Origin of the sequence: Amycolatopsis sp. CA-128772 (assembly GCF_002904295.1) — a bacterium.
GTDB lineage: Bacteria > Actinomycetota > Actinomycetes > Mycobacteriales > Pseudonocardiaceae > Amycolatopsis.
This window is the reverse complement of record NZ_PPHG01000026.1, coordinates 57,672-115,342: the sequence shown is the minus strand read 5'-3', so window position 1 is coordinate 115,342 and position 57,671 is coordinate 57,672. Positions and strand designations below refer to the sequence as shown.

The 57,671-nt window shown below is 75.7% G+C and carries 7 protein-coding genes and 1 pseudogene (2 of these 8 cut by a window edge); 3 read left to right on the top strand and 5 right to left on the bottom strand.

Going from position 1 to position 57,671, the window contains the following annotated elements:
• The 5 genes and pseudogenes from C2L59_RS11820 to C2L59_RS47935 form a co-directional block, all read right to left on the bottom strand.
• Nucleotides 1-542, bottom strand: partial view of a DUF305 domain-containing protein gene (locus C2L59_RS11820; RefSeq protein WP_103349568.1) — the 5' portion only. It extends 46 nt beyond the left edge of the window; the window shows 542 of its 588 coding nt (coding positions 1-542); the start codon lies at nucleotides 540-542; its stop codon lies beyond the left edge, outside the window.
• Nucleotides 521-6,637 (bottom strand): annotated as a pseudogene (locus C2L59_RS11815) (SDR family NAD(P)-dependent oxidoreductase); the annotation flags it as partial. The gene C2L59_RS11820 and the pseudogene C2L59_RS11815, both read right to left, overlap by 22 nt.
• 15 nt (nucleotides 6,638-6,652) lie before the next feature.
• Entirely contained in the window at nucleotides 6,653-26,203 is a 19,551-nt protein-coding gene (locus tag C2L59_RS47945; protein ID WP_199199027.1) for a type I polyketide synthase, read from the bottom strand.
• A gap of 210 nt (nucleotides 26,204-26,413) precedes the next feature.
• Nucleotides 26,414-46,360 (bottom strand): type I polyketide synthase, encoded by a 19,947-nt coding sequence (locus tag C2L59_RS47940; RefSeq protein WP_199199026.1) that lies wholly within the window; start codon nucleotides 46,358-46,360, stop codon nucleotides 26,414-26,416.
• Entirely contained in the window at nucleotides 46,357-54,957 is an 8,601-nt protein-coding gene (locus C2L59_RS47935) for a type I polyketide synthase (protein WP_199199025.1), read from the bottom strand. Before C2L59_RS47935 ends, C2L59_RS47940 begins: the two co-directional genes overlap by 4 nt.
• 207 nt (nucleotides 54,958-55,164) lie before the next feature.
• On the opposite strand from C2L59_RS47935, the gene C2L59_RS11705 reads away from it, so the two are divergent.
• The 3 genes in view from C2L59_RS11705 to C2L59_RS11695 are tightly spaced (each overlapping or abutting the next) and all read left to right on the top strand, a layout consistent with a single transcriptional unit that may run on beyond the window.
• Entirely contained in the window at nucleotides 55,165-56,568 is a 1,404-nt protein-coding gene (locus tag C2L59_RS11705; RefSeq protein WP_103349566.1) for a glycosyltransferase, read from the top strand.
• Entirely contained in the window at nucleotides 56,565-57,536 is a 972-nt protein-coding gene (locus C2L59_RS11700; RefSeq protein WP_103349565.1) for an ATP-binding cassette domain-containing protein, read from the top strand. The genes C2L59_RS11705 and C2L59_RS11700 overlap by 4 nt, the downstream gene beginning before the upstream one ends.
• A protein-coding gene (locus C2L59_RS11695; RefSeq protein WP_103349564.1) for an ABC transporter permease crosses the window boundary here: on the top strand, nucleotides 57,526-57,671 show its beginning. It continues 622 nt past the right edge of the window; only the first 146 of its 768 coding nucleotides appear in the window; it begins with the start codon at nucleotides 57,526-57,528; its stop codon lies beyond the right edge, outside the window. Before C2L59_RS11700 ends, C2L59_RS11695 begins: the two co-directional genes overlap by 11 nt.

Genomic DNA, 57,671 nt, shown 5'->3' with positions numbered 1-57,671 from the left:
GCCGCCAAGCTCACGGTCTGCGGCTCCGTGCCGGACGACTTCTCGCCGAGCGCCAGCCGTCCGGTCTGCTCCAGGTGATCGCGCAGGCACTTCTTGAAGTAGCTGTCGAACTCCGCGTCGCGCAAAGCCCCGGCGTGCGTCATCTGGGCCGGGGAAACCATTCCCGGCATCTCCATCCCCTGGTGCGGGTTTTCCGCCGGCAGGCCGGCTTGGTCGTGCAGCCGCCGCAGATCCGACAGCTGCGCTTTCGTCGCGGCGCCGGCCTGTGCACCGAGCTCGCGGACGGCCGCGGATCCGGTCCGGCTGCCGACGAGGTCGAGCAGGGGAACGAGCTGCTCGTCCATGGCGGTGGTGATCTCGATCCACGCGCGATCCGTGGCGGTGAACGATGACGCCGCATCGGAAGTGGCGGGAGGGCTGTCGGACCCGGTGACGCAGCCGCCCAAGCACAGCACGCCCACGATGCCCAACCCGGCAAAGAGGCGCATGCACTGATTACAGGCCATGCCCGCGGGCGAAGTCAACCGGCCGCGGGCAGCCACGCCTGGACCGCCGCCACCGCGTCCGCGATGTGCTCCTCCACGATCGTGAAGTGGTTGCCCGGCACGTCGATCACCCGGTCCGCGTGGGGCCACGCCGAGCGCCAGTCCACCGCTTCCTGGGCCGCCACGATCGGCTCCGATGCCCGGACCAGCAGCGTCGGGCACGGCAGGGGGCCCAGTTCCCAGCCCTCCATCAGGTCGAAGCACCAGGCCATCGCCGACAGCCCCGCGCTCGTCACCTCCGTGTACTGCTGGTTGCGCTTGTACAGCCCCTGCATCAGCCCCCCGCCGGCACTCGCGACGAACTCGCTGTCCACCGCGTACGGGTCCAGCAGCGCGACACCGGCCGGGGGCGTGCCGCGGCGGCACAGCTCGGTCGCGATCGCGTGCACCAGCAGGCCGCCGGTGGACACGCCGAGCACGACCGCCGGTTCGCCGCCGGTGTACGCCGAGATCGCGTCGGCCTCCGCCGCGACCAGCGCCTGCCGGTCGGCCGGGAGCGCTTCGCCGTCGGTGAAGCCCGGGATCGGGACGGCCGAGACGTCGTGGCGGCCGCGGCAGGACGCCGCGAACAGCGAGTACTGCTGCACCCCCGCCATCGCCACCAGCGCCGGCACGCAGATCAGGTGCGGGCCGGGCGGCGCGTCCGGGGCGCGGCGGGCCAGCCGCAGCGGGCGGATGGGGCGGGTCGGCTCGCCGGAGGTGCGGAACTTCGGGCGCAGCGTCGCCGCCGCGCGCAGGAACGCGATCGCGTCCGCCTGCTGCCCGGCCTTGAGCGCCTCGGTGAACAGGCCCGCGATCGTCTCCGGGGCCTGCACCGAGACCGTCGTGGCGACTTCGCCGGACGCCGGTTCGGTGTCCAGCTCCCCCGCCAGGTGCGCGGCCAGCTCCTGCGGCGTCGGGTGGTCGAACACCACGCCGACCTGCAGGATCAGGCCGGTGGCCGCCTGCAGGCGGTTGCGCAGGTCCATCGCGGTCAGCGAGTCGAAGCCCAGCTCCGGGAAGCTGCCGTCCACCGGGACCGCGGCCGCGCCCGGGTGCCCGAGCACCGCGGCGGCCAGGCCGCGGACCAGGTCCCGCACCGCGGCCGGGCGGTCGCCGGCGGGCAGCTGCGCGTACGTCCGGGCGAACGAGCCCGTGTCCTGCTCCGCCGTGGCCGCCGAGCGGCGGGACGGCGGCGGCAGCAGCGCGTGCATCATCCGCGGCACCTCACCGGCCGCGCGCAGCGCGGCCAGGTCGAGGCGGATCGCGGCGAGCACCGGCTCCGGCCGCGCGAGGGCGGCGTCGAACAGGGCCACGCCCTGCTCGGGCGGCAGCGCCAGCGCTCCCCCGCGCTCCTGGCGGCGGCGGTTCGTCTCGTCGAGCCGGGCCGCCATCACGCTGCGGTCGCCGGCCCAGGTCCCCCACGCGATCGACGTCGCCGGCAGGCCGAGGGCCCGGCGGTGGCGGGCGAGGGCGTCGAGGAAGGCGTTCGCGGCCGCGTAGTTGCCCTGGCCCGCGTTGCCCGCCAGCCCGGCGAACGACGAGAACAGCACGAACGCGGTCAGCTCGCGGTCGCGGGTCAGCTCGTGCAGGTGCCAGGCGGCGTCGAGCTTCGGGGCGAACACCGTGTCGAGCTTCTTCGGCGTCAGAGAACCGATGACCCCGTCTTCCAGCGCACCCGCGGTGTGCACCACGGCCCGCACCGACGGTTCCGACGCGAGCAGCCGGGCCAGGGCGTCCCGATCGGACACGTCGCAGGCGCGGATGTCCACTGTGGCGTCCAGTTCGGCGGCGAACTCCGCCGCGCCCGGGGCGTCCGGGCCGCTGCGGCTGACCAGCAGGAGCTCGCGGACGCCGTGCTCGGTGACCAGGTGCCGGGCGACGGCCCGGGCCAGTGCGCCGGTCCCGCCCGTGACGAGCACCTTGCCCGCCGCCGTCCAGTCCACTGTGGAGTCTCCGCCGCGGGCGCGGGTCAGCCGGCCGACGTGCGGGACGCCGTCGCGCAGCACCACCTGGGGCTCGCCCGAGGCGAGGAGGCCGGGCAGCAGCGGCAGCAGGTCGCGGATCGACCGGTCGCCGTCGCGTTCGAGGTCGGCCAGCACGATCCGCCCGGGGTTCTCCGTCTGCGCCGAGCGCAGCAGGCCCCACGCGGTCGCGCCGGCGAGGGCGTCTTCGGTGGCACCGCGGGTGACGAACACCAGCCGGGTGGTGCGCAGCCGGTCCTCGCCGAGGAAGGCCTGGACCTCGTCCAGCACCCACTTCGCCAGGTCGCGGGCGGCCGCCCGGTCGTTCTCCGGCCGCACCGGCACCAGCGGCATCAGGATCACCCGGGGCGCGAACAGGCCGTCGTCGAGGGCCCGGGACAGCGCGCCGATCCCGAGGAACGTCTCGACCGCGCGGCCGAGCGTGTAGACCGCGCCGGTCAGGCCGAATTCGTCGGCCCCGGCGACGACCCACGTGCCGTCGGCGAGCCGGCCGGGCTCCGGGGCCGGCACCGGCTGCCACTCCCAGCGGAACAGGCTGTCGCCGTACGCCGGGGCGGTCTCGATGGCGCCGGCCGCGCGCAGCAGCAGCGACCCGACCGAGACGATCGGCGTGCCGGTGGTGTCGGCGAGGTCGACGCGGACGCGGTCGGTGCCCGCCGGGCTGATCCGCACCCGGGCCTTCGACGCGCCGACCGCGTACAGCTCGACGTCGGTCCACGAGAACGGCAGCCGGCTGCGGGCCCCGCCGGTGAACGACGCCGCGTGCAGGGCGGCGTCGAGCAGCGCGGGGTGCAGGGCGCACGCGGCCGCTTCGGGGCGGTCGGCCGCCGGCAGCGCGACTTCGGCGTAGACCTCTTCGCCGTGCCGCCAGGCCTTCTCGAGCCCGCGGAAGAGCGGGCCGTAGCCGAAGCCGTTCCCGGCGGCCGTCTCGTAGAACCCGGTCAGGTCGATCGGTTCGGCACCGGCCGGGGGCCACTCGGCGGGGAACTCCCCGGCTTCCGGCACGTCGCCGGCCCGCAGGACACCGGTGGCGTGGCAGGTCCACGGCTCGTCGCCGGCGTCGGGCCGGGCGTAGACCGACAGCGTGCGGCGGCCGGCCGGGGTCAGCGGGCCGAGCACGACCTGCGTCCGCACGGCGTGGGCGGGCGGGACGACCAGCGGCACGGCCAGGGTCAGCTCCTCGACGACCGGGCAGCCGGCCTCGTCACCGGCGCGGACGGCCAGCTCGAGGAACGCGGTGCCGGGCAGCAGGACCGCACCGCCGAAGGTGTGCTCGGCCAGCCACGGGTGCGTCGGCACCGACAGCCGCGAGGTGAACAGGAAGCCTCCGGTGTCCGGCAACGCCGTCACGGCGCCGAGCAGCGGGTGGCCGGCGGCAGCCAGCCCGAGCGCGGTGATGTCGCCGGTCGCCTGCAGGGTGCCACGCGGCCAGAAGTCCGTGCGCTGGAACGGGTACGTCGGCAGCGGGACGCGGGCGCCGTCGGGCAGCTGCCAGTCGACGTCGGTGCCGCGGGCGAAGGCGGCGCCGAGGGCGGCCAGGAACCGGTCCGGGCCGCCGTGGCCGAGCACCAGGGTCGCCGACGCCGTCGCGCCGGTGCCGGACTCCTCCAGCAGGGCCTGCAGGCCGAGGCTGAGCACCGGCTGCGGGCTGATTTCGACGAAGTGCCGGGCACCGCGGTCGAGCGCGGCGCGGACCCCGGCGTCGAACCGCACGGTGCGTTCCAGGTTGCGGTACCAGTACTCGCCGTCCATCTCGGGTCCGTCGAGCCAGCGCCGGTCGGCGGTGGAGAAGAACGGGATCGCCGACTCGCCGGGGTGCAGTTCGCCGAGGACGTCGAGGAGCTCGTCGTGCAGCACGCGCACCTGGGGGCTGTGCGCGGCGAAGTCGACGCCCTCGACGCGCCAGCGCATGAGCCCGGCCGCCGACAGGCGCTTTTCCAGCGCGGTCAACGCGTCCGGCTCGCCGGCGACGGTGACCGTGCGCGGGCCGTTGACCGCGGCGATCGACAGCGTGCCCGCGAAGTCGCCGAGCAGCTCGCCGACTTCGGCTTCGGACGCCATCACCGAAAGCAGGCCGCCGTGCCCGGCCAGCCGGTCGCCGATCAGGCGGCTGCGCAGGGTCACGATCCGCGCGGCCTCGGGCAGCGAAAGCACGCCGGCGAAGCAGGCGGCGGCGATCTCGCCCTGCGAGTGCCCGAGCACCGCGGCGGGCCGGACGCCGTAGGAGCGCCAGAGGTGCGCGAGCGACACCATGACCGAGAACAGCACCGGCTGCACGACGTCGACGCGGTCGACCGGGGGTGCCCCCTCGACACCGGTCAGGACGTCCAGCAGCGACCAGCCGACGTACGGCTCCAGGGCTTCGGCGCACTCTTCGATCCGCGCGCGGAAGACCGGCTGGGTGTCCAGCAGGGCCATCGCCATCTCGGGCCACTGGGAACCCTGGCCGGGGAACACGAACACCGGGCCGGGCGCGGACGTCACCGTGCCGGTGGCCACGGCCGGCGCCGGGACGCCGGCCGCGAGCGCGGACAGGCCCTCGCGCAGGGTGGCGTGGCCGGTCCCGGCCACGACGGCGCGGTGGTCGAAGCGGCTGCGGGCCAGCAGCGTGCGGGCGATCCCGGACAGCGGCTGGGTGGGGTGCTCGTCGACGTGGGCCAGCAGCCGGGCGGCCTGTGCGGCGAGCGCTTCCGGCGACTTCGCCGACAGCACCCACGGCACGGCGGCCGGTTCCGCAGCCGCCTCGGCCGGCTCGGCGGGCGGCGCCTGTTCGAGGACGACGTGCGCGTTGGTGCCGCTGACGCCGAACGACGACACGGCGGCCCGGCGCGGCGCCCCGGTCCGCGGCCAGGGCCGGGGTGCGGTGAGCAGCTCGACGTCGCCGGCGGTCCAGTCGATCTTCGTGGACGGCTGCTCGGCGTGCAGGGTGCGCGGCAGGACGCCGTTGCGCATGGCGAGGATCATCTTGAGCACGCCGCCGACGCCGGCCGCGGCCTGGGTGTGCCCGATGTTCGACTTCAGCGAACCGAGCAGGAGCGGCCGGCCTTCCGGCCGGTCCTGGCCGTACACCGAAATCAGGGCCTGCGCCTCGATCGGGTCACCGAGCGCAGTGCCGGTGCCGTGCGCCTCGACGACGTCCACATCGGACGGTGCCAGCTTCGCGTCCGCCAGTGCCGCGCGGATCACCCGTTGCTGCGAGGGGCCGTTGGGGGCGGTGAGGCCGTTGGACGCGCCGTCGGAGTTGACCGCGGACCCGCGCAGCACGGCGAGGACCTCGTGGCCGTGGCGCCGCGCGTCGGACAGCTTCTCCAGGGCCAGCAGGCCGACGCCTTCGGACCAGCCGGTGCCGTCGGCGCCCTCGGCGAACGCCCGGGAGCGGCCGGTCGGCGAGAGCGCGCCCTGGCGGCTGTACTCGACGAACACCATCGGCGTCGACATGATCGCGACGCCGCCGGCCAGCGCGAGGGAGCATTCGCCGCGGCGCAGGGCCTGGGCGGCGAGGTGCAGCGTGACCAGCGACGACGAGCACGCGGTGTCGACGCTGACGCTCGGGCCTTCGAAGCCGAAGGTGTAGGAGATGCGCCCCGAAGCGACGCTGCCGGCGCTGCCGTTGCTCTGGTAGCCCTCCAGGTCTTCGGTGACGCCCTGCAGCGCGATCGCGTAGTCGTTGTACATCACGCCGACGAACACGCCGGTGTCGCTGCCGCGCAGGGAAAGGGGGTCGATGCCGGCGCTTTCGCAGGCCTCCCACGCGGTTTCCAGCAGCAGGCGCTGCTGCGGGTCGGTCGCCAGCGCCTCGCGCGGGCTCATCCCGAAGAAGGCCGCGTCGAACCCGCCGGCGCCGTGCAGGAACCCGCCCTCGGCGGTCGCCGACGTGCCGGGGCCGCCGATGTCCCCGAGCAGGTCGGCCAGGGGCCAGCCGCGGTCGTCCGGGAAGCCGGAGATGGCGTCGGTGCCGTCGTCGACCAGCCGCCACAGGGCTTCGGGGGTGTCGACGTCGCCGGGGTAGCGGCAGCTCATGCCGACCACGGCGATCGGCTCGTCGGCCGCGGACTCCGCGGCGACCAGGCGCTCGCGGGTGCGCTGCAGGTCGGCGGTCACCCGGCGGAGGTAGCCGAGCAGTTCGGCTTCGGTCGCCACGGGTCACTTCACCCCCAGATCGTTGTCGATGAACGCGAGGAGCTCGTCGGCGCCCAGCCCGTCGGCGGCCGGGGTCTCCCCCGCGTCGCCGGGCCCGGTCCACTTGACGAGCAGGGCTTGCAGCCGCACGGTGATCGCGGCCCGGGCGTCGTCGTCGGTGGCGACGGCGGAGAGCAGGGTGTCCAGTTTCTCGATCTCGGTCAGCGCCGGGCGGGCGGCCGCGCCGTCGCCGAGCGCGGTGGCGACGAGGAATTCGGCGACCCGGGTGATCGTCGGGTGGTCGAAGACCAGCGTCGCGGGCAGCCGCAGGCCGGTCCGGGCTTCGAGGCGGTTGCGCAGCTCGACCGACGTCAGCGAGTCGAACCCGAGGTCGGTGAAGCTGACGTCGGCGCCGACCGTGCCGTCGTGGCCGAGCACGGCTTCGACCTGCTTGCCGACCAGGGCGATCGTGACGGGCAGCCGCTCTTCGGACGGCAGCGGCGCCAGCCGGGCGGCCAGGTCGCCGCCGGGTTCGACGGCCGCGGCGCGCCGCGGGGCCGTGGTGACCAGGCCGCGCAGGGCAGGCAGAAGCGGGTCCTGCCCGCGCAGCACGGCGAAGTCGAGCCGCAGGGCCGCGACCGCCGGGTCACCGCCGCCCACGGCCGCGTCGAACAGCGCGATACCGTCCTCAGTGGACAGCGGGGGCAGCCCGGAGCGGTGCATCCGGGCCAGTTCGGCGTCGGTGAGCGTGCCGGCCATGCCCGTGTTCCAGGCGCCCCAGGCGATCGAGACGCCGGCCTTGCCTCCGGCCGCGCGCTGGTGGGCGAGCGCGTCGAGGAAGGCGTTCGCGGCGGCGTAGTTGGCCTGCCCGGCCGCGCCGAGGGTGCCCGCGATCGAGGAGAAGAAGACCAGCCGGGTGCCGGGTGCGGTGAGTTCGTGCAGGTGCCAGGCCGCGTCCACCTTCGGCGCGAACACCCGGTCGAGGCGCTCCGGGGTCAGGGCCCCGAGAACGCCGTCGTCGAGGACACCCGCAGCGTGCACGACGGCGGCCGGCTCGGCCTCTTCCAGGACCTTCGCGAGCGCGTCCCGGTCGCTGACGTCGCAGGCCACCACCCTCGCTTGCGCACCGAGGTCCGCCAGCTCGGCGACGAGGTCCGCGACCCCCGGTGCCGCTTCCCCGCGCCGGCCGAGCAACAGCAGGTTCCGGACCCCGCGGCCGGCGAGGTGCCGGGCGAAGATCGCACCCAGCCCCCCGGTGCCCCCGGTGATGAGCACGGTCCCGTCCGTCTCCCGGAAAGCGGCACTTTCACGTGGAAGTGCCGGGGTCAGGCGGGCGGTGTGGAGGCGACCGGCGCGCAGGGCGACCTGGGGTTCGCCGGCGGCGAGGGCGCCCGCGATCGCGGTCTCCGGGACCTCGCCGGTGTCGGAGTCGACGAGGACGATCCGGCCCGGGTTCTCCAGCTGGGCCGCGCGCAGCAGGCCCCAGACGGCGGCGTGGGCCAGGTCGATGTGCTCGCCGGGTTCGACCGCGACGCCGTTGCGGGTGACCACGACCAGGGCCGGGGCGTCGTCGAGGCCGCGCTGGACGTCCGCCAGCACCCGGGCGGTCACCGCGCGGACGGCGGCCGGGACCGGTCCCGCCGCGGACGGCACCTGGAGGAGGGTGACCGGGGGCGCGTCCGGGATCGCGGCGGCCTCGGGCAGCGCGGGCCAGGTGAGCCGGTAGGCGGTCGGCGCCGGGGCGGCCGGGGTGCGCACGGCCCGCAGCGCGAGGGAGCGAACCGCGACGACCGGGGTTCCGTCCGGGGTGGTCGCGGTGACCGCCAGCGAGCCGCCGGCCGGCGTGAGCCGGACCCGCAGCGCAGTCGCCCCCGCGGCCAGGAAGGCGGCACCCGCCCAGCTGAAGGGCAGGCCGCCGCCGACGTCCAGCAGCGACGCCGCGTGCAGCGCGGAGTCGAGCAGGGCGGGGTGGACGACGAACCGCCCGGCGGCCTCGTGGTCGTCCTCGGCGAGGGCGACTTCGGCGTAGACGTCGTCGCCGAGGCGCCACGCCCGGGTCAGGCCCTGGAACGCCGGGCCGTAGCCGAGGCCGCGGTCGGCCATCGTGTCGTAGAAGCCGTCCAGCGCAACGGCTTCCGCGCCCGCGGGTGGCCATTCGGCGAAGGCGGCGACCGGTTCGTCCACGGCGGGCACCAGGGTGCCGCTCGCGTGCCGGGTCCAGGCCGCACCCGGCTCGCCGTCGCCGCGGGAGTAGACACGCAGCGTGCGGGCGCCGTCCTCACCGGCGCCGCTCACGGCGACCTGGACGACGACCCGGCCGCCGTCCGGCACGACCAGCGGCGCTTCCAGCGTCAGCTCCCCGACGCGCGGGCAGCCGGCCTGGTCGCCGGCGCGCACGGCCAGTTCCAGCAGCGCCGTGCCGGGCACCACCACGGTCCCGCCGACGGTGTGCCCGGCCAGCCACGGCTGCGCGGCGAGCGAGAGGCGCCCGGTGAACAGCAGGCCGCCGGAGTCGGGCAGCTCGACGGCGGCGCCGACCAGCGGGTGCCCGGCGGCCCACAACCCGGCCGCGGAGACATCGCCCGCCGCGGAAAGCCCGCCGCCCGGCCAGATCCACTGGTGCTGGAAGGCGTAGGTGGGCAGCGGCACGACCCGCGCGTCCGGGCCGAACACGGCCGGCCAGCCGAGGGCGACGCCGGCCACGTGCAGCCGGCCGAGGGCTTCGGTCACCGCGTCGGCTTCGGTCCGGTCGCGACGCAGGAACGGGACGGCCACCCGGCCGGCGTCGAGGGATTCCGCGGCCATGGCGGACACCGTGGCGTCCGGCCCGAGCTCGGCGAACGCGGTGACGCCCAGCTCGGCCAGCCGCCGCACGGCCGGCCCGAACAGCACCGGCCGCCACACCTGCCCGACCCAGTGTTCGGCCGAAGCCAGCGTCGCCGCCGTGACCAGGTCGCCGGTGACCGTCGAGACGATCGGCAGCGCCGGCGCCGAGAAGGTCAGCCCGGCGACGACCTTGCGGAAGTCGTCGAGCATCGGGTTCATCAGTGGCGAGTGGAAGGCGTGGCTGACGCGCAGCCGGCGGGTCTTGCGACCGTCGGCGGCGAAGTGCGCGGCGATCTCCTCGACGCGGCCGGCGGCGCCGGAGACGACGACCGAGGCCGGGCCGTTGACCGCGGCCAGCGCGACCTCGTCCTCGCGGCCGGCCAGCAGCGGCCGGACCTCGTCCGCGGTGGCCTGCACGGCGATCATCGCGCCGCCCGCGGGCAGCTGCTGCATGAGCCGGCCGCGCGCGGCGACCAGCGTGCAGGCGTCGTCCAGGGTGAGCACCCCGGCGACGTGCGCGGCGGCGATTTCGCCGATCGAGTGCCCGGCGAGGTACTCCGGCGTGATCCCCCACGAGCGGACCAGGTGGTACAGCGCGACTTCGAGGGCGAACAGCGCGGGCTGCGCGTACTGCGTCTCGTCGAGCGCACCCGCTTCGTCGGCGAAGAGCACCTCCCGCAGCGGCCGGTCCAGCTCCCGGTCGAGCCGCGCGAGCACGGTGTCGAGCGCCTCGGCGAACACCGGGAACCGGGCGTGCAGGTCGCGGCCCATCCCGGCCCGCTGGCTGCCCTGGCCGGCGAAGAGGAACGCGGGCACCTGCTCCCCCGCCGTCCCGGTGACCAGGCCGGTGACGCTGCCGCCGCGGGCCAGCACCGCCAACCGGGTCTCGAGGTCGGTGCGCGTCTCGCCGGTGACGACGGCGCGCTCGGCGAACGGCGTCCGGGTGGTGGCCAGCGCCAGCCCGATGTCCGCCGGATGCGTCCCGCGGTGCCCGGCCAGGTGCGTCAGCAGCCGGGAAGCCTGCGCCCGCAACGCTTCCGGGGTGCGGCCGGACAACGGCCAGGCCACCACCGGCGGCGCCGGTTCGGCCCGCGGCGGCACCGGCGCGGCCGGCGGGGCCGGCGGGGCTTCGAGCACGGTGTGGGCGTTGGTGCCGCTGATGCCGAACGACGACACGGCGGCGCGGCGCGGGCGGCCGTGCTCGGGCCAGGCCCGTGGCTCGGTGAGCAGCTCGATCGCGCCGCCGGCCCAGTCGACGTGCGTCGAGGGCGCGGTGACGTGCAGGGTGCGCGGCACGGTGCCGGTGCGCATGGCCTGCACCACCTTGATGATCCCGGCGACCCCGGACGCGGCCTGGGTGTGCCCGAGGTTCGACTTGATCGAGCCCAGCAGCAGCGGTTCTTCGCGGTCGCGGCCGTAGGTGGCCAGCAGGGCCTGCGCCTCGATCGGGTCGCCGAGCGTGGTCCCGGTGCCGTGCGCCTCGACGACGTCGATGTCCGACGGGGACAGGTTCGCCGCGGCCAGCGCCTGGCGGATCACGCGTTGCTGGGCCGGGCCGTTCGGGGCGGTGAGGCCGTTGGACGCGCCGTCGGAGTTCACCGCGCTGCCGCGGACGACCGCGAGGATCTCGTGGCCGTTGCGCTGCGCGTCCGACATCCGCTCCAGCACCAGGATGCCGGCGCCTTCGGACCAGCCGACGCCGTCGGCACTGTCCGAAAAGGACTTACAGCGGCCGTCGGCGGACAGGCCGCGCTGCCGGCTGAAGCCGATGAACGTGCTGGGCGTCGACATCACCGTCACGCCGCCGGCGAGGGCGAGCGAGCACTCCCCGTTCTGCAGGGCGCGGGCCGCCAGGTGCAGGGCGACGAGCGACGACGAACACGCCGTGTCGACGGTCAGCGTCGGGCCTTCCAGGCCGAGCGCGTAGGCGACGCGGCCGGAGGCGACGCTCGGCGCGCTGCCGTTGCCCTGGTAGCCCTCGGTGTCCGGGCTGCCCTGCAGGAGCAGGCCGTAGTCGGAGTACATGACGCCGACGAACACGCCGGTGCGGGAGCCGCGCAGCGAACGCGGGTCGACGCCGGTCCGTTCGACGGCCTCCCAGGCAACCTCCAGCAGCAGCCGCTGCTGGGCGTCGGTCGCGAGGGCTTCGCGGGGGCTCATCCCGAAGAACGCCGGGTCGAACTCCCCCGCCTCGTGCAGGAACCCGCCGCTGCGCGTGTAGGACGTGCCGGGGTGGTCGGGGTCCGGGTGGTAGAGGCCCTCGACGTCCCAGCCGCGGTTGGCCGGGAAGTCCGTGACCGCGTCCACGCCCTCGTCGACCAGCGTCCAGAGGTCTTCGGGCGAGCCGACCCCACCCGGGTAGCGGCAGCCCATGCCGACGATGACGACCGGGTCGCCGTCCACCGCGGCCGTCGGGGTGACCGGCTCGGGGACGTCCACTTCGCCCAGCAGGAACGCGGCCAGCTCGGCCGGGGTCGGGTAGTCGAAGGTGAGCGTCGCGGGCAGCCGGAGCCCGGTGGCCGCGTCCAGGCGGTTGCGCAGTTCGACCGCGGTGAGCGAGTCGAACCCCAGCTCCCGGAACGGCCGGTCGGCGGCCACCCCGGCGGTGCCGGAGTGCCCGAGCACGGCGGCGACCTGCGCGCGGACCAGATCGAGCACCGCGCGGGAGCGCTCGGCTTCGGTGAGCCCGAGCAGCGGGCCGTCGAGCCGCGCCACGGTGGCCGCGGTCTTCCGGGCGGGCGTGCGGACCAGGCCGCGGAGCAGGTGCGTGACCTCGGGCAGGGCGCCGAGCGCGGCGAAGTCCAGGCGGACCGGCAGGACGGTGTCGAGGCCGGTCGCGCAGGCTGCGTCGAACAGCGCGAGGGCGTGGTCCGGATCGAGGGCGGGCAGGCCGGCGGCGGCCATCCGGCGCAGGTCGGCGTCGGTGAGGGTGGCGGTCATGCCGCCGGCCCGCGACCACGCGCCCCAGCCGAGGGACAGCGCGTGCTGCCCGCGGGCGCGGCGGCGGCGGACCAGGGCGTCGACGGCCGCGTTGGCCGCGGTGTAGTTCGCCTGCCCGGCCGCGCCGAAGGTGCCCGCGACCGAGGAGTAGACGACGAACGCGGTCAGGTCGCGGTCGCGGGTCAGCTCGTCGAGGTGCCACGCGGCGTCGAACTTGGGCGCGAGCACGGTGCCGAGCCGCTCGGGGGTGAGCGAGCCGAGGACGCCGTCGTCGAGGACGCCCGCGGTGTGCACGACGGCGGACAGGGCGACGCCGTCGAGGACGCGGGCCAGCTCGGCGCGGTCGGCGACGTCCGCCGCGGCGACCTCGACCTCGGCGCCGGCCGCGGTCAGCTCGGCGACGAGATCGGCCGAGCCGGGGGCAGCCGGGCCGCGGCGGCTGACCAGCAGCAGCTTCCGGGCGCCGTGCGTGGTGACCAGGTGGCGGGCCAGCGTGGCGCCGAGGCCGCCGGTGCCGCCGGTGATGAGGACGGTCCCTTCGTCCCACTTCGGCGGGACGACGTCCCCGGCGCGCGGGACGCGGGCGACCCGGGCGGCGCTGATCTCGCCGCCGCGCACGATCGTCTGCGGCTCGCCGGACGCCACCACCGCGGGCAGCGCGGCGATCGACTCGGGTTTGCCGTCCACATCGGATAGGAAGAAGCGGCCCGGGTCCTCGCGTTGCGCGGACCGCACGAGCCCCCAGACAGCCGCGGCGGCCGGATCGTCCAACCCGGACGTGACGAACACCAGCCGGGCGTCCTCTGTGGACTGCAGCACGGAAAGGGCGTCGGCGGTCGCGGCGCGCACCCCCGCCGGTCCGCGGGCCGCAACGTGGTGCACGGCGAACCCGGCTTCCCCGGCCGGCCGCGGGATCGGGACCCAGTCGAGGTGGTAGAGCGAGTCGGCGGGCCGGGTCCGGGCCGGGGCCGCGGGCCGCAGCACCAGCGAGCCGATCGTGGCGACCGGGTCGCCGGCCGCGTCGCGCAGGGCGATGGCGACCGAGTCCTCGCCGAGCCGGGTCAGTTTCGCCCGCACGACGGCCGCTCCGCCCGCGTGCAGCGTGATCCCGCTCCACGCGAACGGCAGCCGTCCACCGTCCACATCGGTCAGCCCGGCGTGCTCGGCGGCGTGCAGGACCGCGTCCAGCAGGGCCGGGTGCAGCCCGAACGCGGCCGCGTCCCGCTCGGCCTCTTCGGGCAGGACGACGTCGGCGTACACCGCCTCCGGGGTCCGCCAGACGGCCTTGAGCCCGCGGAACAGCGGTCCGTAGGCGAACCCGCCGGAGGCGAGCCGCTCGTAGAAGCCGTCCAGGGCAACGGCTACGGCGTCCGGCGGCGGCCAGCTGCCCGAGTCGTCCAGGGTGGCCGTCCCGGTGCCGAGGCGGCCGCTCGCGTGCCGCGTCCACGGCTGCTCGCCGCCGCCCGCGGGGCTGGAGTACACGGCCAGGGTCCGCTCGCCCGCGGCTCCCGCCGGGCCGACGACGACCTGGAGCCGCACCGCACCTTCGGCAGGCAGGACGAGAGGAACTTCGAGGGTCAGCTCGTCGACGCGGTCGCAGCCCGCCCGGTCGGCGGCGTGGATCGCCAGGTCGAGGTAGGCGGTGCCGGGCAGCAGGGCCGCACCGAGCACGAAGTGGCCGGCCAGCCAGGGCTGCGTGCGCAGCGACAGCTGGGCGGTGAAGAGGAACCCGCCGGAGTCCGGCAGTTCGACGCCCGCGCCGAGCAGCGGGTGCCGGGCCGCGTCGAGCCCGGCGGCACCGAGGTCGCCGGGCACCGCGCCGGACACGCGCGGCCAGTGGCGTGCGCGCTGGAACGGGTAGGTCGGCAGGTCCGGGCCGGGGCCGCCCGCCGGGCCGAAGAACGCGGGCCAGCCGACCCGCACGCCGGCCACGTGCAGGCGGCCCAGCGCGGTCACGAACGCGGTCTCTTCGTCCTGGTCCCGGCGCAGCAGCGGGACGCAGGCGACGCCGGAGCCGAGGACCTCGCTCGCCGCGGCCGACAGCGACCCGTCCGGGCCCAGCTCGACCACGGCGGCGGCGCCCTGCTCGCCGAGCACGCGCACGGCGTCGGCGAAGCGGACGGGCTCGCGGACGTGCGCGACCCAGTACTCCGGGGTGCCCAGGTCGGCGGGCTCGCCGGTCACGGTGGAGATGATCGGCAGCCGCGGCGCACCGAACTCCAGGCCGGCCAGCACTTCGGCGAAGTCGTCGAGCATCGGGTCCATCAGCGGCGAGTGGAACGCGTGGCTGACGGCGAGGCGCCGGACGCGGTGCCCGGCTCCGGCCAGGGCGTCCGTGGTCCGGGTGACGGCGGCTTCGGTGCCCGCGACCACGACCGCGCCGGGGCCGTTGACCGCGGCGATCGTCACGCCGTCCGCCAGGAACTCGCGGACCACGGCTTCGGGCGCGCGGACCGCGGCCATCGTGCCGCCGGCCTGCAGCGCGGCCATCAGGCGGCCGCGGGCGGCGACGAGCGTGCACGCGTCCTTCAGCGACAACACCCCGGCGACGTGCGCGGCGGCGATCTCGCCGACCGAATGCCCGGCGAGCCAGGACGGCTTGACCCCGAACGACTCCAGCAGCCGGAACTGCGCGACGCCGAGGGCGAAGATCGCCGGTTGCGTCCAGTCGGTGCGGTCCAGCAGCGCGCCGTCTCCGGCGAAGACGACGTCCCGCAGCGGCAGGTCCAGCTGGGCGCACACGGCGTCGAAGGCCTCGGCGAACACCGGGAAGCGCCGGTGGAGCCCGGCGCCCATGCCCGGCCGCTGTGCGCCCTGACCGGCGAAGACGAACGCGCTCTTGGCGCGGGTCCGCGCCGGTGTGGTGGGAGGCGTCTCGGCGAGGACGGCCAGCTGCCCGAGGGGGTCGCCGACGATGGCCGCGCGGTAGGAGAACGCGGTGCGCGTGGTCGCGAGGGCCCGGGCGACCCCGGCCGGCGGGCGGTCGCCGAGCAGCGCGTGCAGCTGCCTGGCCTGCGCCGACAGCGCCTGCGGCGTGCGCGCGGACAGCAGCAGCGGCACCGTCGGGGGTTCTTCGGCCACGACGTCGTCGAAGGCGGGCGCCTGTTCGAGGATGGCGTGCGCGTTGGTGCCGCTCAGCCCGAACGACGAAACACCCGCGCGGCGCGGCCGCCCGGACTCCGGCCACGCGCGGTGCTCGGTGAGCACCCGGACCGCCCCGGCGGTCCAGTCGACGCGGCTCGACGGCTCGTCGACGTGCAGCGTCTTCGGCAGCTCGCCGTGGCGCAGGGCGAGGACCATCTTGATGATCCCGGCGACGCCGGCGGCGGCCTGGGTGTGGCCGAGGTTCGACTTGACGGCGCCGAGCCACAGCGGTTCGTCGCGGTCGCGGCCGTAGGTGGCCAGCAGCGCCTGCGCCTCGATGGGGTCGCCGAGCACCGTGCCGGTGCCGTGCGCCTCCACCGCGTCGACATCCGAAGTGGACAGTCCGGCGTCGGCGAGCGCCTGGCGGATCACGCGCTGCTGCGCGGGCCCGTTCGGGGCGGTGAGGCCGTTGGAGGCGCCGTCGGAGTTGACGGCGGTGCCGCGGACCACCGCGAGCACCGGGTGGCCCTGTTCGCGGGCGGTCGACAGGCGTTCGACGACGAGGATGCCGGCGCCTTCGGACCAGCCGGTGCCGTCGGCGCCGTCGGCGAAGGGCTTGCACCGGCCGTCGGCGGCCAGGCCGCCTTGGCGGGCGAACTCGGCGAAGGAGTTCGGCGTGGCCATGATCGTGACGCCACCGGCCAGCGCGGTGGTGCACTCGCCGCGGCGCAGGGCCTGCGCGGCCCAGTGCAGCGCGACCATCGACGACGAGCAGGCGGTGTCGACGGTGACCGACGGCCCTTCCAGGCCGAGCGTGTAGGACAACCGTCCGGAAAGGACACTCGCGGTGGTGCCGGTGGCCAGGTGGCCCTGGACGTCTTCGCCCGAGGTGGCGAGCAGGGTGCCGTAGTCCTGGCCGTTGGTGCCGACGAAGACGCCGGTGTCGCCGCCGTGCAAGCTCGCCGGGTCGATCCCGGCGCGCTCGAAGGCCTCCCACGCCACCTCGAGCAGCAGGCGTTGCTGGGGGTCCATCGCCATCGCCTCGCGGGGCGAGATGCCGAAGAAATCGGCGTCGAAGTCGGTGACGCCGTCGAGGAAGCCGCCGGTCAGCGCGTACTCGTACCCCGAGGCGAGGGTCGCGAGGTCCCAGCCGCGGTCTTCGGGGAAGCCGGTGATGCCGTCCTCGCCGCCGGCGAGGAGCCGCCAGAAGTCCTCGGGGCTGCGTACGCCCCCGGGGAAGCGGCAGCCGATGCCGACGATGACGATCGGGTCCTCGTCGGCCGCCACGCGCACCGGCGCCGCGGTCGCGGCCAGGGTTCCGGCCAGTTCGCCGAGCAGGTGGCGGGTCAGGATCTCCGGGGTCGGGTGGTCGAACACCAGCGACGGCGGCAGGTCGAGCCCGGTCGCCGTCGCGACGACGTTGCGCAGCTCGACGGCGGTGAGCGAGTCGAAGCCGAGGTCGCGGAACGCGCGGTCGGGGGCCACGGCCCCGGTGCCGCTGTGGCCGAGCACCACGGCGACCTGCTCCAGCAGCAGGCCGAGCAGGAAGTCGAACCGGTCGTCCTCGGGGACGGCGGCGAGCCGCGCCCGCAGCTCTTCGTCGCCGCGCGGGGCTTCGGCGCGCGCGGCGGCCGGGATGCCGTCGAGCAGCGGGCCGGCGCGCAGCACGTGCGAGTAGCGGGTCCAGTCGATGTCGGCGACGACGACGGTGGTGTCCGCCAGGGCGCGGTCCAGTGCGGCGGCCGCGCGCTGCGGGTCGAGGGGGGTGAGCCCGCCGCGGCGGGCCCGGTCGGCGACGCCCGCGTCGGCGGCGAGCATGCCGCCGCCCGCCCACGGGCCCCAGGCGATCGATGTCGCGGGCAGGCCCAGGCCGCGGCGGTGTTCGGCGAGGGCGTCGAGGGTCGTGTTCGCCGCCGCGTAGGCGGCTTGGCCGGCCGAACCGAACGTGCCGGCGACCGAGGAGAACAGCACGAAGCTGCGCAGGCCGCCGGTCAGTTCGTGCAGGTGCCACGCGGCTTCGGCCTTGGCGTGGTAGCCGGCCTCGAAGCGGTCCGGGGTGAGGGTGGTGAGAACACCGTCGTCGAGGACCCCGGCGGTGTGCACCACGTCGGTCAGGCCGGGGATGCCGGCCAGCACGGCGGCGAGGGCGTCCCGGTCGCCGGCGTCACAGGCGGTGATGGTGACATCGGCGCCGAGCGCGGTGAGTTCCTCGCGGAGGCCGTCCGCGCCCGGGGCGGCGGGGCCGCGGCGGCTGAGCAGGACCAGCCGGCGGCCGGATTTCGCCAGGCGGCGCGCGACCGCGGCGCCGAGGGCGCCGGTGCCGCCGGTGATGAGCGTGGTGCCCTCGCCGTCCTCGGGCCTGCGGTCCGGCGCGGCGGGCGCGGCGACGACCCGGCGGCCGAACAGCCCGCCCGCCCGGACCGCCAGCTGGTCTTCGCCGCCGGCGCCGGTCAAGGCGGCGGCGAGGCGGCGCGGGACCTCGGCGTCGAGCTCGGCGGGCAGGTCGACGAGGCCGCCCCAGCGCTGCGGGAGTTCCAGTGCGGCGGCGCGGCCGAGGCCCCAGACGGCGGCCTGCGCGGGCCGGGCCACGGGGTCGCCGGGGGTCACCGCGACGGCCTCGCGGGTCACGCTCCACAGTGGAGTACCGTCCAGGATCTGCAGCAGCGCGGCCGTGGCGGTGAGCCCGGCCGGGACGCCCGGGAAGCCGGTCTCGTCCAGGGCCAGCAGGGACAGCACGTGGTCGAATTCGCGCTCGCGCAGGCGGTCGGCGAGGGTGTCGTCGAAGACCACCGGCTCGCCGTCGAAATACCCGGCGACGGTGGTGACCCACGGGTCGCCGGCGAGCGCGGCCGGGACGACCACGAGCCAGCTCCCGCTGCCGGGCCGGGCCGCGGTGACCGGGACCCAGGTGGCCCGGTAGCGCCATCTGTCCACAAAGGACTCTTCGTGGCGCGAACGCCGGTAGGACGACAGTGCGGGCAGGACCGCGCCGAGGGAGGCGTCGTCGACGTCGAGCCGCGCGGCCAGCCCGGCCGCGTCGCCGCGGTCGACGGCGGCCCAGAACTCCGCGTCGGCCGTCGCGCCGGCGGGCACGGCGGGCACGGCGGGCGAGGGCCAGAACCACTCGTGCTGGAAGGCGTACGTCGGCAGGGCGACGCGGCGGGCACCGGTCCCGGCGAAGAAGGCGGGCCAGTCGATCCGGACGCCGTTGACGTGCAGCCGCCCGAGGGCGCCGACCAGGGTCTCGACGTCGTCGCGGCCGCGGCGGGCGACCGGGATGCCGTCGGTCATCGCCGAGAGCACCGCGTCCGGGCCGATTTCGACGACCAGCCCGGCCCCGGCCTCGCGCAGGCGCGTGACGGTGTCGGCGAACCGGACCGGCTCGCGGACGTGCGCAACCCAGCGTTCCGGATCGGTGACGTCGCCTTCGGCGATCACCGGCACGGCGGGGGCCGTGAAGGTCAGGTCCGCGATGGCGTCCCGGAACGCGGGCAGCATCGGGTCCATCAGCGGCGAGTGGAACGCGTGTGACACGGTGAGCCGCTTGGTTTCGGCGAAGTGCGCCGCCACGGCGAGCACGGCGGCCTCGGCACCGGACAGCACGACCGAATCCGGGCCGTTGACCGCGGCGATCGCCACTTCGTCGCTCAAGTACGGCGTGACGTCGGCCTCGGTGGCGCGGACGGCGACCATCGCGCCGCCCGGCTCGAGGTCCTGCATCAGCGACGCGCGGGCGGTGACCAGCGCGCAAGCGTCGTCCAGGGACAGCACGCCGGCGACGTGCGCGGCGGCGATCTCGCCGACGGAGTGCCCGCCGGCGAAGTCCGGCCGGACGCCCCACGCGCCCAGCAGCCGCACGAGCGCGACCTCGACCGCGAACAACGCGGGCTGCGCGAACCCCGTCTGCGAAAGCGCTTCGGCGTCTTCACCCCAGAGGACTTCTCGCACCCGCGGGTCGAGGCGGTCGAGCACGGCGTCGAGCGCAGTGGCGAAAGCCGGAAAGCTGTCGTAGAGGCCGCGGGTCATGCCGGGCCGCTGGGCACCCTGGCCGGTGAAGACGAACGCGACCTTGGGGGCGCCCTTCGCCTCGCCGGTGGTGACCAGGGGCGACGGCCGGCCTTCAGCCAGCGCGGCGAGCCCTTCGTGGCCGAAGACGACGGCACGGTGGTCGAACGCCGAGCGGGTCGTGGCCAGGGAATACCCGAGGTCCGTGGGGTCCGCGGTGACGTCCCGGAGCCGGGCGGCCTGCGCGCGCAGGGCGTCCGGGGTGCGGCCGCTGAGCACCAGCGGCACACACGGCAGATCGCGCTCGGCCTCGCCGCGGGCCGGGACGACGACCGGCGGCTCCTCGATGATGGCGTGCGCGTTGGTGCCGCTGATGCCGAACGACGACACCCCCGCCCGGCGCGGCCGGCCCGGCTCGGCGGGCCACGGCCGGGCGTCGGTGAGCAGTTCGACGTTCCCGGCGCTCCACTCGACGTGCGTCGAGGGCTCGGTGACGTGCAGCGTGCGCGGCAGCGTGTCGTGCCGCATGGCCTGGACGACCTTGATGATCCCGGCGACCCCGGCCGCCGCCTGCGCGTGCCCGATGTTGGACTTGATCGAGCCGAGCAGCAGCGGGTGCGCGCGGTCCTGGCCGTAGGTGGCGAGCAGGGCCTGCGCTTCGATCGGGTCACCCAGCGTGGTTCCGGTGCCGTGCGCTTCGACGACGTCGACGTCCGATGTGGACAGACCGGACGCGGCGAGCGCTTGGCGGATCACGCGCTGCTGCGACGGGCCGTTCGGCGCGGTCAGGCCGTTGGACGCACCGTCGGAGTTGACGGCGGAGCCTCGCAGCACGGCGAGGATCTCGTGGCCGTGGCGGCGCGCGTCCGACATCCGTTCCAGCACGAGGATCCCGGCGCCTTCGGACCAGCCGACGCCGTCGGCGGTGTCCGAAAAGGACTTGCAACGGCCGTCGGCGGCGATGCCCCGCTGGCGGCTGGACGCGACGAACGAACCGGGGGTCGACATGACGGTGACCCCGCCGGCCAACGCGAGCGAACACTCCCCCTGCCGCAGGGCCTGCGCGGCCCAGTGCAGCGCGACCAGCGACGACGAGCACGCGGTGTCGACGGTGACGGCCGGGCCTTCCAGGCCCATCGTGTAGGCGATCCGGCCGGAGGCGACGCTCGGCGCGCTGCCGTTGCCCTGGTACGCCTCGGCTTCCGGGCTGCCCTGCAGCAGCATCCCGTAGTCGGAGTACATGACGCCGACGAACACGCCGGTCCGGGAGCCGCGCAGCGACACCGGGTCGACGCCCGCGCGTTCCACCGCTTCCCAGGACACTTCGAGCAGCAGCCGCTGCTGCGAGTCCGTGGCCAGGGCTTCGCGCGGGCTCATCCCGAAGAAGGCCGGGTCGAACTCGCCCGCCTCGTGCAGGAACCCGCCGTGGCGCGTGTACGACGTGCCCGGGTGGTCGGGGTCGGGGTGGTACAGGCCCTCCACGTCCCAGCCGCGGTTGCCCGGGAAGCCGGACACCGCGTCGACGCCGTTCTCGACCAGGCGCCACAGGTCCTCGGGCGAGCCGACGCCGCCCGGGTAGCGGCAGCCCATGCCGACGATGACGATCGGGTCGTCGGACACCGGGCGCACGGACACCGCGGTGTCCTCGGTGACCGTGCCGGTCAGCTCCCCGCCCAGGTACGCGGCCAGGGCCTCCGGCGTCGGGTAGTCGAAGACGAGCGTGGCGGGCAGGCGCAGGCCGGTCACCGCGTCGAGGCGGTTGCGCAGCTCGACGGCGGTCAGCGAGTCGAAGCCGAGGTCCTTGAACGCGCTGCGGCCGTCGACGGTGTCGGTGGCCGCGTAGCCGAGCACCAGCCCGGCCTCGGTGCGCACCAGGTCTTCGAGGGCCCGGGCGCGGTCGGCCTCGGTCAGGCCGCCGAGCCGGTCGGCCAGCGCGGTCGCCGGGCCGCGGCTCGCGGCCGGCGCGGTCCCGCCGGGCACGAGCGCGCGCAGCAGCGCCGGAACGCCCGGGCGGCTGCGGAGGGCACCGGTGTCGACGCGCATCGGCAGGACGGCGGGCTCGGCCTCGGTCAGGGCGGCGTCGAACAGCGCCAGGCCCTGGGCCGGGTCGAGCGGCGGCAGGCCGGCCGCGGCGAGCCGGCGGTGGTCGGCGTCGGACAGCCGGGCCGCCATGCCCGCGTCCCCCGCCCACGCGCCCCAAGCCAGGGACTGGGCGGGCCGGCCGTCGGCGCGGCGGCGCTGGGCGAGCGCGTCGAGGAAGGCGTTCGCGGCGGCGTAGTTGGCCTGCCCGGGGCTGCCGAGCACGCCGGCGGCCGAGGAGAACAGGACGAAGGCGCCGAGGTCGCCGGTCAGCTCGTGCAGGTTCCAGGCCGCGTCGACCTTCGCCCGGAACACGGTCGCGATGCGCTCGGGCGTCAGGGTTTCGACGACGCCGTCGTCGAGGACACCGGCGGCGTGCACGACGGCACCGACCGGGTGCTCGGCCAGCAGCGCGGCGAGGGCGTCGCGATCGGCGGCGTCGCACGCCGCGATCGTGACGTCGGCGCCGAGCGTGGTCAGCTCGTCACGGAGTCCGGGCGCGCCGGGGGCGTCGGGGCCGCGGCGGCCGGCCAGCAGCAGCTTCCGGACGCCGTGCGCGGTGACCAGGTGCCGGGCCACCAGCGCGCCGAGCCCGCCGGTGCCGCCGGTGACCAGGACGGTGGCGCCGTCCGGGAAGCGCGCGCCCGGGCCGTCGCCGACCGGCAGGCGGGCCAGCCGCGGCCGGACGATCCCGCCGTCGCGCAGGGCGGCCTGGGTCTCGCCGGAGTCGAGGACGCGCCGCAGCGGGGCGGCGAGGTCCTCGTCGGCGTCGACGTCGACGAGGACGAACCGGTCCGGGTGCTCGGCCTGCGCCGAGCGCACCAGGCCCCAGACCGCGGCGGCGGCCGGGTCGACGACGTCGCCCTCGGCGGCCGGAACGGCGTGGGAGGTGACGAAAACCAGCCGTGACCGGGCGAAGCCCGGTTCGGCGAGCCAGCCCTGCAGGAGTTCGAGGGCCCACGCCGTGGCGGCGTGGGCGGCGGCCGCGTCGCCGTCGCCCGCCGGGACGGGGGCGAGCACGACGGCGGGCAGCGGGTCCGCGCTGATCCGGACGGTCGCGAGGTCGGGGAACACGGCCGGGGTGGCGAAGCCCAGCCCGGTGCCGAGCACGACCCAGTCGGCGTCGTCGGCGGGCTGAGTCACGGACACCGCGGGCGCCGGTGTCCACACGGGACGGAAGAGCGACTCGTGCCGGGTCGCGCGCAGCTCCCCCGCGGCGACCGGGCGGAAGGTCAGCGCGTCGGCGGCGAGCACCGGCGTGCCCGCCGGGTCGGTGACGGCGAGCGCGACGGCGTTCTCGCCGGCCGGGGTGAGCCGGGCGCGCAGGGTCGTGGCGTGCGCGGGCTGCACGCCGACGCCGGTCCAGGAGAACGGCAGGCCCTCGCGATCGAGGTGCGCGCAGGCGTGCAGAACGGCGTCCAGCAGCGCCGGGTGCAGGCCGAAGGACGCGGCTTCGGCCTCGTGCTCGGGCGGCAGCGCGACTTCGGCGAACACCTCGTCGCCGAGCCGCCAGGCCGCGCGCAGGCCCTGGAACGCCGGCCCGTAGCCGAGCCCCTGCGCGGCCAGGCTCTCGTAGAAGGCATCCAGGTCCAGGGGTTCGGCGCCGGCGGGCGGCCACTCCCCCGGCAGCGCCGCGGCGGGCGCGCCGCCGACGCCGAGCCGGCCGGAGGCGTGCCGGACCCAGCCGTCGTCCTGCTGGGAGTACACGCTGACCGAGCGGCTGCCGTCCTCGGCGGCCGGGCCGGCGACGACCTGCACGCGCACGCCGCCGGAGGCGGGCAGCACGAGCGGCGCGGCGAACGTCAGCTCTTCGACGCGGGCGCAGCCGACCTGCGCCCCCGCGCGGCCCGCCAGCTCCAGGAACGCCGTTCCGGGCAGCAGGGTGGTGCCGAGGATCTCGTGCTGGCCGAGCCAGGGCTGCCGGCGCACGGACAGCTCGCCGGCGAACAGGAACCCGCCGGATTCGGGCAGCTCCACGGCCGCGCCGAGCAGCGGGTGCCCGGCCGGGTCGAGGCCGGCCTGGCCCAGGTCGCCGCCGGCACCGCCTTCGAGCCAGTAGGTTCGGCGCTGGAAGGCGTAGGTGGGCAGGTCGACGGTCCGGGCACCGGTGCCCTCGTGCCAGGCCGTCCAGTCGAAGCCGCCGCCGCGGACCTGCCAGCGGGCCAGCGCCGCCAGCAGCGTCGCCGTCTCGTCGCGGCCGCGGCGGGTGGTGGGGATGCAGTCGGTGTCCGGGCCGGTCAGCTCGGCGGTCATCGCCGAGAGCGTCGCGTCCGGGCCGACCTCCAGGAACGTGGTGACCCCGCGGGAAACCAGTCCGGCCACGGTGCCGGCGTACCGGACGGCGTCCCGCACGTGCCGCACCCAGTAGTCCACAGTGGACACGTCGCCGGCGGCGACGATCGGGAGGAACGGCTCGGCGAAGGTCAGCGTCTCCAGCACCGCGCGGAAGTCGTCGAGCATCGGGTCCATCAGCGGTGAGTGGAACGCGTGGCTCACCGTGAGCCGCTTGGTCTTCTCGAACCGCGCGGCGACGGCGAGCACCGCGTCTTCGGTGCCGGAGACGACCACGGCTTCGGGGCCGTTGACCGCCGCGATCGAGACATCGTCGCCGAGCAGCGGGAGAACGGCCGCTTCGCTCGCCTGGACGGCGACCATCGCGCCCCCGGCGGGCAGCGCCTGCATCAGGCGGCCGCGGGCCTCGACGAGCTTGACCGCGTCCGGCAGGGACAGCACGCCGGCGACGTGGGCCGCGGCGATCTCGCCGACGGAGTGCCCGGCGACGAAGTCCGGGCGGACACCGAACGACTCCAGGAGCCGGAAGAGCGCCACCTCGAAGGCGAACAGCAGCGGCTGCGCGACGCCGGTTTCGTCCACAGTGGAGCTTTGCGGCAGGTCGAGCAGCGCGAGGATCTCGGCGTGCGCCCGCCGGAACACCGGGAAGGGCAGCGTCTCGCCCATGTCGGCGCGCTGGGAACCCTGGCCGGTGAACAGGAACGCCGACGCGCCGGGGTGCAGCGCCGAACCGGTGTGCACGCCGGGCGCGGCGGCCGAGGTGGCGAGCGCGTGCAGGGCGTCCAGGAGCTCGCCGCGGCCGGTGCCGGTGAGCACGGCCCGGTGCGGGAAGGCGACGCGGGTGGTGGCGAGGGCGTGGGCGACGTCGAGCGCGGTGTGGTCCGGGCGGGCGTCGAGGTGGGCCAGCAGCCGGGCGGCCTGCTCGCGCAGCGCGTCCGGGGTGCGCCCGGACACCGGCCACAGGTACCCCGGGGGTTCACGGCGTTCGGCGGCGCCGGCCGGCTCGGGCACCGGCTGTTCGAGGATCAGGTGTGCGTTGGTGCCGCTGATGCCGAAGGACGACACGGCGGCGCGGCGCGGCTTCCCGGTCTCCGGCCACGGGCGCGGCTCGGTCAGCAGCGAGACGCGCCCGGCCGTCCAGTCCACGTGGGACGTCGGCGCGTCGACGTGCAGGGTCTTCGGGAGGACGCCGTGGCGCATGGCCTGGATGGTCTTGATGACCCCGCCGACGCCGGCGGCGGACTGCGTGTGCCCGACGTTCGACTTGAACGAGCCGAGCCACAGCGGGGCGCCCGCGCGCTCGCGGCCGTAGGTGGCCAGCAGCGCCTGGGCTTCGATCGGGTCGCCGAGGACGGTGCCGGTGCCGTGCGCCTCGACGGTGTCGATGTCGTCGGGGGTCAGCCCGGCGTTCTCCAGCGCCTGCCGGATCACCCGCTGCTGGGAGGGGCCGTTGGGGGCGGTGAGGCCGTTCGACGCGCCGTCGGAGTTGACCGCGGAGCCGCGGATGACGGCGAGCACCTCGTGGCCGTGGCGGCGGGCGTCGGACAGGCGTTCCAGCAGCAGGAGCCCGGCGCCTTCGGAGAAGCCGGCGCCGTCGGCCGCCTCGGCGAAGGACTTGCAGCGGCCGTCGGAGGCGAGGCCGCCCTGGCGGTCGAACTCGCCGTACAGGCCCGGGGTGGCCATCACCGCGACGCCGCCGGCGAGGGCGAAGGAGCACTCGCGGGCCCGCAGCGCGCGGGCGGCCCAGTGCAGCGCGACCAGCGACGACGAGCACGCCGTGTCGACGGTGACGGCGGGGCCTTCGAGGCCGTAGAAGTAGGCGATGCGGCCGGAGATGACCGAGGATTCGGTGCCGGTGACGAGGTAGCCCTCGACGCCGTCGGGCAGCGCGGCGAGCCCGCGGCCGTAGCCCATGGACCCGGCACCGACGAAGACGCCGCCGGTACTGCCCTCGACCTCGCGCGGATCGATGCCGGCTCGTTCGAACGCCTCCCAGGCCAGCTCGAGGACGATCCGCTGCTGCGGGTCCATCGCGAGCGCCTCGCGCGGCGAGATGCCGAAGAAGGCGGGGTCGAAGTCCCCGGCGCGGTGCAGGAACCCGCCGCGGTGCGCCGACTCCGGCCAGCCGCGGCCGTCGGGGAACCCGGTGACGGCGTCGACCCCGTCGGCCACGAGCCGCCACAGGTCCTCGGGCGACTGCACACCGCCGGGGTACCGGCAGCTCATGGCGACGACGGCGACGGGTTCGGCCGCCGCCGCGAGCAGCGTGGTGTTCTGCCGCCGCAGCTGCTTGTTCTCCTGCACGGCGACGCGCAGTGCTTCGACGACTCGATCCGACCCGGCCGGCATAGACATCTCCAGGGTGAGCGGGTGTTCCTACCCGGGTGACGCCACCGCGACGGCGTCCCTCACGGACCGGCGCCGAGCGAACGTCCACTTGCCGGGAGTCAACCGCACGCCCAGCCCGGAAACCCCCAGACTTGTTCCCCGCCCCGCACGGACGAAGGCGGCACTTCCACGTGAAAGTGCCGCCTCCGGCGTGGGTGAGGTCGGGTGGGGTCAGTCCTCGCCGCCGCCCAGGACGAAGCGGACCAGGTCGTCGGCGTCCATGTCGCCCACGTCGCCGTCTTCGTCCGGCGCCGCGTCCTCCTCGGGCCGCTGCGCGCGTTCCGCCGCCTCCGCGAGCAGGTCCATCAGGCCGAGCGAGCGCAGCTGGTCGAACGACACCGACGCGAGGAACTTCCGGACCCGGGCCTCCGCCGCCGACGCGGGCACCTCGGCCTCGTCGCCGAACAGCTCGCGGTGCAGGTGCGCCGCGACCGCCTGGGCCGTCGGGTGGTCGAACACCAGCGTCGACGGCAGGCGCAGGCCGGTGCGTTCGCCCAGGACGTTGCGGACCTCCACCGCGGCCAGGGAGTCGACGCCCATCTCGCGGAACGCCTGGGACGGCTCGATGTCGCCCGGCTCGCCGTAGCCCAGCAGCTCCGCGGCCACCGTCCGGACCAGCCGCAGCAGCGCGTCGCGCCGCTCCGCCGGGTCCAGCGCGGCCAGCTCCTCGTGCAGGGTCGCCTCGGCAACCACCGCGTCGCGCTCCGAACCGGCCGCCGAAAGGGCCTGGCGGACCTCCGGCAGCTCGCTCAGCAGCGCGCTCTCGCGGGGCAGCGTGAACGTCTGCGCGAAGCGGTTCCAGTCGAAGTCGGCCGCCAGCACCGCGCCGCGGACGCCGAGGGCGCGGCCGAACGCGACCATCGCCTCCGCCGGCACCAGCGGCACCAGGCCGTGCCGCTGCATGTGTTCCAGCATGTCGCCCTGCAGCGCCATGCCGGCTTCGCCCCACACGCCCCAGCCGATCGACACACCGGGCAGGCCCCGGCGTTCGCGGTCCTCGGCCAGCGCGTTGAGGTAGGCGTTGGCGGCCGCGTACGCGGCGAGCTTGCCGCTGCCGAGCATGCCCGACACCGACGAGTACAGCACGAAGAAGTCCAGCGGCCGGTCACCCACGAGCTCGTCGAGGTGCCGGGCACCGGCCACTTTGGACTTCAGGACGCCTTCGACCTCGTCGAGGGTCAGCGCGACGACGTCGGCGCCGTCCTGGGCCACTCCGGCGGCGTGCACGACCCCGCGCAGCGGGTGTTCCGCGGGGATGGCCGCCAGCACGGCGGCCACCTGGTCGCGGTCGCTGACGTCGCACGCCACCACCGAGACTTCGGCGCCGCGGCCGGTCAGCTCCTCGACCAGCTCGGCCGCCCCCGGCGCAGCGGGGCCGCGGCGGCTGGTGAGCACCAGCCGCCGGACGCCGGCGTCGGCCAGCCAGCGAGCCGTCTCGACACCGAGCGCGCCCGTTCCGCCGGTGATGAGCACCGTGCCGGGCCCGGCCAGCGCCGGGGTGATCGCCGGGGTTTCGGCCGCCGTGGTGCGGCGCAGGCGCCGGCCGAGCAGCCGGCCGCCGCGCAGCGCGACCTGGTCTTCGCCGTCGAGGCCGCGCAGCACGTGCGGCAGGTGCCGCAGGTCGGCCTCGCCGGGGTCGGCGGGCAGCTCGACCATGCCGCCCCACGCCGCCGCGCGCTCCAGGGCGACCGTGCGGCCGAAGCCCCAGACGGCGGCTTGGTCGACCGTGTCCGCCGCGGCGGGCCGGTCCTCGACCGGCAGGGCTTCGCGGGTCAGGCACCACAGCCGCGCCTCGGCCCCGGCCCGGGCCAGCGCCTGGACCAGCACCGCGGTCAGCACGACGCCCGGCGGCGCGGTCGGTGCCGCGTCGATCGGCCGCGTGCTCAGCGCCAGCAGCGAGACGACGCCGTCGAACGGCCCCGGCAGCTCCCCGATCCGGGCGGCCAGCGCGGCCGGGTCCGGGTCGGCGACCGTGAGGACGGTGACGTCGCCGGGCAGCGCGCCGAGGACCCGGCCGCACCAGCCGTCGGCGGCGCCGGCGTCTTCGGGGACGACGGCCAGCCAGCGTCCCGGTTCGGCGTGGCCCGCCGGCGGTTTCAGCGGGGTCCAGTCGATGCGGTACCACCAGCGGTCGACGGCGGCTTCGGTGCGCAGCTTCTCCCGCCACGACGTCAGCGCGGGCAGCACGGCGTCGAGCGCGGCCCGGTCGACCTCCAGGGCCGAAGCCAGCACGTCGCCGTCGGTCGCGGCGACCATGTCCCACAGCCGCGCGTCGGCGGCGCTCTCGCCGCCTTCGGCGACGGCCTTGGGCGCGGGCTCCGGCCAGTAGTTCTTGCGCTGGAAGGCGTACGTCGGCAGCGGCACCCGCGCGGTGACGCCGGCCCGCGCGTAGAACGCGGCCCAGTCGATCGGCACGCCTTGGGCGTGCGCCCCGGCGACCGCGGTGACCATCCGGCGCCAGCCGCCTTCGCCGGTGTGCAGGGTTTCCTGGAACACCAGGGGTTCGCCGGTGCGGTCCATGGTCTGTTCGAGGGCCAGCTTCAGCACCGGGTGCGGGCTGGGCTCGACGAACGCGCTCGCCCCGCCGGTCACCAGCGCGTCGGCCGCTTCGCCGAACAGCACGGTCTGGCGCAGGTTCCGGTACCAGTACCGGGCGTCCAGCTCCGCGGTGTCGAGCAGGCCGCCGGTCACCGACGAGTAGAACGGCACGGCCGAGCTGCGCGGGGTCACCGGCGCCAGCAGCTCCAGCAGCTCGTCTTCGAGCAGTTCGACCTGCGGCGAGTGGGCGGCGAAGTTGACCCCCGACAGGCGCCAGCGCATGATGCCGGCGGCCGAGAGCCGCTTCTCCAGCTTCGCCATCGCGGTCTCGTCGGCGGAGACGGTGACCAGCTTGGGGCCGTTCACGGCGGCGATGGAGACGTCGTCGCCCGCGAGCGCGCGGACCTCGTCGGCCGGGGCGACCACCGACAGCAGCACGCCGGTGCGGGGCAGCTTCTGCCGGATCAGGCGGCTGCGCAGCGCGACCACCCTGGCCCCGTCCTGAAGGGACAGTCCACCCGCGACGCAGGCGGCGGCGATCTCGCCCTGGGAGTGCCCGGCCACGGCGGCGGGTTCGACGCCCAACTCGCGCCACAGCGCGGCGAGCGACACCATCACCGCCCACAGCGCCGGCTGGACGATGTCGACCTCTTCGAGGGCTTCGGCGTCGCCGAGGACGTCGAACAGGGACCAGTCGGCGAACTCGCTCAGCGCGGCCGCGCACCCGGCCATCGTCGCGGCGAAGACCGGCGACGCGGCCAGGAGGTCCTGGGCCATCCCGGCCCACTGGGACCCCTGGCCCGGGAAGACGAACGCCGGGGTGCGCACCCCGAGGGCCCGGCCGGTCACGACGTCCGGGGCCGCCGCGCCCGCGGCCACCGCGGCGAGCGCGGCGGTGAGCCCGGCCCGGTCCTCGCCGACGACGACGGCCCGGTGCGCGAACGCCGTCCGGCCCGCCAGGGCCCGGCCGACCGCGAAGACGTCCTGGTCGTCGAGGTGGGTCAGCAGCCGTTCGGCCTGACCGCGGAGAGCGCCGGCGGTCCGGCCGGACAGCACCCACGGCACGATCGACGGCTGCCGCGCCGGTTCCGGTGCGGGCACCGGCGCCGGACCGGCTTCGAGCACGGCGTGGGCGTTGGTGCCGCTGATGCCGAACGACGACACCGCCGCGCGGCGCACGCGCCCGGTCTCCGGCCACGGGCGGGCGGCCGCCAGCACCTCGACGCCGCTGCCGTCCCAGTCCACGTGGGACGACCGGGTGGCCGTGTGCAGCGAGCGCGGCAGCACGCCGTGGCGCATCGCGAGGACCATCTTGATGATCCCGGCGACGCCCGCCGCGGCCTGGGTGTGGCCGATGTTGGACTTGACCGAACCGATCGGCAGCGGCTGCTCGCGGTCCCGGCCGTAGGTGGCGATGAGGGCTTGGGCTTCGATCGGGTCGCCGAGCGCGGTGCCGGTGCCGTGCGCTTCGACCGCGTCGATGTCCTCTGTGGACAGACCGGCGCTCGCCAGTGCCTGGCGGATCACGCGTTGCTGCGCCGGCCCGTTCGGCGCGGTCAGGCCGTTCGAGGCGCCGTCGGAGTTGACCGCGGACCCGCGGACGACCGCGAGGATTTCGTGGCCGTTGCGGAGGGCGTCGGACTGCCGTTCCAGCACCAGCATGCCGACGCCTTCGGCGAAGCCCAGCCCGTCGGCGTCGTCGGAGAACGCCTTGCACCGGCCGTCCGGCGCGAGCCCGCGCTGCCGGCTGAAGCCGACGAAGGTGCCCGGCGTGGCCATCACGGTCGCGCCGCCGGCCAGGGCCAGCTCGCATTCGCCGCTGCGCAGCGCCTGCGCGGCCAGGTGCAGGGTGACCAGCGACGACGAGCACGCCGTGTCGACGGTCAGCGTCGGGCCTTCGAAGCCGAAGGTGTAGGCGACCCGGCCCGAAGCGACGCTCGGGGAACTGCCGTTGCTCTCGTAGCCGTCGGTGTCGGCGAGGTGGTTGAGGGTCAGGCCGTAGTCGTTGTACATCACGCCGACGAACACGCCGGTGCGGCTGCCGCGCAGGCTCACCGGGTCGATGCCGGCGCGTTCGACGGCCTCCCAGCCGGTTTCCAGCAGCAGCCGCTGCTGGGCGTCGGTGGCGAGGGCCTCACGCGGGTTCATGCCGAAGAACTCGGGGTCGAACTCCCCCGCGTCGTGCAGGAAACCACCTTCGCGGGTGTAGGTGGTGCCCGGGTGGTCCGGGTCCGGGTGGTAGAGCGAGGCGATGTCCCAGCCGCGGTTGACGGGGAACGCCGTGATCGCGTCGCGTTCCTCGGTGAGCAGCCGCCACAGGTCCTCGGGCGAGGCGACGCCACCGGGGAAGCGGCAGCTCATGCCGACGATGACGATCGGGTCGCCGGCCACCGCGGCCGGCGACGGCGGCTCGTCGGCGACGGCCCCCGAGCCGAGCAGCGCCTCCAGGAGGTGCTCGCCGAGGGCGGCGACGGTCGGGTAGTCGAACACGGCGGTGGCCCCGAGCCGGACACCGGTCACGCCGTCGAGCCGGTTGCGCAGCTCGAGGGCGGTGAGGGAGTCGAAGCCGAGCTGCTGGAACGTCTGCCCGGCGTCGACGGCGCCGCCGTCGGCGTGCCCGAGCACCTGCGCGACCTGGGTGCCGACCAGCTCGCGGACGGCCCGGGTGCGTCCGGCGGCGTCGAGCGCGCCGAGCCGCTGGACCAGCCCGACGGCCGCTTCGGCGCCCGCCGCCGACCGCTTGAGCGGTACGCGGATGAGGCCGCGCAGCAGTGGCGGGACGTCACCCAGGGCGCGGAGCACCGGCAGGTCGAGCCGGACCGGCGCGACGTCGGGGACCCCGGCGGCGAGGGCGGCGTCGAACAGGCGCGGGCCCAGCTCGGCCGGGATCGCGGGGGTGCCGGCGCGGGCCATCCGGGCGAGGTCGGCGTCGGTCAGGGCGCTGGTCATGCCGCTGCCGGCGGCCCACGGGCCCCAGCCGAGCGCGGTGGCGGGCAGGCCGTGGTCGTGGCGGTGCCGCGCGAGGGCGTCGAGGAAGGCGTTGGCGGCGGCGTAGTTGGCCTGGCCCGCGGTGCCGACGGTGCCGGCGACCGAGGAGAACAGCACGAACGACCGCAGGTCGCGGGTCAGTTCGTGCAGGTTCCAGGCCCCGGTGACCTTGGGCCGCAGGACGCGCTCGAAGCTTTCCGGCGTCTGCGAGTCCAGGACTCCGTCGTCGAGGACGCCCGCGCTGTGCACGACGGCGGTCAGCGGGTGCTCGAGGCCGTCGAGGAGCGCCTGGAGGGCGTCCCGGTCGGCGATGTCGCAGGCGGCGGCGGTGACTTCGGTGCCGTGCGCGGCGAGTTCGGCGACGAGGGTGGCGACTTCGGCGGGGTCTCCCCCGCTGCGGCTGACCAGCAGCAGCCGCCGCATCCCGTGCTCGGCGGCGAGGTGGCGGGCGAAGACCGCGCCCAGGCCGCCGGTGCCGCCGGTGATGAGGACGGTGCCGTCCGGGTCGCCGAAGCTCCGCGCCTCGGCGTGGCCCGCGACCCGGGCCAGGCGGCCGCCGTGCACGCGGCCGTTCTTGACGGCCACCTGCGGTTCGTCGGCCGCGAGAGCGGCCCCGAGGTGTTCGCCGGTCTCGTCGAGGTCGATCAGCGCGAACCGGCCGGGGTGTTCGGCCTGGGCGGACCGGAGCAGGCCCCACACCGCCGCGGCGACGGGATCGCCGCCGGTGGCGCCGCGGGTGACCACGGCGAGCCGGGTCTCGCGCAGCCGGTCGTCGGCGAGCCAGCCCTGGAGGAGGTCGAGCACCCGGGTGGTGACGTCGAGGGCCGCGGAGGCCGGATCGGCGTCCGGCAGGTCGAGCAGCGGCAGGACGACGAGCCCGGGCGCGCTCGCGGCCGCGGCTTCGAGGTCGGCGAAGGTGGTGGCGCCGGGAAGCAGCTCAGCCGAACCGAGCACCCCGAAGCCGGTGAGTTCCGCCGGCTCCACGGTCAGCGGGGTCCACGTGAGCCGGTACAGGTGCTCCTGGCTCACCGGCCGGACCTCGGCCGGCCGGCGCAGGCGCAGCGTGGCCACCTCGGCCACGAGTTCCCCGGCGGTGTCCGCGATCGCCAGCGAAACCCCCGCGCCCACCCGCGTGATCCGCACCCGGACCGAGGCCGCGCCGGTGGCGTGCAGCTGCACGCCCTCCCACGAGAACGGCAGCCCGGCCTCGCCGCCGAGCAGGCCGATGGCGTGCAGGCACGCGTCGAACAGCGCCGGGTGCAGGCCGAAGGCGCCCGCGTCACCCGCGTCGTCGGCGGGCAGCGCCACCTCGGCGAACACCGCGTCGCCCGACTGCCACGCCGCCGTCAAGCCGCGGAACGTGCCGTCGTACGCCAGGCCGCCCTCGGCCAGACGCTCGTAGTGCCCCGACAGCTCGACCGGTTCCGCGGCGGGCGGCCACGAGAACGCCGCCGCCGCGCGCCGGGGACCGAGCACGCCGGTCGCATGCCGGGTCCACGTCAGGTCGTCGCCGTCCTCCGGTCGCGAATGGACGGTCAGGGTCCGGCGTCCGTCTTCGCGCGGCGCCGAAACGCGCAGCTGCAGCTGGACTCCCCCGCGCCCGGGCAGCACCAGCGGCGCTTCCAGGGTCAGCTCGTCCAGGCACGGCGTCCCGGCCTCGTCGCCGGCCCGCAGCGCCAGCTCCGTGAACACCGTCCCCGGCAGCACCACCGCGCCGCCGACGACGTGCCCGCGCAGCCACGGGTGCCCCGGCACCGACAGCCGGCTGGTCAGCAGCACTTCACCGGACCCGGCCGGGCGCACCACGGCCCCGACCATCGGGTGGCCGCCGACGCCCAGCCCCGCCGCCGTCGCGTCCCCGCGCGGGGTCGCGCCGCCACGCGGCCAGAAGCGCTCCCGCTGGAACGCGTACGTCGGCAGCTCCGTCCGCCGTCCGCCCGGCAGCACCGCCGCCCACTCGACGCCGACGCCGGCCACGTGCAGCCCCGCGAGCCCGGCCAGCACCGCCCGCGGCTCGGCGGTTTCCTTGCGCAGCAACGGGACCGTGCTCACGTCGGCGAGGGTTCCGGCGGTCATGGCCGAGAGGACGCCGTCCGGGCCGAACTCGGCGAACACGCGCACGCCGTGTTCGTGCAGCGCCGTCACGCCGTCGGCGAACCGGACCGTCCGGCGGACGTTGGCCACCCAGTGGTCCGCCGAGAACTCCGTGACGAGCGATCCGGTGACCGTCGAGACCACCGGGATCCGGGGCGCCGAGTGGGTCACCCCGGCGGCAACCGCGCGGAACTCCTCGAGCATCGGGTCCATCAGCGGCGAGTGGAACGCGTGCGAAACCGTCAGCCGCTTGGCCTTCCCGAACCGCTCGGCGAGCGCCGACACGGCTGCTTCGGCCCCGGCGAGCACCACGGCGTCCAGGCCGTTGACCGCCGCGATGGCGACGTCGTCGCCCAGCAGCGGCCGGACCTGCGCTTCGCTCGCCCGCACGGACACCATCGCGCCACCGCCCGGCAGCGCGCCCATCAGCTCGGCGCGCGCCCGCACCAGCGTGCAGGCGTCCGCCAGGGACAGCACCCCGGCCACGTGCGCGGCCGCGATCTCGCCGACCGAGTGCCCGAGCACGAAGCCGGGCCGCACGCCCCACGATTCGAACAGCCGGTACAGCGCGACTTCGAGGGCGAACAGCGCGGGTTGCGCCGCGGCCGTGTCCGCGAGCCGCCGCGAGTTCTCGCCCCAGACGATCCCGGCCCACTCCCCGGGCAGCTGCTCGGCGATCGCGTCCCACGCCTGCGCGAAGACCGGGTACCGGGCGTAGAGCAGGCGGCCCATGCCGAGCCGCTGGGCGCCCTGGCCGGCGAACAGCGCGGCGAGCTTCGCGGACCCGGCCACCCGCCCGGTCACGACCGCCGGGTGCGGTTCCCCCGCGGCCAGCGCGGCCAGGGCCGCGGACAGTTCGGCCCGGTGTTCGGACAGCACCACCGCGCGGTGGTCGAACGCCGTCCGGCCGGTGGCGAGGGTGAACCCGGCGTCGACGCGGTTGACGTCGAGCCCGGCCAGCCGCGCGGCCTGGTCCCGCAGCGCGCGGTCCGTGGTGGCCGAAAGCGGCCACGGCACGACCCCGGCGTCCGGTGGCGCTTCCGCGAGCACCGGCTCCGGCGCCTGTTCGATGATCGTGTGGGCGTTGGTGCCGCTGATGCCGAACGACGACACCGCCGCCCGGCGCACGCGGCCGGTCTCCGGCCACGGCCGGTTCCCGGTGACGACCTCGACGTCGCCGGCGGCCCAGTCGACGTGCGAAGACACTTCCCCGGCGTGCAACGACCCCGGGACGACGCCGTGCTGCAGCGCCGCGACCACCTTGATCACCCCGGCGACGCCCGCGGCGGCCTGGGTGTGGCCGATGTTCGACTTCACCGAGCCCAGCAGCAGCGGTGTCCCGCGCTCCTGGCCGTAGGTCGCCAGCAGGGCCTGGGCCTCGATCGGGTCACCGAGGGTGGTTCCCGTGCCGTGCCCTTCGACGACATCGACGTCCGATGCAGACAGACCGGCGACCGACAGGGCCTGGCGGATCACGCGTTGCTGCGACGGGCCGTTGGGTGCGGTCAGGCCGTTGGACGCGCCGTCGGAGTTGACCGCGCTGCCCCGGACCACCGCCAGCACCGGGTGGCCGTGGCGCCGGGCGGCGGAAAGCCTTTCCAGCAAGAGCATTCCGGCGCCTTCGGACCAGCCGACGCCGTCGGCGTCGTCCGAAAAGGACTTGCAGCGGCCGTCCGGGGCCAGCCCGCGCTGACGCGAGAACCCGACGAACGTGCCCGGCGTCGACATGACGGTGACGCCGCCGGCGAGGGCCAGCGAACACTCCCCCGACCGCAGCGCCTGCGCGGCCCAGTGCAGCGCCACCAGCGACGACGAACACGCCGTGTCCACCGTCACCGCCGGGCCTTCCAGCCCCAGCACGTACGCGACGCGCCCGGAGGCGACACTGCCCGCGCTGCCGTTGCCCTGGTACGCCTCCAGGTCCGCGCCCGCGACCAGGCTGTTGTAGTCGTTGTACATCACGCCGGCGAACACGCCGGTGCGGCTGCCGCGCAGGCTGCGCGGGTCGATGCCGGCCCGTTCGAACGCCTCCCACGAGACCTCCAGCAGCAGCCGCTGCTGGGTGTCGGTGGCGACGGCTTCGCGCGGGCTCATCCCGAAGAAGGCGGCGTCGAACTCGGCGGCGTCGTGCAGGAAGCCGCCGTGGCGGGTGTAGGAGGTGCCCGGGTGGTCCGGGTCGGGGTCGTACAGCGCGTCGAGGTCCCAGCCGCGGTCGGCCGGGAACTCGGTGATGGCGTCGGTGCCGCCGGTGACCAGCGACCACAGCTGCTCGGGCGTGCTGACCCCGCCCGGGTAGCGGCAGCTCATCGCGACGATGGCGATCGGCTCGTCGGCCACCGCCGCCGGCATCGGCGCGGCCTCGACGCGGTCGCCGTCGCCGTCGCCGCCCAACTGCTCGGCCAGGTGGCGGGCCAGCGCGGTGACCGTCGGGTAGTCGAACACCGTCGTGGCCGGCAGGGCGACGCCGGACGCGGCCGAGAGCTTGTTGCGCAGGTCGACCGCGGTGAGCGAGTCGAACCCGAGTTCCTGAAACGTCTTGGCGGCCGGGACGGTCGTCGCGTCGGCGTGCCCGAGGACCAGCGCGACCTGCTCGCGCACCAGCGTCAGCAGCGCTTCGGCGCGCTCGTCCGGCGTCAGCCCGGCGAGGCGGCGGGCCAGTCCGGCAGCCCCGCGGCCGGCCTGCTTGCGGCCGGTGACGCGGACGAGGCCGCGCAGCAGCGGCGGGATCTCCGGCTGCGTCCGGAGCACCGGGAGGTCGAGGCGGACCGGCAGCAGGACGGCCCGGTCGGTGCCGAGCGCGCGGTCGAACAGGCGGATGCTCTGCTCCGGCTGCAGCACGGGCATACCGAGCCGGGCCATCCGCTCGAAGTCGGCGTCGCCGAGCGTGCGGGTCATCCCGGTCGCCGCGGCCCACGGGCCCCAGCCGAGCGACTGCGCCGGCAGGCCGCCGGCCGCGCGGTGGAGGGCGAGCGCGTCGAGGAAGGCGTTGGCGGCCGCGTAGTTCGCCTGCCCGGCGCCGCCGAAGGTGCCGGCGACCGAGGAGAACGAGACGAACGCCGCGAGGCCGAGGTCGCGGGTCAGCTCGTGCAGGTTCCAGGCCGCGTCGACCTTGGGGCGCAGCACGGCCGCCAGCCGCTCCGGCGTCAGCGAGCCGAGGACGCCGTCGTCGAGGACGCCGGCGGTCTGCACGACCGCGGTGAGCGGGTGCTCGGCCGGGACGGCGCCGAGCAGGGCTCGCAGTGCGTCGCGGTCGGCGATGTCGCAGGCCCGCACGTCGACGTGGGCGCCGGCCGCGGTGAGGTCGGCGGCGAGTCCGGCGGCCCCCTCCGCCGCCGGGCCACGGCGGCTGACCAGCAGCAGCCGCCGGACGCCGTGCTCGGCGGCCAGGTGCCGGGCCAGCAACCCACCCAGACCGCCGGTCCCGCCGGTGATGAGGACGGTCCCGTCCGGCTCCCAAGCGGCACTTTCACGTGAAAGTGCCGCGTCGGCGCGGGCGAGGCGGGCGGCGCGGGGTTCGCCGTCGACCAGGGTGAGCTGGGGTTCTCCGGTGGTGAGGGCGTTCGGCAGGGCGGTCAGGGACGCGTCCGTGCCGTCGAGGTCGATGAGCGCGACGCGGCCCGGGTGCTCGACCTGCGCCGTGCGGACCAGGCCCCAGACGGCGGCCGCGGGCAGGTCCGCGCCGGTCGTCGCGCCCCGGGTGACGAGCACGAGCCGCGCGGGCCGTTCTTCGCCCAGCCAGTCCTGCAGCAGGCCGAGCACGTGCGTGGTCAGTTCGTGCGTCTCCCGGACGACGTCGGCGGTCTCGCCGGCGGCAACCGGCCACAGGACGACGCCGTCTTCGGCGTCGAGCGGACCGGAAAGCCGGGTGGCGGCCGGGAAAACGGCGGCCACCCCGAGCGGGTCGGCCCCGGCGACCGAGACCGCGCCGGTTTCCGGCGCGCCGACGGCGATCGGGGTCCAGCCGAGCTGGAACAGCGAATCGCGGTCGGCGGCCGGGACCGCGGACTGCGGCCGCAGGACCAGCGAACGCACGGTCGCGACCGGCTCGCCGTCGAGGTCGGTCAGGTGCAGGGACACCGCGTCGTCCCCCGCGAGCGAGACGCGCACCTGCACCGCGGTCGCCCCCGAGGCGTGCACGGTGACGCCTTCCCACGAGAACGGCAGCGCACCCGGCCGCACGGCCGAGCTGAACGACGTCGCGTGCAGGCAGGCGTCGAGCAGCGCCGGGTGCAGGCCGAACGGCTCGGCCGGCTCGTCCTCGGGCAGGGCTACCTCGGCGTAGACGTCTTCGCCGTGCCGCCAGGCGGCCGTCAGGCCGCGGAAGGCGGGACCGTACTCGAAGCCCTGGTCGGCGAACCGGTCGTAGAGGCCGTCGAGGTCGAGCTCGGTGGCGTCGGCCGGGCGCGCCACCGGCGCGGCGGGCGCGCCGGCGGTGTGCAGCGTGCCCCCGGCGTGGCGGATCCACAGCTCGTCGGGCGCGTCTTCCCGGCGGGAGTAGATCGAGATCGGCCGCTCGCCGTCCGCACCCGGGGCGCCGACGGCGATCTGGACGTGCGTGCCGGTCTCTTCGCCCAGCACCAGCGGCGCTTCCAGGGTCAGTTCGCCGACGGCCGGGCAGCCGGCGTGCTCGCCGGCCGCGGCCGCCAGCTCCAGCAGCGCGGTCCCGGGCAGCAGCAGCGAGCCGGCGATCCGGTGCCCGGCCAGCCACGGGTGGCCGGCGAGGGAGAGCCGTGCGGTGTAGAGGAACCCGCCGGACTCCGGCAGCTCGATGCCGCCGCCGAGCAGGGGGTGGGCGACGGCGTCGAGGCCGGTGCCGCCGGTCAGCAGGGCCACCCGCGGCCAGAACCGCTCGTGCTGGAACGGGTACGTCGGCAGCTCGACCGGACGGCCACCGTCCAGGTAGGACGCCCAGCCGATCTCGGCTCCGTGCAGGTGCAACGCGGTCAGCGCGTCGAGGACCGAGTCTTCCTCGGCGCGGTCGCGGCGCAGGCACGAGACCGCAACCGCCTCCGGCGGCAGGGTTTCCGCGGCCAGCGCGCTGAGCACCCCGGCCGGGCCGAGCTCCAGGAACGCCGTGACGCCGTCGGCGAGCAGGGTCGCGATCCCGTCGGCGAACCGGACGGCGGCGCGGACGTGCCGCACCCAGTAGTCCGCTGTGGACAGTTCAGGGCCGGCGACCGCGCCGGTCAGGTTCGACACCACCGGGAGGTCCGCGGGCGCGTACTCGATCGTCTCGGCGACCGCGCGGAACTCCTCGAGCATCGGGTCCATCAGCGGCGAGTGAAAGGCGTGGCTGACGTCGAGCCGGCGGGTGCGGTGCCCGTCCGCGGCGAACGCGGCGGCGAGCCGGGTGACGGCGTCCTCGTGCCCCGAGACGACCACCGACGCGGGGCCGTTGACCGCCGCGATGGCCACCCGGTCGTCCAGCGCGGCCGCCACCACCGCTTCCGGCGCGTCGATCGCGACCATCGCCCCGCCGGAAGGCAGGGCGGCCATCAGCCGGCCGCGGGCGGCGACCAGCCGGCAGGCGTCCTCGAGCGAGAAGACCCCGGCGACGTGCGCGGCCGCCAGCTCGCCGATCGAGTGCCCGAGCAGCAGGTCCGGGGTGACGCCCCAGGAGCGCACGAGCCGGTACAGCGCGACCTCGATCGCGAACAGCGCGGGCTGGGCGACGTCGGTCGGCTCCAGCGACGACTCGGCGTCGAACATCCGCTCCCGCAGCGAAGGCCCGAAGTGCGCGCAGACCTCGTCGAGCGCGTCGGCGAACACGGGGAACCGCTCGTACAGCGCGCGGCCCGCCCCGGCGCGCTGGGCGCCCTGGCCGGTGAACAGGAACGCCGTGCGGACCCCGGAAACCGCTTCACCGACCGCGAGCCCGGGGGCGTCGGTGCCGTCCGCGAGGGCGGCGAGGGCCGCCAGCGTGTCGCCGGTCAGGACCGCACGGTGTTCGAACGTGGTGCGCGTGGTGGCCAGGGACCAGGCGACGTCACCCGGATCGGCCGCCAGCAGCCGGCGCGCCTGTTCCCGCAGGGCCTCCGGGGTGCGGGCCGACAGCAGCCACGGCCCGGGCCGCCCGGCGGGGGCGGGTGCGGGCTCGGCGGCCGGGGCCTGTTCCAGCACGACGTGCGCGTTGGTGCCGCTGATGCCGAACGACGACACCGCCGCCCGGCGTGGCCGCCCGGTCTCCGGCCACGGCCGGGTCGCGGTGACCAGTTCGATGTCGCCGGCCGTCCAGTCCACATGGGACGAGGGCGTGTCGACGTGCAGGGTCCTGGGCACGACGCCGGCGCGCAGCGCGTACACGGACTTGATCACGCCCGCGACCCCCGCGGCGGCCTGGGTGTGGCCGAGGTTGGACTTGACCGAGCCGAGCAGCAGCGGCCGGAACTCGTCGCGGTCATGGCCGTAGGTGGCCACCAGCGCCTGGGCTTCGATCGGGTCGCCCAGCGTGGTGCCGGTGCCGTGGCCTTCGACGACATCGATGTCCGATGTGGACAGACCGGCGGCGGACAGGGCCTGGCGGATCACGCGTTGCTGCGACGGCCCGTTCGGCGCGGTCAGGCCGTTCGAGGCGCCGTCGGAGTTGACCGCGCTGCCCCGGACCACCGCCAGCACCGGGTGGCCGTTGCGCCGGGCGTCGGAAAGCCGTTCCAGGACCAGGACCCCGACGCCTTCGGACCAGCCGACCCCGTCGGCGGCGTCGGCGTAGGACTTGCAGCGGCCGTCGGGGGCCAGCCCGCGCTGGCGGCTGAAGTCGATGAACGTGCCCGGGGTCGCCATCACCGTGACGCCACCGGCCAAGGCCAGTTCGCACTCGCCGCGCTGCAGCGCGGTCGCGGCCATGTGCAGCGCGACCAGCGACGACGAGCACGCCGTGTCGACGGTGACCGACGGCCCTTCCAGGCCGAACACGTACGACAGGCGCCCGGACAGCACGCTGCCCGCGTTGCCGGTGCCGAGGTAGCCGAGCGAGTCGGCCGGGAACTCGACGTTCGCGCCGAGGTAGTCGTGGTACATGATGCCCGCGTAGACGCCGGTGCGGCTGCCGCGCAGCGTTTCCGGCCGGATCCCGGCGCGCTCGAGCGCTTCCCACGACGTCTCGAGCAGCTGGCGCTGCTGCGGGTCCATCGCCAGGGCTTCGCGCGGGGAAATGCCGAAGAAGCCGGGATCGAACCCGGCGACGTCGTCGAGGAAGCCGCCTTCGCGGGTGTAGCTGGTGCCGGCGTGCTCGGGGTCCGGGTGGTAGAGCGCGTCGACCGGCCAGCCGCGGTCACCCGGGAAGCGGGAGACGCCGTCGCCGTCGGCGAGGACGAAGTCCCACAGCTCGTCGGGCGAGGTGATGCCGCCCGGGTAGCGGCAGCCCATGGACACGATGACGACCGGGTCGGCCTCGGCCGGGGTCGTGCGCACCGGCGCCTGGACCGCGTCCAGGGCGCCGACCAGTTCGTCGTGCAGGTGGCGGGCGAGGGCGAGGACGGTCGGGTAGTCGAAGACGAGCGTCGCGGGCAGCCGCAGGCCGGTCTCGGCCTGGACGGCGTTGCGCAGCTCCACCGCCGACAGCGAGTCGAAGCCGAGGTCCGCGAAGGACTGCGCCGGTTCGACCTGGCCGATCGAGCTGTACCCGAGCAGGGCGACGACGTGTGTGCGGACGAGGTCGACGAGGGCGCGTTGCCGATCGGCCGGGGCGAGCCCGGCCAGCCGCGCGGTGAGGCCGGAGTCGGCGCGGGCGCGGCGGCGCGCGGTGCCGCGGACCAGGCGGCGCAGCAGCGGGGGCACCTCGGGCGCGGCCGAGAGCGTGTCGAGGTCGAGCCGGACCGGCGCGAGCAGGGCGTCGTCCGCGCCGAGCGCGGCGTCGAACAGGCTCAGGCCGTGGTCGAGGGGCAGCGGCGGGGTGCCGGCGCGGGTCATCCGGTCGAGGTCGGCGTCGGTGAGGGTGCCGGCCATGCCGGTCTCCCAGGCGCCCCAGGCCAGGCTGACGGCGGGGAGGCCGAGGGTGCGCCGGTGGGCGGCGAGGGCGTCGAGGAAGGCGTTGCCGGCGGCGTAGTTGCCCTGCCCGGCGGCGCCGAGGACGCCCGCGACGGAGGAGAACAGGACGAACGTCCCGGCGTGTTCGGCGAGCTCGTGCAGGTACCAGGCGGCGTCGACCTTGGGACGCAGGACGGCGTCGAGCCGGTCATCGGTCAGCGACCCGAAAGTCGCGTCGTCGAGGACGCCCGCGGTGTGCACGACGGCGGTGATCTCGTGCTCGGCGAAGATCGCGGCCAGTGCCTCGCGGTCGGTGACGTCGCAGGCGAGGGCGGTGGCCTCGACGCCCAGTTCGGCGATCAGCTCGGCGGCGCCCGGGGTGTCCGGGCCGCGGCGGCCGAGCAGGAGGAGCCGGCGGGCGCCGTGCTCGGCGACCAGGTGGCGGGCGAGGTGGCGGCCCAGCCCGCCGAGGCCGCCGGTGATCAGGACGGTCCCGGCGAAGCGGCCTTCGGCGGCGGGCGCGACGGCGGCCCGGGCGAGCCGCGGGACGTGCAGCTTCCCGTCGCGGACGACGACCTTGGGTTCCCCCAGGGCGACGGCCGCGGCGAGGAGAGCGTCGTCTTCGAGGTCGACCAGCGTGATGCGGCCGGGTTGCTCGGCCTGAGCCGAGCCGAGGAGCCCCCAGATCGGGGCGGTGGCGAGGTCGGTGGAACTCGCGACGACGACCAGGTGCGAGTCCGCGAACCGCTCGTCGGCGAGGAAGGCCCGGACGGTGTGGAGGACCTCGCGCAGCGTCTCGCGGACGGCTCCGGGCGTGTCGCCCCCGGACGGCCGGTAGACGACGTGGGACGGCGTCCCGGTGGCCTCTTCGAGGACCGGCCAGTCCACCGGACCGGCCGTCGCGGTGGCCGGGACCGGGACCCAGTCCACGGTGAACAGCGACTCGTGCCGCGCTTTCCGGCCCGCGCCGGTGCCCGCGGCGACCGGGCGCAAGGCGAGCGCTTCCACGGACGCCACCGGCTCGCCCGCGGTGTCGGTGACCTCGATCGCCACCGACACCGGGTCGGCCGCGTCGATCCGGACCCGCAGCGCCGAGGCGCCCGGCGCGTGCAGCGTCACGCCCGTCCACGCGAACGGCAGCAGCCGGTCCGCGTCCTCGCCGCGGTCCGCCGCGCCGAGGGCGTGCAGGGCCGCGTCGAGGACCGCCGGGTGCAGGCCGTACGCGTCCGTCGCGCCCGCCTTCCGCGGAGCCGTCACCTCGGCGAACACCTCGGTGCCGCGGCGCCAGACCCGCTCCAGGCCCTGGAACGCCGGGCCGTAGCCGAACCCGGCCGAGGCGAGGCCGTCGTAGAAGCCGGTGAGGTCGACCTCCTCGGCGTCCGCGGGCGGCCACGCCACCGGTGCCGGAGCCGCCGCGCCCGGGGCGAGCACGCCGCCGGCGTGCCGTTCCCAGGCCGTGTCCTCGAGTTCGTCTTCGAGTCGCGAGTGGACGGTGAACGGACGCCGCCCGGCGTGGTCCGGGGCGCCGACGAGCAGCTGCAGCCGGACGCCGCCGCGCTCGGGCAGGACCAGCGGCGCCTCCAGGGTCAGCTCGGCGACGCGCGGGCAGCCGACGCTGTCGCCCGCGCGCATCGCCAGTTCCAGGAAAGCCGTGCCGGGCAACAGGATCGCGCCCATGATGACGTGGTCGGCCAGCCACGGCGTCGCCGCCGCGGAGAGCCGGCCGGTGAACAGGTGGCCCTCGCCGTCGGCCAGGCCGGTGGCCGCGCCCAGCAGCGGGTGGCCGGCCGCGGTCAGGCCGAGCCCGCCCGGGTCGGTCGCCACGGCCCCCGGCGGCGTCGCTTCGGGCCAGTAGCGTTCGTGCTGGAAGGCGTACGTCGGCAGGTCGATCAGCCGCGCGCCGGTGCCGGCGTAGAACCCGGCCCAGTCCACCGGTACCCCGGCCACGTGCAGCGCACCCAGCGCCGCGGCGGCGGCCTGCTCCTCCGGCCGGCCGGCCCGCAGCAGCGGCACGCACTTGACGTCGTCGCCCACGCCGCCCGCCATCGCGGACAGCACGCCGTCGGGGCCCAGTTCGACGAACCGGGTGACGTCCCGCTCGGCCAGCCACCGCACGCCGTCGCCGAAGCGGACGGTGTCCCGCACGTGCGAAACCCAGTACGCCGGGTCCTGCAGCTCCCCGGCGGTCGCGACGCGGCCGGTGCGGTTCGAGACGACCGGCAACGTCGCTTCGCCGTAGGAAATCCGGCGAGCGACGGCGGCGAACTCGCCGAGCATCGGCTCCATCCGCGCCGAGTGGAAGGCGTGGCTGACGCGCAGCCGCTTGGTCCGGCGCCCGCTCAGCGCGGTTTCGAGGGCGTCGATGGCCGCCGCGTCGCCGGAGAACACCACGGAGTCCGGCCCGTTGACCGCGGCCAGCGAGACCTCGGGGCCGGTGATCAGGTCGAGGGCTTCGGCTTCGGTGAGCTCGGCGGCGAGCATCGCGCCACCGGCGGGCAGCTCCTGCATGAGCCGGCCGCGGGCGGTGACGAGCGCGCACGCGTCCTCGAGGGAGAACACCCCGGCGACGTGCGCCGCGGCCAGCTCGCCGACGGAGTGGCCGAGCAGGTAGTCCGGCCGCAGCCCCCACGACTCGGCGAGCCGGAAGAGCGCGACCTCCAGCGCGAACAGCGCGGCCTGGGCGTGTTTCGTCTCGTCGAGGCCGGCGCCCGAGCGCACGACCTCGGTGAGCCCGGGATCGAGGTGGGCGCACACCGCGTCCCACGCCTCGGCGAACACCGGGAACGCGTCCCGCAGCCCGAGGCCCATTCCGGCGCGTTGCGAGCCTTGGCCGGTGAACAGGAACGCGACCGCACCCGGAGCCGCCCCCTCGGAAGTGCCGGCCGCGAGGGCGGCGAGCCCGGCCCGCAGTTCGTCCACAGTGGAGCCGGTGACGACCGCGCGATGCGGCAGGGCGGCCCGCGAGACCCCCAGCGAGTAGGCCAGGTCCAGGAGCGGCGGCTCGGTGTCCGAAAAGGACAGCAGGCGTGCGGCCTGGCCCCGCAGCCCGGCGGCGTTCTTGCCGGACACCGGCCAGTTCAGCGCCCCGGGCACCCGCGGCGACGGCTCGGCGACGGCCGCGGGGGCGGGTGCCTGCTCCAGGATGACGTGCGCGTTGGTGCCGCTCAGCCCGAACGACGACACCCCGGCCCGGCGGGGCCGCCCGGTCTCCGGCCACGCCCGGGTGCCGGTGACCAGCGCGAGCCCGCTGCCGTCCCAGTCGAGCGCCGACGTCGGCGCGTCGACGCCGAGGGTCTCCGGCAGGACGCCGTGCTGCAGCGCGAGGACCATCTTCAGCACCCCGGCCACGCCGGCGGCGGCCTGGGTGTGGCCGAGGTTCGACTTCACCGAGCCGAGCCACAGCGGTTCGCCGGCGCGGTCGCGGCCGTAGGTGGCGGCCAGCGCGCGGGCCTCGATCGGGTCGCCGAGGGTGGTGCCGGTGCCGTGCGCCTCGACGGCGTCGACGTCGGCGGCGGACAGCCCGGCGCCGGCCAGCGCCGCGCGGATGACCCGCTCCTGCGCCGGGCCGCTCGGGGCGGTCAGGCCGTTGGACGCACCGTCGGAGTTGACCGCGCTGCCCCGCAGGACGGCGAGGATCCGGTGGCCGTGGCGTTCGGCGTCCGACAGCTTCTCCAGCACGAGCACACCCGCGCCCTCGCCCCAGCCGGTGCCCGCCGCGCCTTCGGCGAACGAGCGGCAGCGGCCGTCGGGGGCGAGCCCGCGCTGGCGGCTGAACGCGATGAACAACGTCGGCGTGGCCATCACGGTCGCGCCGCCGGCCAGCGCGAGGGAGCAGTCGCCGCGGCGCAGGGCGTGCGCGGCCAGGTGCATCGCGACCAGGGACGCCGAGCACGCGGTGTCGACGGTGATCGCGGGCCCCTCCAGGCCGAGCGCGTAGGCGACCCGGCCGGACAGGACGCTGGAGGCGTTGGCCGTGGACAGGTAGTCCTCGGCGCCTTCGGCCGCGGTCGCGGCGAGGTGGATGTAGTCCTGGAAGTTCGTGCCGGTGAACACCCCGGTCGACGAGCCGCGCAGCGAAGCCGGGTCGATGCCCGCGCGCTCGATCGCCTCCCACGAGATCTCCAGCATCAGGCGCTGCTGCGGGTCCATCACCAGCGCTTCGCGGGGCGAAATGCCGAAGAACGCCGGGTCGAAGTCGCCGGCGTCGTGCAGGAACCCGCCGTGGCGCACGTAGGAGGTGCCTCGCGCGGCGCCGTCCGGGTCGTGCAGCCGGTCGACGTCCCAGCCGCGGTCGTCCGGGAACTCCGTGATCGCGTCGCGTCCCTCGGAAAGCAGGTCCCACAACGCTTCCGGCGTCGACGCACCGCCGGGGAAGCGGCAGCCCAGCCCGACGATCGCGATCGGTTCCTGGTCGGCCGTCTCGGCCTCCCGCAGCTTCGCCCGCGTTTCCTGCAGCTCCACGGTGACGCGCTTGAGGAAGTGCCGGAGCTTCTCTTCGTTGTCCATCAGCGCTCGCCCATCCTGCGTGCTCACGAGATCCCGAACTCCTTGCCGAGCAGGTCGAACATTTCGTCGTCCGAAGCCGCGAGGACGTCTTCGCCGTCCGTGCGCCCCGGCCGCAGCCCGTCGAGCAGGCGGTGCAGCCGCCGGGACAGGTCGTCTCTGCGGGTTTCGTCGAGGTCGCCGGCCGCCACGGCCCGTTCCAGGCCGGCCAGCTCGGTGTCCAGCGGGTCGGCCGCGGGCCGGTCGGCCGGCACCAGCTCGGCCCGCAGGTACTGCGCGAGCGCGAGCGGCGTCGGGTGGTCGAAGACCAGGCCCTGCGGCAGGTTCAGCCCGGTGCGCCGGGCCAGGAGGTTGCGGAATTCGACCGCGCTCAGCGAGTCGAAGCCGAGCAGCCCGAACTTCGCCTCGGGCTCGATCGCGTCGCCCGAGGCGTGCCCGAGGATCATCGCGGCCGCCGTCCGCACCGCCTTCGCCAGCGTGCTGACGCGCTCGGGTTCGGACATGCCGGCGAGCTGGTCGGCCAGCGGCTCTTCGGCGGTCTCCGGGGTGTGGCGCGCGGCCTCGATGGCCGCGCGGGCGCTGGGGATGCCGTCGAGCAGGTGCGTCGCGCGCATCAGGGCCATGCCGGGCGCGTACCGGGTCCAGTCGATGTCCGCCACGGTCACCGTGGTGTCCCCGCGCCGCAGCGCTTCGCCGAGGGCGAGCAGGGCGCGCCGGGGCGCGAGGGCGGCCGCGCCGCTGCGGCGCATGCGTTCCCGGATCGCGGGGTCGGCCGCCATGCCCACCTCGCCCCAGGCCCCCCAGGCGACCGACAGGGCGGGCAGCCCGGCGGCGGCACGCTGGTCGGCGAGCGCGTCGAGGACGGCGTTCGCGGCGGCGTAGCTGCCCTGCCCGGGCCCGCCGACGGTGCCGGCGATGGAGGCGAAGAGCACGAAGAGGCCGAGATCGAGCCCGGCGGTCAGTTCGTGGAGGTTGAGCGCGGCGGTGGTCTTGGGCCGCAGAACGGTCTCGAACCGGCCCGGGTCGACGGCGTCGACCACGCAGTCGTCGAGCACACCGGCCGCGTGAACGACCCCACGCAGCGGGAACTCCGGCGGCAGGTTCCCGATGAGGTCCCGCAGGGCATCCCGATCGGCGGCATCACAGGCGGCAACGGTGACCCGCGCCCCCGCGGCGGCGAGCTCATCGGCCAGTTCGCGGGCACCGGGGGCATCCAGACCGCGGCGGCTGGTGAGCAGGATGTGCCCGGCGCCGGAGCGGGCGAGCCAGTGCGCCAGCTTCCCCCCGAGCGCACCGGTACCCCCGGTGACGAGAACGGTGCCATCAACGGGCACGGCCGACGGGCGGCCGGCTCCACGCGCCACGGCACGGTCACCGCTGACCTCACCACCCGCGGGCACAGCCACAGCCGAGCCGGGGTCGCGGCCGCCGGCCGAGCCGGGGTCGCGGCCGCCGGCCGAGCCCGCCCCGCTCACTGCCACACGGTCCCCGCCGACCTGGCCACCGGCGGGCGCGACACCGGCCGGGCCGGGTGCGCGGTCGCCGGCCGAGCCGGGTGCGCGGTCGCCGGCCGAGCCGGCATTTCGGTCGCCGGCCGAGCCCGATGCGCTGTCGCCGGCCGGGGCGGGGAGGAGGCGGCGGACCAGGGCGCCGTTCGGGCGCAGGGCGATCTGGTCCTCTTCGCCCGCTGCCGCGAGCGTGCCCGGGAGGCGGGTCAGGGCGCGGGGGTCGAAGTCCGGCGGCACGTCGATGAGCCCGCCCCAGCGGCCCGGGTACTCCATCGCCGCCACCCGGCCCAGGCCCCACACCGCGGCCTGCGCGAGGCGCCCCGCCGCGTCCGACGGGCCCGTCCGGACCGCGCCCGTCGTCAGGCACCACAGCGGTGCGTCCACGCCGGCGTCGCCGAGGGCCTGCACCAGGGTCGCCGTCGTGGCGAGGCCACCGGGCACCGAAGGGGCGTCCGGGGCCGGGGTCTCGTCCAGCGCCAGCAGGGACAGCACCCCGGCCGGGCGGGGGAACGTCTCGAGCAGCGCCGTGATGCGCTCGGCCAGCGCCGCGCGATCGGGGCCGTCGACGAGCACGCGGACCGTGTCCGCGCCCAGCACCTCGACCAGCACCTCGACGCGTTCGTCGCCGTCGAGCGCGGCCGGGACGGCGATCAGCCAGTCCTCGCGGCGCGGTGCGGCCGTGCCGGTCAGGGGCTGCCAGCCGACGCGGTAGCGCCAGCCGTCGGTCGTGGCCCGGTCGACGTGTCCCCTGCGGTGCGCGGAAAGCGCGGGCAGCACCCGGGCCAGCTCGTCGGCGTCGGCCCCGAGTTCCGCCGCCAGCGCCGAAACGTCGGTGCCTTCCAGCGCCGCCCAGAACCCGTCGGCGGGCTCGACGTCGGCCCGGACCGCGGGCTCCGGCCAGAACCGCTCGCCGTCGAAGGGGTACGTCGGCAGCCGGACGCCGCGCGCGTCGGCCCCGGCGAAGAACCGGGACCAGTCGATCGCGAGGCCGTCGACGTGCAGCCGCCCCAGCGCGGTGACGATCGTGGTCTCTTCGTCGCGACCCGCCCGCAGCAGCGGCACGCACGTCGCTTCGACGGTCTCGGCGGCCATCCCGGAAAGCACGGCGTCCGGCCCGACCTCGACGAACCGCGTGACCCCGCGCGCGGCCAGGTCCGCGACGACGTCGCCGAAGCGGACGGTCCGGCGCACGTGGTCCACCCAGTACCCGGCCGTCGCGAACAGCTCCGATTCGGGCTGCCCGGTGACCGCGGACAGCAGCGAGCGGCGCGGCGGCCGCAGGTCGAGCCCGGCGACGACCTTGGCGAAGTCCTCGAGCATCGGCTCCACCAGCGGCGAGTGGAACGCGTGGCTGACGGCGAGCCGCCGGGCTTTGCCGAATCGTCCGGCGACGGCGAGCGTGGCGGCTTCGGTCCCGGCGATCACCACCGACGACGGCCCGTTGACGGCGGCGAGCGCGACCTCCGGGCCGAGCAGCGGCCCGACTTCGGCGGCGCTCGCGCGCAGGGCGATCATCGCGCCGCCCCCGGGCAGGTCCTGCATCAGCCGGGCCCGGGCGCCGACGAGCGTGCACGCGTCGGCCAGCGACAGCACCCCGGCCGCGTGGGCGGCGGCGATCTCGCCGATCGAGTGCCCGGCCAGGTGGTCGGCGTGCACGCCCCACTCCTCCAGCAGCCGCAGCAGCGCGACTTCGACGGCGAAGAGGGCGGGCTGCGCCCAGCCGGTGGTGGCGAGCAACGCGGCGTCCTCGCCGAACACGACGTCCCGCAGGCCGTCGCCGAATTCGGCGCAGACCTCGTCGAACGCCGCCCGGTACACCGGGAACCGGTCGTAGAGCCCGCGGCCCATGCCGGGCCGCTGCGCACCTTGGCCGGTGCACAGCAGCGCCGTGCCCCCGTCGCGGGCCGTGCCTTCGAGGAGGTTGCCGCCGGTCAGCGCCGAGCGCATCGCCGCCAGGTCCGCGCCGACGACGACCGCGCGGTGCTCCAGCGCGGCCCGGCGCGTGGCGAGGGCGAGCCCGGTGGTGACGAGCGGTGCCGGCGCGGCGGCCAGGCGGGCCGCCTGGGCGTGCAGCGCGGTCCGGCTGCGCGCCGAGAGCACCCACGGAACCACGGCGGGCGCGGGTTCCGGCACCGGCGCGGGCTCTTCGGGTGCCTGTTCGAGCACCACGTGCGCGTTGGTCCCGCTGACGCCGAACGCCGACACGCCCGCCCGGCGCGGCCGGTTCACCTCGGGCCACGGGGTCGCTTCGGTGACGAGGTCGATCGACCCCGCCATCCAGTCCACATGGGACGACGGCGCGTCGACGTGCAGCGTCGGCGGCACCAGGCCGTGCCGCATCGCCTGCACCACCTTGATCACCCCGCCGACCCCGGCGGCGGCCTGGGTGTGGCCGATGTTGGACTTGAACGACCCGAGCAGCAACGGCGTCTCGCGGTCCTGCCCGTAGGTCGCCAGCAGCGCCTGGGCTTCGATCGGGTCACCGAGCGTGGTGCCGGTGCCGTGCGCCTCGACGACGTCGACGTCCGAAGTGGACAGGCCGGCGTCGGCCAGCGCGGCCCGGATCACCCGGCGCTGGGACGGCCCGTTCGGGGCGGTGATGCCGTTGGACGCGCCGTCGGAGTTGACCGCGGACCCGCGCACGACCGCGAGCACTTCGTGACCGCGGCGGCGGGCGTCGGACAGCCGCTCCACCACGAGCATCCCGACGCCTTCGGCCCAGCCGGTGCCGTCGGCCGCGTCGGCGAACGCCTTGCAACGCCCGTCCGGGGCCAGGCCGCCCTGCTGGCTGGTGCCGAGGAAGTAGTTGGGGCTGGACATGACGAGCACCCCGCCGGCGAGCGCGAGCTCGCACTCCCCCGCCCGCAGGGCCTGCGCCGCCAGGTGCAGCGCGACCAGCGAAGACGAACACGCGGTGTCGACGGTCAGGGACGGGCCTTCGAGCCCGAGCACGTAGGACACCCGGCCGGAGACCGCGCTGGCGGCGTTGCCGAGCCCGGCGTGCGCGCCGACGTCGGCGTCGCTGCCGGCCAGCACGCTCGCGTAGTCCTGGCCGTTGGTGCCGACGAACACGCCGGTCGGGGTGGCGCGCAGGCCGAGCGGGTCGATCCCGGCGTCCTCCAGTGCCTCCCACGACGTCTCCAGGACCTGCCGCTGCTGCGGGTCCATCGCCAGGGCCTCGCGCGGGGAGATGCCGAAGAACGCGGCGTCGAAGCGGTCGATGCCGTCGAGGAAGCCGCCGTAGGTGGTGGCGGACGCGCCCGCGGCGAGCGTCGCGAGGTCCCAGCCGCGGTCGTCCGGGAACGGGCCTACGGCGTCGCGGCCGTTCGCGACCATCGTCCAGAGGTCGTCGGGCGAGCGGACCCCGCCCGGGTAGCGGCAGCTCATGCCGACGATGACGACCGGGTCGTCGGTGCGCGCCCGCGTCCGGCGGACCGGGCCGGTGCGTTCGCCGTCGCCGAAGAGCCCGGCCAGCAGCAGGCGGGCGACGGCCGCCGGGGTGGGGTGGTCGAACACGAGCGTGGCCGGCAGGTCGAGCGCGGTCGCGGCGGTGAGCCGGTTGCGCAGCTCGACCGCCAGCATCGAGTCGAAGCCGAGGTCGGTGAACGGGTCGCCGGTGCCGACCGCACCGGTGTCGCCGTGGCCGAGCACGGCCGCGACGGTGGTCCGGACGAGGTCTTCGGCCGCCCGCACGCGCTCGGCGTCGCCGAGCGCGGCCCAGTCGCCGGCCACCGGGCTCGCCGGGACGCGCACCGGGCTCGCGGGCGCGGCTTCGACCTTCGTGACGGCGCTGCTGAACCCGACCTCGGCGGCGGCGAACACCAGCCGGTCGGCGGAGTCGAGCAGCGCGAGGCTGACCGCGCTGCCGCCGAGCGGCGCGACGCGCAGCCGCAGCCGGGTCAGGCCCCGGGCGTGCAGCGAAACCCCGCGCCAGGAGACGGCGTCCGCCCCGCACGCCCGGACGGCTTCGGCGAGCAGCAGCGGGTGGAGGTCGAAGGCGCCCGCGTCCCCTTCGAGGGTGACGTCGGTCAGGTACGCGCCCTCGGCCAGCACCGCGGGTTCCGGTCCGGCCGCCGCGGCCAGGACGCCGGTGGCGTGGTGCGTCCAGCCCACCCCGGAAGCGGCACTTTCACGTGAAAGCGCCGCCCCCTGGTGGTCGCTTTCACGTGAAAGTGCCGCGGGGGCGGAGTGGACGTCGATCGCGCGACGGCCGTCGGGGCCGGGCGGGCCGACCCGCACCTGCAGGACCACGGTGGTCTTCGGCGCCAGGCCGAGCGGGGTGGTGAGGGTGAACTCGGCGAGCTCCGCGCAGCCGAGGTTGCGGGCCGCGCGCAGGGCCAGCTCGAGGAACCCCGTGCCGGGGAACGACGACCGGCCGGCGAGCCACGGCTGGGTGGCCGGCGAGACCGTGCCGGTGAGCACGGTCTCGGTGGTCGCGGCGACGTCGAGGGCGGCGCCGAGCAGCGGGTGCCGCACCGGGGTGAGGCCGAGCCCGGCCGCGTCGCCGGTGCGCGGGGTGAGCGCCGGCCAGTAGCGCTCGCGCTGGAAGACGTAGGTGGGCAGGTCGACCGGGCGGGCGCCGGGGTGCACGGCGGTCCAGTCGGCGGTGCCGCCCGCGACGTGCAGGGCGGCCAGCCCGGCGATCAGCGCGGTGTCCTCGTCGTGGTCCTTGCGCGCGAGGGGGATCGCGCCGGTGACCAGTCCGGAAAGGACGGGGGCCGGGCCCAGCTCGGCGAACCGCGTCACGCCGGCCTCGGCGAGCCGGGTGACCGTGTCGCCGAAGCGGACGGTGTCGCGGAGCTGCCGGACCCAGTACTCCGGGTCGGTGACGTCCCCGCCCGCGAGCACCGGGATTTCCGGCGCGGCGAAGGAGAGTTTCGCTACGACAGCGCGGAAGTCGTCGAGTATCGGGTCCATCAGGCGCGAGTGGAACGCGTGGGACACCCGGAGCCGCCGGGCCCCGGGAAACCGCGCGGCGATCGCGGCGACGGCGTCTTCGGGACCGGACAGCACCACCGACTCGGGGCCGTTCACGGCGGCGATGTCGACGTCCTCGGCGTCGATGTCCTCCTCGGACGCCCGGACCGAGATCATCGCGCCGCCTCCGGGCAACGCGCCCATCAGCTTCGCGCGGGCCGAGACGAGCGTGCAGGCGTCATCGAGCGACAGCACCCCGGCCACGTGCGCGACGGCGATCTCGCCGACCGAGTGCCCGGCCAGGAACGCCGGGCGCACGCCCCAGGATCCGAGGAGCCGGAACAGGGCGATTTGGTAGGCGAACAGCGCGGGCTGGGCGTGCTCGGTCCGGTCGAGCCGGTCGTCGGTGACGACCCCGCCCAAGCGGCCGGCGATGTCCGCGAACGCCTCGGCGAACACCGGGTACACCTCGGCGAGCCGGGTGCCCATACCGATCCGCTGCGCCCCTTGGCCGGAGAACAGGAAAGCGGTTTCGCCGGGCGACGCGGTCCCGGTGGTCACGTTCGGGGTGACCCCCCGTCCGAGCCAGGAGCGCAGCCCCGCACGCAGGGTCACGGTGTCCGGGCCGGTGACCGCGAGTCGGTGTTCGAAGGCCGTGCGGGTGACGGCGGTCGAGACGGCGACGTCCGCCGCGTCCGTCTCGTCGGTGGTCGCCGCCAGCAGCGCTTCGGCCTGCGCGCGCAGCGCGGGTTCGGTCCGGGCGGAGACGAACCACGACACCGGCCCGGTGGCCCGTGGCCCGCGATCGGCCGGCTCGGGCTCGGGGGCCTGCTCGACGATCGTGTGCGCGTTGGTGCCGCTGACCCCGAAGGAGGACACGGCGGCGCGGCGTGGGCGGCCGGTGTCCGGCCACGGCCGCGGCTCGGTCACCGGCCGGACCGCCCCGGCGGTCCAGTCCACTTCGGACGAGAGCCGGCCGGCGTGCAGGGTGCGCGGCACCTCACCGTGGCGGATGGCCAGGACGGCCTTGATGATCCCGGCGACGCCGGCGGCGGCCTGGGTGTGCCCGAAGTTCGACTTGACCGAGCCGATCAGCAGGTCGTGCTCGCGATCGCGGCCGTAGGTGGCCAGCAGGGCCTGGGCTTCGATGGGGTCGCCGAGCCGGGTGCCGGTGCCGTGCGCCTCGACGACGTCGATGTCCGAAGTAGACAGACCGGAGGCGGCGAGCGCGGCGTGGATCACCCGCTGCTGCGCGGGTCCGTTGGGGACGGTCAGGCCGCTGCTGGCGCCGTCGGAGTTGACGGCGGTGCCGCGCAGCACGGCGAGCACGGGGTGGCCGTGGCGCCGGGCGTCGGAAAGCCTTTCCAGGACGAGGATCCCGGCGCCTTCGGCCCAGCCGACGCCGTCCGCGCCGTCGGAGAAGGCCTTGCACCGGCCGTCCGGGGCGAGGCCGCCCTGCTTGCTGAATTCGGCGAACGCCTCGGGGGTGGCCATCACCGTGACCCCGCCGGCGAGTGCGAGGGAACACTCGCCCGAGCGCAGCGCCTGCGTCGCCCAGTGGGCGGCGACCAGCGACGACGAGCAGGCGGTGTCGACGGTGACGGACGGGCCTTCGAAGCCGAAGGAGTAGGCGACGCGGCCGGAGAGCACGGCCGCGGTGGTGCCGGTGCCGGCGTGGCCCTCGACGGTTTCCCCGGACGCGGCCAGGAGCTTGCCGTAGCTCTGGCCGTTGGTGCCGACGAACACACCGGTGCGGCTGCCGCGCAGGCTCGCCGGCACGATCCGGGCGCGTTCGAGGGCTTCCCAGGTGACTTCGAGCAGCAGCCGCTGCTGCGGGTCCATCGCGAGGGCCTCGCGCGGGGAGACGCGGAAGAACCCGGCGTCGAACTCCTCGGGCCCGTCGACGAAGCCGCCGCGCCAGGCGTCGACGTCCCCGAGGCTGATGGTGCTGCGGTCGACCCCGGCCAGCAGCGCGGACCACCCCCGGTCGGCCGGCAGCGGCCCGATCGCGTCGGTGCCGGCGGCGAGGAGGTCCCACAGCTGATCGGGGGTGGAGACCCCGCCGGGGAACCGGCACCCGATGCCGACGACGGCGACGGGCTCCCCGGCGGCGGCCTCCATCTCCCGCACGCGCTGCCGCGACCGGTGCAGGTCGGCGGTGACGCGCTTGAGGTAGTCACGCAGCTGGCTCTCGCTGGCCATCCTCGCCTCTCGGTGTCGTCCGGCCGGGACTCGCGGCACCGCGGGTCCGGGTTCCGCAAAGCGTGAGTCAACCCCGTCCGGCGCCGGCAAACCCTTAGTCTTCGCCGCCCGCCCGGCGGCCGGGCCGCGGAATGTAGGGGAATCACGGAAACGGCGTTGTTACGGTCGCGGCGGCCGTGTGCTCCCGCCGAGGAAAGGTGCTTCGCCATGAGCCGAGAACGGCGTCCGATCCTGTTCGTCAGCTCACCCGACAGCGGGCTGGTCAACTCCCTGCTCGTGCTGGCGGCGGAACTGTCCCGGCGCGGGGTCCCCGACGTCTGCTTCGCCACCTTCGACAACCGCCGCGCCGAGGTCGAGGCCATCGGAGCCGACGGCTCCGGCAGCCGGATCGAGTTCCGGTCGCTCGGGGCGCCGATCCCCGAGCTGTCGTCCGGGGAGTGGGACGACGAGACCTACCACGCGGTCACCCAGAAGTCCCGCTGGAAGGCCCACAAAGCACTGATGCGCCACACCTTCGACACCCGCTTCCGCGACCAGGCCTACCGCGCGCTCACCGAGATCGTGCGCGAGGTCGAGCCGGCCGCGATGGTGATCGACTCGCTGTTGCACGCCGGGTTCGAGCTGGCCGTGACGCAGCAGATCCCGCACGTCGTGAGCGTGCCGTTCTCGGTGAGCAACCACCTGACGAAGCTGCCGCCGGGCTTCCCCGTGCCGCACTCCGGGCTGCCGCTGGAAATGACCACCGGGCAGCGCCTGGCGAACGCGTGGTTCGGGTTCCGCCGCAAGGCGCTGTACTTCACCGATTCGCTGCTGCGCAAGCGGGTCGTCGAGTACGTCAAGGCCAACAAGGAGCTCGGCGTCTCGCGCCTGGCCGCCAAGTACACCTCCCGGATCGACGAAGCCGCGCTCGTGCTGGTCTACTCGCTCGCCGAGCTGGAGTACCCGGTCGACATCCCGGCGCACTTCCGGATGCTCGGCGCGATCGTGCCGCCGCTGCCGGAGCTGCCGGACGAACGGGACGTCAAGGGCTGGCTCGACCGGCACGAATCGGTCGTCTACATCGGATTCGGCACGGTCGTGCGGATGAGCGAGGCCGAGATCAAGGGCTTGGTCGAGGTCGCGCGGCGGCTCGAGGGCAAGCACGCCGTGCTCTGGCGGCTGCCCGCCCAGGCGTGGCACCTGCTGCCGCCGGCCGGCGAACTGCCGTCGAACCTGCGGGCCGAGAAGTGGCTGCCCTCGCAGCTCGACGTCCTCGCCCACCCGCACGTGCGCGCGCACTTCACCCACGGCGGCGGCAACGGCTACATCGAGAGCCTGTACTTCGGCAAGCCGCTGCTGCTGCGCCCGCTGTTCGTCGACGGCTACGACCAGGCCGTGCGCGCGCGGGACACCGGCGTCGGCCTGGTGGTCGAGTCGTCGCACGGCATCGACGCCGACGACGTCACCGCGAAGCTGACCGAGGTGCTGGAGAACCCGGCGTTCACCAGCAGGGCCCGGGAAATGGCGCGGCTGCAGCACGAGCCGGGCCGGGGCCGCGAGGGCGCCGCCGACGCGGTCCTCGCGCTCGTCGCCGGCACGCCGGCGACCGAGCCGGCCCGGTCGGGCCGGTGATCGAGGCCGCGGGCCTGGCCCGCACCTTCACCGCCGGCGGCCGGGCCCTCGCCGCGGTCCGCGGGGTCGACCTGCGGGTCGAGGCCGGCGAGATCGTGGCGTTCCTCGGCCCGAACGGCGCCGGCAAGACCACGACCATGCGGATGCTCACGACGTTGCTGCGGCCCACCGCCGGGCGCGCCCGGATCGCCGGCGCCGACCTGCTCACCGAGCCGAAACGCGTGCGGCGGCACATCGGGTACGTCGCCCAGGGCGGCGGCACGGTCGACGAGCGCAAGGTCGGCGAGGAACTGATGCTGCAGGCCCGCCTCTACGGGCTCAACAAGACCGACGCCGCCGAACGCGTCCGCGAAGTATCCGGCCAGCTCGGCCTGACCGGGCTGGAGGACCGGCTGACGTCGGCGATGTCCGGCGGCCAGCGGCGGCGGCTCGACCTGGCGCTGGGCATGGTGCACCTGCCGGTGGTGCTGTTCCTCGACGAGCCGACCACCGGCCTCGACCCGCAGAGCCGCGCCCACCTGTGGAGCCACATCCGGCGGCTGCGCGACGAGCAGGGCGTGACGGTGTTCCTGTCCACCCACTACCTCGACGAAGCCGACGCGCTGGCCGACCGCATCCAGGTGATCGACGACGGCGTGATCGTCGCCGAGGACACCCCGGAGGCGCTGAAGTCTCGGCTGCTCGGCGACGGCGTCGAGGTGACGGTGCCGCCGGAACGCGCGGACCACGCGGAACTGCTGGTGGCCGGGCTGCCCGGGGTGCGCGGGCTGCGCCGCGAGGACGCGACGCTGCGGTTCCAGGTCGCGCAGAGCGAGGAGGTGCTCTCGCCGCTGGTGCGGGCGCTGGACCAGCAGGACATCCCGCTGGTGACGCTGCGCGTGCAGCGCCCGACGCTCGACGACGTGTTCTTCGCCCTGACCGGCCACGGCCTGCGGGAGCAGACCCGGGAGGTGACCGATGCTGCGTGAAGCGATGCTGGTCTACCGCAGCGAGCTGGCGGTGACCCTGCGCAACAAGCCGTACCTGATGCTCGGCATGATCCAGCCGGTGCTGTACCTGGTGCTGTGCGGGCCGTTGCTGGCGGTGCTGGTCAGCCGGACGCC

Coding starts and splice junctions, on each gene's coding strand:
- C2L59_RS47945 (WP_199199027.1), bottom strand. CDS start 26,203: ATGCCGGCCGGGTCGGATCGAGTCGTCGAAGCACTGCGCGTCGCCGTG.
- C2L59_RS47935 (WP_199199025.1), bottom strand. CDS start 54,957: ATGGCCAGCGAGAGCCAGCTGCGTGACTACCTCAAGCGCGTCACCGCC.
- C2L59_RS11705 (WP_103349566.1), top strand. CDS start 55,165: ATGAGCCGAGAACGGCGTCCGATCCTGTTCGTCAGCTCACCCGACAGC.